Genomic DNA, 57,671 nt, shown 5'->3' with positions numbered 1-57,671 from the left:
GATTCGGTGCTGCAGAAGACACCGTTCAGTTTTGACGTGTCGGTCTGGGAGTTTTTCTGGCCGCTGCTGACCGGCGCCCGACTGGTCGTGGCAGCCCCGGGCGCGCACCGCGATCCATCGCTGTTGATCGAGACCATCAACCACTACGGCATCAGCACGTTGCACTTTGTCCCGTCGATGTTGCAGGCGTTCATTCATGAGCCGGGCGTCGAGACCTGTGTCGGCCTCAAACGCATTGTCTGCAGCGGCGAGGCACTGCCACTGGACGCGCAACTGCAGGTGTTTGCCAAGCTGCCGAACGCCGGGCTCTATAACCTGTATGGCCCGACCGAAGCGGCCATCGACGTCACCCACTGGACCTGTGTCGACGAAGGTGCCGACAGCGTGCCGATCGGACGGCCGATCGCCAACCTGCGCACCCATGTGCTCGACGCCGAACTGCTGCCGGTGCCGAGCGGCGTGGCGGGTGAGCTGTACCTGGGCGGAGCAGGGTTGGCGCGCAGTTATCACCAGCGCCCGGCGCTGACCGCCGAGCGTTTTGTCCCGTGCCCGTTCCATGAAGGTGCGCGTCTGTACCGCACCGGTGACCGGGTACGCCAACGTGCCGACGGCGTCATCGAATACCTCGGGCGTCTCGATCATCAGGTCAAGCTGCGTGGCTTGCGTATCGAGCTGGGTGAAATCGAAACCCGCCTGATGCAGCATCCGCTGGTGCGTGAAGCCGTGGTGCTGGTGCAGGGCGGCAAACATCTGGTCGGCTATCTGGTGCTGGAAACTGCTCAGGCAGACGAACAATGGCATCAGGACGTCAAGGCGTGGCTGCTCGGCAGCCTGCCGGAATTCATGGTGCCGACCTACCTGATGACGCTGGCAAAATTGCCGGTCACCGCCAACGGCAAGCTCGATCGCAAAGCCTTGCCGCAGCCGGATGCCGCGCCGCAGCAAGCTTTTGTCGCGCCGCAGGATGCCATGCAAAAAGCCCTGGCGGCGATCTGGGAAGACGTGCTCGGTTTGCAACGCGTGGGTCTGGAGGACAACTTTTTCGAGCTGGGCGGCGATTCGATCATTTCGATTCAAGTGGTCAGCCGCGCGCGGCAGGCCGGGATCCGTATCAGCCCGCGCGATCTGTTCCAGTATCAGACTGTGCGCAGTCTGGCGCTGGTCGCGATCCTCGACAGCCACAGTTCGGTGGATCAGGCGCCGGCCACGGGCGAGGCCTTGTTGGGGCCGATCCAGCAGCAGTTCTTCAGCCGGGTGATGCCTCGGCGTGAACATTGGAACCAGTCCCTGTTGCTGACCCCGCGCGAGGCGCTGAATGCGCAGTGGCTCGATGCCGCATTGACCCATGTGATCAATCATCACGATGCCTTGCGCCTGCGTTTTGTCGAGGGCGCCGACGGCTGGCAGCAAGCGTACGCCGCACAGGTCGAACGCGCTGAGCTGTGGCTGCGCACGGCCGAGACGACCGAGCAACTGACCGCCCATTGCGACGATGCCCAGCGCAGTCTTGATCTGGCCAACGGGCCGTTGTTGCGTGCCGTGTTGGTGACCATGGCCGATGGCAGTCAGCGCCTGTCGCTGATCCTCCATCACCTGGTGGTGGACGGCGTGTCGTGGCGCGTGTTGCTGGAAGATCTGCAGCAAGCCTACGAACAGCTGGCGGCGGGCGGTGGCGTGCAATTGCCGGCCAAAACCAGCGCGTTCCAGAGCTGGACGGCGCGCCTGAGCACCGAGGCTTCGCGCTTCGACGATCAACTGGCTTACTGGAAAGCCCAGCACCACGACGCACGGGATCTGCCGTGCGAGCGCCCTGAAGGCAGCCTGCAAAACCGCTTCGGGGAAAAGATCGAATGGCGTCTGGACGCTGAGCGCACGCGCCAATTGCTGCAACAGGCGCCGGCGGCGTATCGCACGCAGGTCAACGATCTGCTGCTGACGGCACTGGCGCGCACCATCAGTGGCTGGAGCGGTCAGCCGGGCACCTTGATTCAACTCGAAGGCCATGGCCGTGAAGACCTGTTCGACGACATCGACCTGACGCGCAGCATCGGCTGGTTCACCAGCCTGTTCGCCGTCAATCTGGTGGCGAGCGAGGATCTCGACGGTTCGATCAAGGCGATCAAAGAACAACTGCGTGCGGTGCCGGACAAAGGTCTGGGTTACGGCGTGCTGCGTTATCTGGCAGCGCCGTCGGTGCGTGAAGAGCTGGCGTTGCTGCCGCCGCCGCGCATCACCTTCAACTATCTGGGGCAATTCGACCGGCAGTTCGATGAGCAGGCGTTGCTGGTGCCATCCACCGAGTCCGGCGGTGTCGCCCAGGATTCACAGGCGCCGCTGGATAACTGGTTGACGATCGAAGGCCAGGTTTATGGCGGCGAATTGGGCCTGATTTGGGGCTTCAGTTCGCAGATGTTCGACAGTGCCACCGTGCAAAGGCTGGCTGATCGCTACGCCGCCGAACTGACGGCACTGATCGAGCACTGCTGCACCCTCGACACCGCGCAAGCGACGCCATCGGACTTCCCGTTGGCACGCCTCAGCCAGGCGCAACTGGATGCGTTGCCGGTCGCCGCCGCTGTCATCGAAGATGTCTATCCGCTGTCGCCGATGCAGCAGGGCATGTTGTTCCACACCTTGTACGAACCGCAGGCCGAGGCCTATATCAGCCAGATGCGTCTGGACATCCAGGGCCTTGATCCGCAGCGTTTTGCCAGTGCCTGGCAAGCGGCGCTGGCGCGTCATGATGTGCTGCGCAGCAGCTTCCACTGGCAAGGCCTGGACAGCGCCCATCAGGTGATCAGCCGCGAGGTGCAACTGCCGCTGCAGATACTGGACAACACTGACACCGATGCGCTGGCCGAGACCGAGCGGGCGCAGGGTTTCGAACTCGACTGCGCGCCGTTGCTGCGCCTGAAACTGGTGCGCACCGGCGCCGATCATTGGCACTTGATCTACACCAGCCATCACATCCTGATGGACGGCTGGAGTAATGCGCAGTTGCTCGGCGAGGTGATTTCCCACTACGCCGCCGGGCGCCCACTGCCGGCGCCGGTCGGGCATTACCGCGATTACATGGGTTGGTTGCAGCAGCAATCGGCAGGCGCCGGCAAGGCGTTCTGGAATGCTGCGCTGGCCCCGTTGCAGGCGCCGACGCTGCTTGCCGACACCCTGCGTCCACCCGTGGGCGGCCACGGCACAGACGAACATCGCGAGGTGCTCGACGAAGCCGCAACACGGCGTCTGGGCGAGTTCGCCCGTCAGCAGAAAGTCACCCTCAACACGTTGTTGCAAGCGGCCTGGAGCCTGCTGCTGCAACGCTACACCGGTCAGGACTGCGTAGCGTTCGGCGCCACAGTGGCCGGTCGTTCGGCGCCGCTGCCGGGCATCGAGCAGCAACTGGGGCTGTTCATCAACACCCTGCCGCTGGTGTGCAATCCGCGCCCGGATCATCGCGTCGGGCAGTGGCTGGCTGATCTGCAGGCGCAGAACCTGGCCCTGCGTGAGTTCGAGCATGTGCCGCTGTACGACATTCAGGGTTGGGCAGGGCATCAGGGCTCGGCGCTGTTCGACAGCCTGCTGGTGTTCGAAAACTTCCCGGTCGCCGAGGCGCTGAAACAAGGTGCTCCGGCCGGGTTGACCTTCGGCAACCTGCACAACCACGAACGCACCCACTATCCGCTGACGCTGGGTATCGAACTCGGTGCCACGCTGAGCCTGGAGATGAGCTACGACGCTGCACGATTCAGCGCCGCCCAGGTGCACAGGCTCTGCGCCAACCTGCGCCACTTGCTTGAGCAACTGATCAGCAATGCCACAGGCTGCCTGGGCAACCTGACGCTGCTCGATGACGCCACCACGCGCGCCATGCTCTCCCACTGTCAGCCGCCAGCGTTGCAGTTGCAGCATGCAGGTCTGGTGCACGAACGCATTGCCGCGCAGGCCAAAGCCACACCGCAGGCGCTGGCCGTGCAGTGCGGTGAACAGCGCCTGAGCTATGACGAACTGAACCGCCAGGCGAATCGCCTCGCCCACCGTTTGCTGGCCAGCGGTGCGGCGCCGGGCAAGCGTGTCGGCCTGGCGCTGCGTCGTGGCCCGCAAATGATCGTCAGCCTGCTGGCAGTGCTGAAGACGGGCGCCGCGTACGTGCCGCTTGATGCCAACTACCCGGCCCAGCGTCTGGCCTACATGATCGAAGACAGCCGTGTCGATCTGCTGCTCGATGAATCCGCTCTCCTGCAAGACGTGCCGCTTGCGGCTGGCCTGGAGTATTTGCAGCTGGGCGACATCATCCAGACGCTGGGCGCTTATCCGGACAGCGATCCGCTGAATCACGCCACGGCCGATGACCTGGCCTACGTGATCTACACCTCGGGCTCCACCGGTCAGCCAAAAGGCGTGGCGATTGCTCACGCGGCGCTGCGCGAGTTCTGCCAGACCGGTGCCGAGTATTCGGCGCTCACGGCCGATGATCGCGTGCTGCAGTTTGCGACCTTCAGCTTCGACGGTTTTGTCGAGCAGTGTTACCCGCCGCTGTGTGTCGGCGCGGCGCTGATCATGCGCGGCGACGAACTCTGGGACGTCGTGCAGCTGGCGGACGAGATCGTCGACCATGGCGTGACTCTGGCGGACTTGCCGGCGGCCTACTGGTTCTTGCTGGCGCGTGAATGCGCGGGCGGCAACATCACCGGTCTGGGCGCGTTGCGTCAGGTGCATGTCGGCGGCGAAGCCATGTCGGTCGAAGGGCTGCGCCTGTGGCACGAAGCAGGACTGAGCCACGTGCGCTTGCTCAACACCTACGGGCCGACCGAGGCGACGGTGGTGTCGAGCGTTCACGACTGCCGCTTGAGCGATGCCAGCGACAGCTTCGGCATTCCGATTGGCCGGGCCATTGCTGGCCGCGCGTTGTACGTGCTCGACAGCGCCGGGCAATTGCTGCCTGCCGGTGGCGTCGGCGAGTTGTGCATTGGCGCGAGTGCCTGTCTGGCGCAGCAGTATTTCGATCGTCCGGCCCTCACCGCCGAACGTTTCCTGCCAGACCCGTTTGCCACCGAGCCGGGGGCGCGGCTGTATCGCAGTGGCGACCTGGCGCGTTACAACGAAAACGCTGATCTGGAGTACGCCGGGCGTATCGACCACCAGGTGAAGATCCGTGGCTTGCGCATTGAAATGGGTGAAATCGAAGCCTGCCTGCAAGCACAGGAGGGCGTGCGCGCGGCTGCGGTGATCGCTCAGGATTTCCCGGGTGGCGCGCAACTGGTGGCTTATGTGGTGCCCGAGACAGGAACCGAACCTGCGACCGCGCAGGCGCAGTGGCTGGACTCGCTCAAGGCTTCGCTGCAACAGCTGCTGCCTGATTACATGGTGCCGGCGCACCTGCTGTCGCTGGACGCGTTGCCGTTGAACAACAATGGCAAACTTGATCGTACCGCGCTGCCGAAAGTCGAACTGAGCCAGGACCTGAGCGTTTATGCAGCGCCGCAGACCTTGCTGCAAGTGCAATTGGCGCAGATCTGGGAAGCCGTGCTGGAGTCCGGCACCGTGGGGCTCAACGATCACTTCTTCGAGCGAGGCGGTCACTCGCTGCTGGCCACCCAGGTGATTTCCCGGGTCCGCCAGACGCTCAAACTCGATGTGCCGATGCGCACCCTGTTCGAGCAGCCGACGCTGCAAGCCTTTGCCGCCGCCTGCGCCACCCTGCAACACAGCGAAAGCGTGCCGATGATGGCGCTGCAGCGCGGTGCTGCACTGGCGTTGTCTTATGCCCAGGAACGGCAGTGGTTCCTCTGGCAGCTGGAGCCGGACAGTGCTGCTTACCACGTGCCAAGTGCGCTGCGCTTGCGCGGTGCTCTGGACATCGTCGGGTTGCAGAACAGCTTCAATCAACTGGTGGCGCGTCACGAACCGTTGCGCACCACGTTCCGCCAGGACGACGAGCGCACTGTGCAGGTGGTTCATGCGCACGGCCAATTGACGATTGAACAGCACAGCCTCGACGCCGAGGACAATCTTTCGAGCTGGGTGCAGGCGCAGATTCGCCAGCCGTTCGATCTGCTGAACGGGCCGCTGCTGCGCGTCAGTCTGTTGCGGTTGGCGGCGGATGATCACGTATTGGTGATCACCCAGCACCACATCGTGTCTGACGGCTGGTCGATGCAAGTGATGGTGCGCGAACTGATGGCGATGTATGCCGCAGAACGCGCCGGAAAACCGCTCGAACTGGCCGCGCTGCCGCTGCAATACGCCGATTTCGCGCAGTGGCAACGGCAGTGGATGGAGGCGGGCGAGCGGCAGCGTCAACTCGATTATTGGGTGGGCCAGCTTGGCGGCGAACAACCGGTGCTGGAGTTACCGCTGGACCATTCGCGTCCGGCGGTGCAGAGCTACCGTGGCGCGCGGCTGGAGGCGCCATTGGAATCTGCATTGAGCGCGCAGTTGCAGGCGCTTGCCGGACGTGAGGGGGTGACGATGTTCATGCTCTTGCTGGCCTCGTTCCAGACCCTGCTGCACCGCTACAGCGGTCAGGACGATATCCGTGTCGGCGTGCCGATTGCCAACCGCAATCGCGCCGAGACCGAGGGCCTGATCGGCTTCTTCGTCAACACCCAGGTGATGCGCGCACAGTTTGCCGGCGACCTGAGTTTCCGTGATCTGCTGGCGCAGACCCGTCAGGCTGCAATGGGCGCCCAGGCGCATCAGGATCTGCCGTTCGAGCAATTGGTGGAAGCGCTGGCGCCAGAGCGCAGCCTCAGCCACAGCCCGTTGTTCCAGGTGCTGTTCAACCACCAGCGCGATGCAGCGCCGGTCACCGATGTGGCGGATCTGCGCATCGAAGGCCTGCCGTGGAACAGCGCCACCGCACAATTCGACTTGACCCTGGACACCACGGAAACCGCCGCCGGGCTGATGGTCAGCCTGACCTACGCCAGCGACTTGTTCGAAGCGGCGACCATCGCGCGCCTGTTCGAACACTGGCAGGCATTGTTGCGGGCGATTGTCGCTGCGCCGCAACAGTCGATTGCCGCGTTGCCGATGCTCGCCGCGCAAGAGCGCCAACGGATTCTCGAAGACTGGAACGCCACCGCCACCGAGTACCCGTTACACCTGAGCGTGCAGCAACTGATCGAGGCACAGGTCCTGCGCACCCCGGACGCCGCAGCGCTGAAGTTCGCCGATGAATGCCTGAGCTACGCGCAGCTCAATGCCCGCGCCAACCGGTTGGCACACAAGCTGATGGCGCTGGGTGTCGGACCTGAAAGCCTGGTCGGCATCGCTGCCGAACGGTCGATGGAAATGGTCGTCGGTCTGTTGGCCGTGCTCAAGGCCGGAGGCGCCTACGTGCCGCTCGACCCGGAATACCCGCAGGATCGCCTGGCCTACATGATCGAAGACAGCGGCGTGCAGCTGTTGCTGACCCAGGCGCATCTGCTCGATGCCTTGCCATTGAACGGGCAGGTGCAAACCCTGTTGCTTGAGGCATCGCTGGAGGGCTTCGCCAGCCACAATCCGGACGTGGCGGTCACCGGTGAAAACCTCGCCTATGTGATCTACACCTCAGGCTCCACCGGCAAACCGAAAGGTGCCGGCAACCGTCATGTCGCCCTGACCAACCGTCTGTGCTGGATGCAACAGGCCTATGAGATCGGCGCGGGCGACAGCGTGCTGCAGAAGACGCCGTTCAGCTTTGACGTTTCGGTGTGGGAGTTCTTCTGGCCACTGATGACCGGCGCACGGCTGGTCGTCGCAGCGCCGGGCGATCACCGCGATCCAGCCAAACTGGTGGCGTTGATCAAGCGCGAACACATCACCACGCTGCACTTTGTGCCGTCGATGTTGCAGGCCTTCCTGCAGGACGCCGACGTTGCCACGTGCACCAGCCTGCAACGCATCGTGTGCAGCGGCGAAGCGCTGCCGGCGGACGCGCAACAGCAAGTCTTCGCCAAACTGCCAACGGCCGGGCTTTATAACCTTTACGGCCCGACGGAAGCCGCCATCGACGTCACGCACTGGACGTGTGTGGAGGAGGGCCGCGACAGCGTGCCGATCGGACGGCCGATTGCCAACCTCGGCTGCTACATCCTTGACGATAACCTCGAACCGGTGCCGACCGGTGTGCTCGGCGAGTTGTACCTGGCGGGCGTCGGTCTGGCGCGGGGTTACCACCAGCGTCCGGCGCTGACCGCCGAACGCTTTGCCGTCAGCCCCTATGGCGATGGCGAGCGGATCTACCGCACCGGTGACCTGGCGCGTTACCGCGCCGACGGCGTGATCGAATACGCTGGCCGGATCGACCATCAGGTCAAGCTGCGCGGCTTGCGTATCGAGCTCGGTGAAATCGAAGCGCGTCTGCTGGAGCATGGCAACGTCCGTGAAGCGGCGGTGCTGGTGATCGACGGCAAGCTGCTGACCGCTTACGTGGTGTTGAACGAAGAAAGCGCGGACTGGCGCGACGCCCTGATGCGGCATCTGCACGCCGGACTGCCGGAGTACATGGTGCCCAATCAGTGGATGAATCTTGCGCAGATGCCGTTGAGTCCCAACGGCAAGCTGGATCGCAAGGCGCTGCCGAAACCTGAATGGGGGGCGGGCAAGGCCGAATACATCGCGCCGCGCAATGCGTTGGAGCAGCGTATCGCTGCGGTGTGGGCCGATGTACTGAAGCTGCCGCGAGTCGGGCTGGGCGATAACTTCTTTGAACTGGGTGGCGATTCGATCATTTCGATTCAGGTGGTGGCCCGTGCCCGTCAGGCCGGCATCCGCTTTACCCCCAAAGACTTGTTTCAGTATCAGACCGTCCAGGCGCTGGCGGGTGTGGCGACGTTGGGCGATGGCGCGGGGCAGATCGATCAGGGCCCGGTCGGCGGCGCTACGCCGCTGCTGCCGTTCCAGCAGTGGTTCTTCGCGACAGACATTGCCGAGCGTCACCACTGGAACCAGTCGGTGATGCTCAAGCCGGCCATCAGCATCGAGGCCGACGCACTTGAGCAAGCCTTGCAAGCGTTGGTCGAGCATCACGATGCCTTGCGCCTGTCGTTCACTGAAACCACCGACGGCTGGACCGCGAATCACCACGCAACAACCGTCAGACACCACCTGCTGATGCAGGCTTCAGTCAGCGATGAACAACAGTTGCAGGCCGCCTGCCTGGCAGCGCAGCGCAGCTTCGACCTGGCGCAAGGCCCGCTGTTGCGTGGCTTGCTGGTGACTGTGGGCGATGGTTCGCAACGCTTGTTGCTGGCGGTGCACCACCTGGTGGTGGACGGTGTGTCCTGGCGGATTCTGCTGGAAGATCTACAAAGCGCTTATCAGCAGCGCATCGACGGCAAACCCCTGGTTCTGCCGGCCAAGACCAGCGCCTTCAAGCACTGGGCAGAACGTTTGCAACAGCACGCGCCACGACTCGCGGGTGAACTCGAGCTGTGGCGTACACAACTGGCCGATGCGCCGGTCGACCTGCCGTGCATCAATCCGCAAGCCAGTCTGCAAAACCGCGATGCGCACACCGTACAGACGCGCCTCGATCAAGCGTTGACCCGACAACTGCTGCAACAGGCGCCGGCGGCGTATCGCACTCAGGTCAATGACTTGCTGATGACCGCGCTGGCCCGAGTCATCTGCCGCTGGACGGGGCAGGCCTCGACCTTGATTCAGCTGGAAGGACACGGTCGTGAAGACCTGTTCGACGACCTTGACCTGAGTCGCAGCGTCGGCTGGTTCACCAGCCTGTTCCCGGTGCGCCTGACCCCGACTGCGTCGGTCGACGGTTCGATCAAGCAGATCAAGGAACAGTTGCGGGCGATTCCCGGCAAGGGCCTGGGCTTCGGCGTGCTGCGTTACTTCGGCGATGAAGCGACCCGCCGCGAGCTGGCGGCGCTGCCGACACCGCGCATCACGTTCAACTACCTCGGACAATTCGACCGCCAGTTCGATGACGGCGCGCTGTTCGCCCCGGCCCGCGAAAAGGCCGGGGACGAACAGAGCCCGTTGGCGCCACTGGGCAACTGGCTGGAACTCAATGGTCAGGTTTACGCGGGCGAGTTGAGTCTGGGCTGGACGTTCAGCCGCGAGATGTTCGATGAAGCCACCATTCAGCGACTGGCCGATGAGTACGCGATCGAACTGGCGGCGCTGATCGAGCATTGCTGCGCTGCACAGAACGCCGGCGTCACGCCGTCGGACTTCCCGTTGGCGCCGCTCGACCAGCAACAGCTCGATGCCTTGCCGGACGCCGGTGCCGAGGTCGAAGACATCTACCCGCTGTCGCCGATGCAACAGGGCATGTTGTTCCACAGCCTGTACGAACAGGGTTCGGGGGATTACATCAACCAGATGCGCGTCAGCGTCGAAGGCCTCGATCCCGAGCGTCTGCGTCAGGCCTGGCAGGGCGCCGTCGATCGCCATGGGATTCTGCGCACGCGTTTTGTGTGGATTTCCGAGCAGGAGCAGCCGCTGCAAATCGTCCAGCGTCAGGCCGAGTTGCCGTTCAGCCTGCATGACTGGCGAGGTCGCGCTGACCTGGCGGAGGCGCTCGACGTGCTGGCGCGGGAGCAATTGCAACAAGGCTTCGACCTGTTGCAGGCGCCACTGCTGCGTCTGGTGCTGGTCCGCACTGACGATGACCGCTTTGAGATGATCTACACCAGCCATCACATTCTCATGGACGGCTGGAGCAACTCGCAGTTGCTCGGCGAAGTGATGCAGCGCTACGCCGGTGAAACCCCGGCCGCGCCGGTGGGCCGTTATGGCGATTACATTGGCTGGCTGCAGCGTCAGGACGGTCAGGACAGCGAGCGATTCTGGACTGAGCGTCTGGCCGACCTGGATGAGCCGACCCACCTGGCCCGCAGCTGCCTCGATACGCTGGCGACCGCCGGGCAGAGCGGTTACGACCAGCAGACCCGTTGGCTGGACCGTGAGCAGACTCAACGTCTGGGGGCGTTCGCCCGTCAGCACAAGGTCACCCTCAACACCGTGGTGCAGGCCGCCTGGTTGTTGCTGTTGCAGCGTTACACCGGGCAACCGACCGTGGCGTTCGGCGCTACGGTCGCCGGGCGTCCGGCCGAGCTGCCAGGTGTCGAGCAACAGATCGGTTTGTTCATCAACACCTTGCCGGTGATCGCCACCCCGCGTGTCGAGCAATCCCTCGGTGAGTGGCTGCAAACGGTGCAGGCGCTGAACCTGGCCATGCGCGAATTCGAATACACGCCACTGGCGGACATTCAGCGCTGGTCCGGGCAACGCGGCGAAGGCTTGTTCGACAGCCTGCTGGTGTTCGAGAACTACCCGGTGTCGGAGGCGTTGAACAACGGTGCGCCGCAAGGCTTGCGTTTCGACCAGGCACGCAGCCAGGAACAGACCAACCTGCCGTTGACGGTGCTGGTGGACCTGAGCGACAGCCTGTCGTTGCAATTGGCCTATGCCCGGCAGCATTTCAGCGCTGCGCAGATCGAGCAGATCGCCGGCCACTTGCAGCACCTGTTGCAGCAAATGGCCGACTCGCCCGCGCAACGTCTGCTGGCCGATCTGAGCCTGTTCGATGCCGCACAACAACAGGCGACGCTGCACGACTGGAACCGTGCGCCAGCCACCTTTGCCCAAACCCGCACCCTGCCACAGCTGATCGAAGCACAGGTGCGTCGCGCACCGCAGGCGATTGCCGTGAGTCTGGGCGAGGAGCAATTGAGCTACGGCGAACTCAACGCCCGTGCCAACCGTCTGGCTCATGCCCTGATCGCGCGGGGTGTCGGTGCCGATGTGCTGGTGGGTCTGGCTGCCGAGCGATCCATCGAAATGATCGTCGGCCTGGTCGCCATCCTCAAGGCTGGCGGGGCTTACCTGCCGCTGGATCCGCAGTACCCGGCCGAACGTCTGCAGTACATGATCGAGGACAGCGGCATTGCCCTGCTGCTGATGCAGCCGGGTGTGCTCGATCACCTGGAGGTTGCCGAGAGCGTTGAAACCCTGCTGTTGGGTGATGACAGCCGCTGGCAGGATCAGTTGGCAACCGACCCGCAGGTCTGGGCCGACAGCGCCAGCCTCGCTTACGTGATCTACACCTCGGGCTCCACCGGCAAACCGAAAGGTACGCTGCTGGCTCACGACAACGTGCTGCGCCTGTTCGAGGCAACAGAGCCTTGGTTCAGCTTCGGTGCCGAGGATCGCTGGACGCTGTTCCACTCCTACGCGTTTGACTTCTCGGTCTGGGAAATCTTCGGCGCACTGCTGCATGGCGGGCGCCTGGTGATCGTGCCGCACAGCGTCAGCCGCTCGCCGCAGGAGTTCCATGCGCTGCTGTGCCGTGAGCGCATCACCGTGCTCAACCAGACGCCGTCGGCATTCAAGCAACTGATGCAGGTCGCTTGCGACGCGCCCCAGGATCCGCAACTGTCGTTGCGTTACGTGGTGTTTGGCGGTGAAGCGCTGGAAGTACGCAGCCTGCGCCCATGGTTCGAACGCTTCGGCGATACCGCGCCACAGCTGATCAACATGTACGGCATCACCGAAACCACGGTTCATGTGACTTACCGTCCGTTGACCCTGGCCGATCTCGAACAGGACGCCGGCAGCCCGCTGGGCGAGCCGATCCCGGACCTGGGCTGGTACGTGCTCGACGCCGACCTGAAACCGGTGGCCAAGGGCTGCATCGGCGAGTTGCACGTCAGCGGCGCCGGGCTGGCACGCGGTTATCTCAAGCGTGCCGACCTCAGCGCCTTGCGTTTCGTGCCCAACCCGTTCGGGGGCGACGGTGCGCGGCTGTATCGCACCGGTGACCTGGCGCGCTATCGCGCCGATGGCCGGATCGAGTACGCCGGGCGCATCGACCATCAGGTGAAGATCCGTGGTTTCCGGATCGAGCTGGGTGAAATCGAGGCGCAACTGTTGGCACTGCCGCAAATCCGTCAGGCCGTGGTGCTGGATCAGCCAGGCGCCGGCGGCGTGCAGCTGGTGGCGTATCTGGTGGCCGATCAGTCGGTCGAACTCGACCAACAGGGCCAGTGGCGTGAGCTGCTGCGCCAGGCGCTCAAGCACAATCTGCCGGATTACATGGTGCCGGCGCACCTGTTGCTGCTCGACAGCCTGCCGCTGACCGCCAACGGCAAGCTTGACCGCAAGGCCCTGCCACAACCGGACGCCAGCCTGCTGCAAAACAGCTATGTGGCGCCCGAAAGTGAACTGCAACAGCAGATCGCCGGGGTCTGGGCCGATGTCCTGAAACTGGAGCGGGTCGGCCTGACAGACAACTTCTTCGAACTCGGCGGTCATTCCTTGCTGGCCACCCAGGTGGCCCTGCGTCTGCGCGAGTTGCTGGGCTTCGACGTGCCGTTGGCCAGCCTGTTCGCCAGTGCCGATCTGGCGGCTTTCAGCGACGCCGTACAAGCCCTGCAACCCGATTTGCAGCCCGTTCATGATGTTTTGGCTAAATCCTTGGAGGCTCTCAATCGTTTATCAGCAGATGAACTTGAAAAACTGATTTCCTGAGAGGACCACGGCATGCAGCAGTTGATTGAATCGGTAGGCGCGCTTTCTCCCGAGAAACGCAAGGCGCTGGCGATTCTACTGGGCAAACAGGGCATTAACCTTTATGGCATCGCGCCGATTTTTCGGCGCACCGAAGGTGAACCGCTGCTTTTGTCTTATGCCCAGGAGCGGCAGTGGTTTCTCTGGCAGATGGAGCCGGACAGCGCGGCGTACCACATTCCCACGGCGTTGCGCTTGCGCGGTGCCCTGAACATGGCGGTACTGCAGCGCAGTTTCGATACGCTGATCGAGCGTCACGAAAGTCTGCGCACCGGGTTTGCCCGAGGTGATCAGGACAAGGCCATTCAGCTGATCAAGGCGCCGTTTGCCTTGCAGATCGAGGTTCGCGAGCTGGAGGGCGAAGTCGATGAGCCGCGTTTGCGCGCGGCCATCGAAGCCGAAATTGCCCGCCCGTTCGATCTCGAACAGGACACCTTGCTGCGCGTCTGCCTGCTGCGGCTGGCACCGGACGATCACGTTCTGGTGATGGTGCAACATCACATCATTTCCGATGGCTGGTCGATGCAAGTGATGGTCGGCGAACTGATCGAGCTCTATGCCGGGTTCAGTCAGGGCGTACCGGCCACGCTGGCACCGTTGCCGATCCAGTACGCCGATTTCGCCCAGTGGCAACGCAGCTGGATGGACGCCGGTGAGCGCGAACGGCAATTGAGCTATTGGGTCGAGCATCTGGGCTCGGATCCGGGCGTGCTGGAACTGCCGGCCGATCACCCACGCCCGCTGGTGCAAAGCTATCGCGGTGCACGTCTGGATATGCAGCTGGACGCCGCGTTGAGCAAAGGCCTGCAAGATCTTGCGCGTCGTGAAGGCGTGACGATGTTCATGCTGTTGCTGGCAGCGTTCCAGACCTTGCTGCATCGCTACAGCGGTCAGGACGACATTCGCATCGGCGTGCCGATTGCCAACCGCAACCGTGCGGAAACCGAAGGGCTGATCGGCTTTTTCGTCAACACCCAGGTCTTGCGTGCCACCCTCGACAGCAGCATGACGTTCAGCGCCTTGCTGGCCCAGGCCAGGCAATCGGCGCTGGGCGCCCAGGCGCATCAGGATCTGCCGTTCGAGCAATTGGTCGAAGCCCTGGCGCCGGAGCGCAGCCTGAGCCGCAGCCCGTTGTTCCAGGTGATGTTCAACCACCAGAGTGGCGCGCGGCAGGCCAGGCAGGCCATGCAACTGCCGGGGCTTGCCGTTGAAAGTGTGAACTGGGACAGCCTCACGGCGCAGTTCGATCTGACCCTGGAAACCCATGAATCGCCGGAAGGCGTGTGGGCCTCGCTGATCTATGCCACGGACCTGTTTGAAGCGGCGTCCATCGAGCGTATGGGCAGGCATTTGCAGACGTTGCTCAAGGCTATCGTCAGCGATGCGCAACAACGTGTCGGCGAGTTGCCATTGCTCGATGCCCGTGAGCGGCAGGTATTGCTGCACGACTGGAACCCCGTGGACGTACCGTTTGCCAGCGATCTGTGCATTCATCAGTTGATCGCTCGTCAGGCGATTCGGACCCCGGATGCGCGGGCGGTGACCTTTGCCGAGCGGCATCTGACCTATGCCCAGCTTGAAGCACGGGCCAACCCATTGGCGCATGCCTTGATCGAGCGAGGCGTCGGCCCGGAGGTGCGCGTCGGTGTGGCGATGCAGCGCTCGGAGCATCTGCTGGTCGCGTTGCTGGCCGTGCTCAAGGCAGGGGGCGTGTACGTGCCGCTCGATCCGGATTACCCGGCCGACCGTGTCGCCTACATGCTCGAAGACAGCCGTGCGCTGTGCCTGCTGACCGAACGGGACGTCGCCGCCAATCTGGCGATTGCGGCGGACACCGACGTGCTGCTGATGGACAACGCCGCCGATGATTTCGCCGCGTACCCGGCGCATGCACCGCAAACGCGGGTGTCGGCCGACAACCTTGCGTATGTGATTTACACCTCCGGTTCGACCGGCAAACCGAAAGGCGTGGCGATTGCCCACCGCAACGTGCTGGCGCTGATCGACTGGTCGCAATCGGTGTACAGCCGCGACGATATCCAGGGCGTGCTGGCCTCGACGTCGGTGTGTTTCGACCTGTCGGTGTGGGAGCTGTTTGTCACCCTGGCCAACGGTGGTTCGTTGATCATCGCCCGTAATGCCCTGGAATTGCCGCAGTTGCCGGCCCGCGATCAGGTGCGCCTGATCAACACCGTACCGTCGGCGATTGCCGCCCTGCAACGCAGCGGCGAGATCCCGCCGAGCGTGCGCATCATCAATCTGGCCGGCGAGCCGCTCAAGCAGTCGCTGGTCGACACCTTGTATGCACAACCGACGGTCGAACACGTTTTCGACCTGTACGGCCCGTCGGAAGACACCACCTATTCGACCTGGACACGGCGCACGGCCGGTGGCCAGCCAAGCATCGGCCGGCCGCTGAAACACACCGCCAGCTATGTCCTTGATGGCGAGCTGCAACCGGTGCCGCAAGGCGTCGCCGCCGAACTGTATCTGGCCGGTGCCGGCATCACCCGCGGTTATCTGGCACGGCCGGCGTTGACCGCAGAAAAGTATCTGCCGAACCCGTTCGGCGCTCCGGGCGAGCGTTTCTACCGCACCGGTGACCTGACGCGTTATCAGGCTGACGGCAACCTGCAATACGTCGGGCGTATCGACCATCAGGTCAAGGTGCGTGGTTTTCGCATCGAGCTGGGCGAGATCGAAGCGCGTCTGCTGCAACAAGACACGGTGCGCGAACTGGCGGTGCTGGCGCAGGAAGGCGCGAGCGGTCAGCAATTGGTCGCCTACATCGTGCCGAGCGCTGCGCTGGGTAACGCCGAAGAACGAGCGCGGCTGCGTGAAGTGCTCAAGGCCGGCCTGCGCGAGCACCTGCCGGAATACATGGTGCCGGCGCACCTGCTGTTCCTTGAACAACTGCCGCTGACGCCCAACGGCAAGCTCGATCGCAAGGCTTTGCCCAAACCTGACGCAGCGCTCGAGCAGCACACCTATCTGGCGCCGGGCAACGACAACGAACGGCAGTTGTGCGAGATCTGGCAAGCCGTGCTCGGGCTGGAGCAGGTAGGCGTCACGGATAACTTCTTTACCCTTGGCGGCGACTCGATCATCTCCATTCAGGTGGTCAGCCGTGCACGTCAGGCCGGCCTGCGCATCACCCCCAAGGATCTGTTCCAGTACCAGACTGTGCAAGGTCTGGCCCGGGTCGCTCAGCGGGGTGAAGCGGCGTTCAGCATTGAGCAGGGCGCTGTCACCGGCAGCACGCCGTTGCTGCCGTTCCAGCAACGATTCTTCGAACTGGCGATTCCCGAGCGGCAGCGCTGGAACCAGTCGTTGCTGCTGAAACCTTCCCAGGCCATTGACGCCAGTGTCCTCGAGCAGGCCTTGCAGGCATTGGTTGCGCATCACGATGCCTTGCGCCTGAGCTTCAGCGAAGGCGCTGAAGGCTGGACGGCCATGCACCGCGCGCCGGATAACCGGCCGTTGCTGCAACAGGCGGGCGTGCAGCACACCGACGAAATCGAAGCGGTGTGCGACGCCGCGCAAGGCAGCCTCGATCTGCAAGACGGCCCGTTGTTGCGCGCCGTGCTGTTGAATGTGGCTGACGGCAGCCAGCGCTTGTTGCTGGCGATCCACCACTTGGTGGTCGACGGTGTGTCCTGGCGCGTGTTGCTGGAAGATTTGCAGAATGCCTGCGAGCAGGCGCAAAGCGGCCAGGCGATCAAGCTCGCGGCCAAGACCAGCCCGTTCAAGGACTGGGCGCAACGCCTGCAAACGTTCGCCGCCGGCGAGTTGCATAACGAACTGACGTGGTGGGCCGGACAGTTGGGCGAGGCGCCCGCCGATCTGCCCTGCGACAACCCTGCGGCGACCTTGCAAAACCGTCACGTGGTGAGCGTGGAAACCCGCCTGAATGCGGATCAGACCCGCCAACTGTTGCAGCAGGCGCCCGCCGCCTATCGCACGCAGATCAACGATGTGCTGCTGACAGCACTGGCGCGGGTGATCTGCCGCTGGACCGGTCAGGCCTCGACCCTGATCCAACTCGAAGGTCATGGCCGTGAAGAACTGTTCGACGACATCGACCTGAGCCGCACCGTTGGCTGGTTCACCAGCCTGTTCCCGGTGCGTCTGACCCCGGCCGTGGGCCTGGCCGACTCGCTCAAGTCAGTCAAGGAACAACTGCGTGGCGTACCGAACAAGGGCCTGGGTTTTGGTGCCCTGCGTTACCTGGGCGATGAACACGCGCGACAGACGCTCGCCGCGCAGCCGGTCCCGCGCATTACCTTCAACTACCTGGGCCAGTTCGACAGCCAGTTCGACGAGGCCGCGCTGTTTGTGCCCGCCAGTGAAAGCACCGGCCGCGAACAGAGTTCGCTGGCACCGCTGGCGAACTGGCTGGACATCAACGGCAAGGTCTATGGTGGTGAGCTCAACCTCAGCTGGTCTTTCAGCCACGAAATGTTCAATCAGGCGACGATCCAGCGTCTGGCTGACGACTATGCGCAAGAACTCAATGCGCTGATCGCCCATTGCTGTGAAGCGCACAACCGCGGTGTGACGCCGTCGGACTTCCCGCTGGCTGAGCTGACTCAGGCGCAGCTCGATACGCTGATCACGGATCCGCAAGCGGTGGACAACGTTTATCCGCTGTCGCCGATGCAGCAGGGCATGCTCTTCCATACCCTGTACGAACAAGGTTCGGGGGATTACATCAACCAGATGCGGGTGTCGGTGGAAGGGCTTGATGTCGAGCGTTTCCGTCAGGCCTGGCAAGCGGCGCTGGAGTCCCATGACATTCTGCGCACGCGGTTTGTCTGGGGAGGGGAGCAGGCCCAGCCGCTGCAGATCGTCGAACGCTCGGCGACGCTGCCGTTTACCGTTCACGACTGGCGCGGCCAGCCGGGCGAAGCGCTGGATGCGCTGGCCGAGGCCGAGCGCAGCCGTCCGTTCGATCTAAACGAGGTGCCGTTGTTGCGCCTGGTGGTGGTGCGCACCGCGCAAGACCGTCACGAACTGCTCTACACCAGTCACCACATTTTGCTGGACGGCTGGAGCAACTCGCAGTTGCTCGGTGAAGTGCTGCAGCGCTATGCCGGGCAAGTGCCTGCAGCGCCCATTGGCCGCTACAGCGATTACATCGCTTGGCTGCAGCGTCAGGACAGTCGCCTCAGCGAGCAATTCTGGCTTGAGCGTCTGGCTCAATTCGATGAGCCAACCCGTCTGGCCCAGGGTTTGGCGGATCGTTCGGCGAACGCCGATGGCGGTACCGGACAATATCAGCAGTGGATCGACGCCACTGGCACGTTGCGCTTGAGTGAGTTTGCTCGTCAGCAAAAAGTCACCCTTAACACCCTGGTGCAGGCGGCGTGGCTGTTGCTGTTGCAACGTTACACCGGGCAACCGACCGTGGCCTTCGGCGCCACTGTGTCGGGACGTCCGGCCAACCTGCCGGGGGTCGAGCAGCAGGTCGGCCTGTTCATCAACACCTTGCCGGTGATTGCCCGTCCGGAACCGCAACTGACGGTCAGCCAGTGGCTGCAAACCGTGCAGGAACTCAACATCGCCCTGCGTGATTTCGAACACACGCCACTGGCCGATATCCAGCGCTGGTCGGGGCAGGGCAGCGACGGCCTGTTCGACAACCTGTTGGTGTTCGAGAACTACCCGATCTCCGAAGCGCTGGAGCAAGGCTCGTCGCTGGGCCTGAAGTTCGGCGCGGTCGACACCCGTGAACAAACCAATTTCCCGCTGACGGTCGGGGTCAACCTCGGCGAAACCCTCTCGGTGCATTACAGCTTTGCCGCCGCCCGTTTCAGCCCGGACTCCATTGTGCGTTTGCACGCGCAACTGGCCTCGCTGCTGGAGCAGTTCGTACAGTCGGCGAATGCGCGTCTCGGCGCGTTGACCCTGCTCAGCGGTGAAGAGCAGCGTCGATTGCAGGAAAACAATCGTGCGCAACCTTGCACGGATCCGTTGCTGGTGCATCAGCGCATCGCGGTGATTGCGGCGCAGCAGGCGCAACAGGAAGCCGTGCGTTGTGGCGATCAGGCGTTGACCTTCGCCGAGCTTGAAAGCCACGCCAATCGCCTCGCGCATGTGCTGATCAATGAAGGCGTCGGGCCGGAAGTGCGCGTCGGCGTAGCGCTGCCGCGCAGCCCATCGATGCTGGTGGCCTTGCTCGCGGTGCTCAAGGCCGGCGGCGCCTATGTGCCGCTGGATGCCAGTTATCCGCGCGAGCGCCTGGCCTATCTGATCGAAGACTCGGGCATCGCGCTGTTGCTCAGCGATTCGCAACTGCGTCCTCGGTTGCCACTGAGCGCCGGAGTGCGTGCCCTGGATCTGGACACGTTGTCGACTGCCGAATGGCCAGACGTTGCGCCGCAGGTCGAGGTACACGCGCAAAACCTGGCTTACGTGATTTACACCTCGGGTTCCACCGGCCAGCCCAAGGGTGTGTGCGTGGAGCACGGACCGCTGGCGATGCATTGCCAGGCCATCGGCCAGCGCTATGAAATGACCCCGGACGATTGCGAGCTGCACTTCATGTCGTTCGCGTTCGACGGCGCTCATGAACGCTGGTTGACCCCGCTGACCCATGGCTCGCGGCTGTTGCTGCGCGATGACAGTCTGTGGAGCCCGGAGCAGACCTACACCGCCATGCAACAACACGGCGTGACGGTGGCGGCGTTCCCGCCGGTGTACTTGCAGCAATTGGCCGGGCACGCCGAACAGGTCGGCCAGCCGCCCGCTGTGCGGATCTACTGTTTCGGCGGCGATGCCGTGCCCAACGACAGTTTCGAGCGGGCGCGTGCGGCGCTGGCGCCGCAGTACATCATCAACGGTTACGGGCCGACCGAAACCGTGGTCACCCCATTGATCTGGAAGGCCGGGCGGCATGACGCATGCGGCGCAGCCTATGCACCGATCGGCACGCGGATCGGCGACCGCAGCACCTGTGTGCTCAGCGCTGACCTCAATGCGTTGCCCCAGGGCGTGATGGGCGAGCTGTATCTGGGCGGCACCGGGCTGGCCCGGGGTTATCTGGATCGTCCGGCGCTGACCGCTGAGCGCTTTGTACCCGATCCGTTCGGGGCGCCGGGCAGTCGTCTGTACCGCAGCGGTGACCTGGTGCGTGAGCGCGCCGATGGCGTGTTCGACTATCAGGGCCGCGTCGACAACCAGGTGAAAATCCGTGGTTTCCGCATCGAACTGGGCGAAATCGAAGCGCGTCTGCTGGAACTGAGCAGCGTGCGCGAAGCCGTGGTGCTGGCGCATGCCGGGCCAAGCGGCAAGCAACTGGTGGCCTATCTGGTCCCGACACAACCGGTGGCAGACGCACATCTGGCTGAATGGCGCGACAGCGTGCGCAACGCTCTCAAGGAGAGTCTGCCAACGCACATGGTGCCGGCGCACTTGATGGTGCTGGCGCACCTGCCGCTGACCCCGAACGGCAAACTGGACCGCAAGGCGCTGCCTGCACCGGACGCCAGTCTGCTGCAGAACAGCTACGTGGCGCCGCGCAATGAAATGGAGCAACGTATCGCCACGATCTGGGCCGATGCGCTGCGCCTTGAGCAGGTCAGCGCCACGGACAATTTCTTCGAGCTGGGCGGCGATTCGATCATCTCGATTCAAGTAGTCGGCCGTGCGCGGCAGGCCGGTATCCAGTTCACGCCCAAGGATCTGTTCCAGCACCAGACCGTGCAGGCACTGGCGGCGGTAGCACAGTCGGGCGGCACGGTGCTGAGCATCGACCAGGGGCCGGTCAGCGGTGCGACGCCGTTGTTGCCGTCCCAGCAATGGTTCTTCGCCAGCGAGATCCCCGAGCGGCATCACTGGAACCAGTCGTTGCTGCTCAAACCGGCGATGACGCTGCACGCCGAGACCGTTGCGCAGTTGCTCCAGGCACTGGTTGCGCATCACGATGCCTTGCGCCTGTCGTTCATTGAAACGACTGACGGCTGGACAGCCACTCACCGCCCGATCGAGCCTGTGCAAGCACTGCTCTGGCAGCGCACGCTGACGGATTCGGCTGCAATCGAAGTGCTCTGTCAGCAGGCCCAGGGCAGTCTCGATCTGCACGACGGTCCGCTGCTGCGCGGCGTGTTGCTCGATCTGCCGGATCAGACTCAGCGCTTGTTGCTGGTGGTGCATCACCTGGTGGTCGACGGTGTTTCCTGGCGGATCCTGCTGGAAGATCTGCAAACCGCATTCAGCCAGATCCAGGCCGGGCGCGAGGTCGCGTTGCCGGCCAAGACCAGCGCCTTCAAAGCCTGGGCCGAGCGCCTGCAGGCGCACACCGTCAGCCTCGATGACCAACAGGCCTTCTGGCGTGGGCATTTGCAGGGGGCGACCGCCACGTTGCCGTGCGAGCGCCCGGACGGCAGCCTGGAAAACCGCTACGCGCAAAGTGTGCAGACGCGCCTTGCCCCTGAACTGACCAGACAACTGTTGCAACAGGCCCCGGCGGCTTATCGCACGCAGGTCAACGACTTGCTGCTGACCGCACTGGCCCGGGTCATCAGTCGCTGGAACGGACAGGCCTCAGCCCTTATTCAACTGGAAGGACATGGTCGTGAAGACCTGTTCGACGACATTGATCTGAGCCGCACCGTTGGCTGGTTCACCAGCGTGTTCCCGGTGCACCTGACCCCGGCCAGCGGTTTCGCTGATTCGATCAAGCAGATCAAGGAGCAGCTGCGTGCGATTCCCGACAAGGGCATCGGTTTTGGCGCCTTGCGTTATCTGGGCGATGCCTCGGCGCGTGAGGCTCTGGCAGAACTGCCCACGCCGAAAATCACCTTCAATTACCTCGGCCAGTTCGATAGCCAGTTCGACGAAGCCGCGCTGTTCCTGCCGGCCGGCGAAAGTGCCGGCAGTGACCTCAGCGATCGCGCCCCACTGGGTAACTGGCTGTCGGTCAATGGTCAGGTGTATGGCGGTGAACTGAGCCTGTCGTGGAGCTTCAGCGAGCAGATGTTCGACACCGCGACCGTGCAGGCAGTGGCCGATGAATACGGGCGTGAACTGACCGCGCTGATCGAACACTGCGTGACCCCGGGCAACCACGGCCTGACGCCGTCGGACTTCCCGCTGGCAGCGCTGGACCAGACGCGTCTGGACGGTTTGCCGGTGCCGGTCGCGGACATCGAAGACATCTATCCGTTGTCGCCGATGCAGCAGGGCATGTTGTTCCATACCTTGTCCGATGACGGCGACGATCTCTACGTCAACCAGCTCAACCTGACGGTGGAAGGCCTCGATATCGAGCGCTTCCGTGCCGCGTGGGAATGCGTGGTGGAGCGCCACGAAATTCTGCGCACGTCGTTCCATTGGCAAGACAGCCAGGCGTCACCGGTGCAGGTCGTCCACCGTCAGGGCATTGTTGACCTGCAAGCACTGGACACGCCGATGGATGAGGCGCAACTCGCCGAGTTTGCCCGTCAGCAGCGGGTTCAGGGCTTTGCGCTGGACCGCATGCCGTTGCAACGCACGCGCCTGATTCGGCTGGATGCTGACAAGTACCAGTTGATCTGGACCAGCCATCACATCCTGATGGACGGCTGGAGCAGTTCGCAGTTGTTCGGCGAGGTACTGCAGCACTACGCCACCGGCCAGGTCGAAGGCGAAAGCGGTCGGTATCGCGACTTTATCGCGTGGTTGCAGCAACAGGATTCGGCGCAGCTCGAGCAATTCTGGCGCGGCCACTTGCAGACGCTGGTCGAACCGACCGCGCTGAGCCAGGCGATGCACCCGCGTCACGAATCCGCCGAGCACGGCCACCAGGCGTTGTACACCCGTTGGGATGCGCAGCAGACCGCCTTGTTGCAGCAGCATTGCCGGGCTCAGGGCATCACCGCCAACACGTTGATTCAAGGCGCATGGTTGCTGCTGTTGCAGCGCTACACCGGTCAGCACAGCGTGGCGTTTGGTGCCACTGTGGCCGGGCGCCCGGAGGGATTGCCGAATGCCGGCAGCATGCTGGGGCTGTTCATCAACACCTTGCCGGTGATCCAGACCCTCGATCCGGCGCAGCCGCTGAATGCCTGGCTGAGCAGTCTGCAGGCCTATAACCTCGATCTGCGTGAACATGCTCACGCACCACTGGCGGACATTCAGCGCTGGTCGGGGCAGGGCGGGCAAGCCTTGTTCGACAGCATCATCGTGTTCGAGAACTATCCGATCGACCAGCGTCTGGAACAGGCACCGGGCGGCCTGCGTTTCGGCACCTCGGCCAGCCATGACGTGACCAACTTCCCGATGGACCTGGCCGTGCATCTTGGCGAAGAGTTCTCCATCGAGTACCTGTTCCTGCGTGATCGGTTCAGTGTCGAAGCGGTCGAGCGGATCCGCCAGACCATGGAAGTGCTGCTGCACAGCATGATGCAGCAGCCGACGGAGCGACTGGGCAACCTGCAGCGTCTGGCCGCGCCACAATGGCAGGCCTTGCAGCAGTGGGGCGCAGAACCGGCGGCGGTACACAACCGTGAGCTGTTGCCGGCGATGATTGCTGCGCAACGGCCTGAGGCCATTGCCGCCGAATGTGGTGACGAGCAGTTGAGCTATGCGCAACTCGAGCACCGGTCCAACCAGCTGGCGCATCATTTGATCGCGGCGGGTGCCGGTCCGGAAGTCCTGATCGGTGTCGCTCTGGAACGTTCGCTCGACATGCTGGTGGCCTTGCTCGCCGTGTTCAAAAGCGGCGCTGCCTACGTGCCGCTGGACATCGACTATCCAGCCGATCGCCTGGCCTTCATGATTGAAGACTCCGGCATGCGTCAGATGATCAGCCGTGGCGCCGCCAGCCAGCGTTTGCCGCTGCCGGCGAATTTGCCATTGCTTGATCTGGATCTTTTCGATGGCAGTCAGTACCCGAACACGGCGCCGCGGGTGCAGACCTGTGATGACAGCCTCGCCTATCTGATCTACACCTCGGGTTCCACCGGTTTGCCCAAAGGTGTGGCGGTAACCCACGGACCGCTGAGCATGCATTGCCAGGCAATCCGCGAGTTGTACGAAATGGACGCCAGCACGCGCGAATTGCACTTCATGTCGTTCGCTTTCGACGGCGCCCATGAACGCTGGCTGACCACCCTGGCCTTTGGCGGCACGCTGGTGCTGCGCGATCATGAACTGTGGACACCGGAGCAGACCAGTCACGCCTTGCTCAACCGTTCGATCGATATCGCCTGCTTCCCGCCGGCCTACCTCAAACAGGTGGCCGAGTACGTCGAGGCCAGCGGCATGGCCGTGCCGAAGGTGCGCATTTATTGCCTGGGGGGGGACGCGGTGCCGGAGCAGACCCTGGCGCAGGTGCGCCGCGTGTTGCAGCCGCAGTTCATCACCAACGGTTACGGCCCGACCGAAACCGTGGTCACGCCGATGCTCTGGAAAGCGCCGAATGATGAGGCCTGTGCGGCTGCCTATGCGCCGATCGGGCGAGTGGTCGGTCAACGCTCGCTGTGGGTTCTGGACGACGATCTCAATCCGCTGCCACAAGACTTATCCGGCCAGTTGTATATCGGGGGCTACGGGGTTGCCCGTGGTTACCATGGCCGTGCGGCGATCACCGCCGAGCGCTTCGTGCCGGATCCATTCGGCGCGCCGGGCAGTCGTCTGTACCGCAGCGGTGACCTGGTGCGCCTGCGCCATGACGGCATCCTCGATTACGTCGGCCGCGCCGACCATCAAGTGAAGATTCGCGGTTTCCGCATCGAGCTGGGTGAAATCGAAGCCTGCCTGCGCGCTCAGGAAGGTGTCACCGACGCTGTGGTCATCGCCCGTGACGGCGTCTCCGGCAAGCAGTTGATCGGCTATGTGGTCAGCAGCGACGACAACGTCGGGGATCGTCTGAAGACCCTGTTGCGCGCACAGTTGCCCGAATACATGGTGCCGCTGCAGATCATGGCTCTGGCGCGCCTGCCGATTTCGCCGAACGGCAAACTGGATCGCAAGGCGCTGCCGCAGCCCGAGTTTTGCGCCGATCAATATCAGGCGCCGCGCAACGCGCAGGAAACCTGGCTGGCCGATATCTGGGCCGACGTGCTGCAAGTGGAGCAGGTTGGCATCAGCGACAACTTCTTCGAGTTGGGCGGTGATTCGATTCTCAGCCTGCAGGTGATTTCCCGGGCGCGGAACCATCCGCAACTGAAACTGGACATCAAGCTGCGCGACCTCATGCGCTTCCAGACCATTGGCAACCTGTTCGACCAGCAAGCAGTCACCCGCTCGAGCCAGGCTGGCGACAGCAGCCACGTAGCACAGGCGGGGGCGTTTGGATTGTTGCCGATCCAGGAGTGGTTCTTCGCCGAGGGCATGAGCGAACCGCATCATTTCAACCAGGCAATGATGCTGCGTTCGCGCCAGGCGCTGGATGCCCCGGCGCTGGAGCAGACGCTGCGGTTGATGCTGGCCCAGCATGATTCGTTGCGGCTGCGTTTCTATCAGGATCAGGGCCGCTGGTTGCAGCACTATCAAACGTTGCAGGACAGCCTGCGCATCGCCGAGCACAACCCGTTGCTGTGGCAGCGTGAGATCAGCGACATCGAGCAACTCGACGCACTGGTCAACGAAGCCCAGCGCAGCCTCAACCTGCTCGACGGGCCACTGATGCGCGGTCTGCTGGTGAATCTGCCGGACGGCGAGGTGCGCCTGCTGCTGGTGGTGCATCACCTGGTGATCGATGCGGTGTCGTGGCGGGTGTTCCTGCAAGACTTGCAACTGGCCTACGAGGCGTTCAGTCAGGGCCGCGAGCCGCAACTGGCGCAGCGCACCAGCAGCTATCGCGCCTGGGCCGATGGCCTGGCGGCGCAGGTGCCGGCACTGGTCGAGCAAGAGCTGGATTACTGGCTCGGACAGCTGGATCAGCCGGGCAAGGATCTGCCGTGTGACAACCCGCGCGGCAAGAACCTGGTGCGTTTTCGCGAAGAAACGTTCATGGGCCTCGACGCCACCCGCACCGGGCAACTGCTCAAACAGGCGCCAGCGGTATACGGCACGCAGATCAACGACCTGCTGCTGACCGCGCTCGGTCGTGTGCTGTGTCGCTGGAGCGAGGCCGAGTCGGTGCTGGTGCAACTGGAAGGGCACGGTCGTGAGGACCTGGTCGAAGGGCTGGACCTGAGCCGCACCCTCGGCTGGTTCACCACCATGTTCCCGGTGCGGCTGGCGCCGTTGGCGGAGCAGGATTTCGGCGCATCGATCCTGGCGGTACGCGAGCAGTTGGCGGCGGTGCCGCAGAAAGGCGTCGGCTACGGCGCGCTGCGTTACATGGCCGATGCGTCGGTGCAACAGCGTCTGGCGGCGTTGCCACAGGCGCGGCTGACCTTCAACTACCTGGGGCAGTTCGACCAGACCTTCGACGAGCAGGCGATGCTGATGCCGGCGGACGAGCACATCGGCGACGTCTATAGCCTGGATGCCAACCTCGGCAACTGGCTGGAAATCGTCGGTCAGGTGTTCGACGGCAAACTGTCGATGCGTTGCATGTACAGCACCCGTCGCTTCCGCCCTGGCACCATCGAGACCTTGATGCAGCAGTATCAGGCCGAGCTGGAAGCGTTGGTCGACCATTGCCTGCAACAGTCGGCGCGTTGAGCCGGTCTTTAACTTTTTGAGAGGGCCGGTGCGCATTGTGTGCATCGGCCCGGGATGTGGTGCATGTCATTGAATTCGGAAGTAGCGGCGTTTCTTGATCTGGTCGAAGACAGTCAGAACGGCGCGTTTCACCAAGGGACACCTGAGCAGGCCCGTGAGGCGTTCGAGCGGTCCTCGCAACAGATGCGCTGGGACGTGCCGGATGTCGAAGTGAGTGAGGTGCGACATCTTGCCCGCGACGGCGCTGAGCTGACCCTGCGGCTGTACCGTCCGTTGCACAGGGGTGGTGTCCTGCCGGTGCTGCTGTTTTTGCACGGCGGTGGTTTTGTGGTCGGCAGCCTCGATTCCCACGACGGTATTTGCCGTGAATTCTGCGCGCGCACGCCGTGTGCAGTGCTGTCGGTCGGCTACCGCCGCGCGCCGGAACACAAATTCCCGGTGGCGTTGCACGATTGTGCCGATGCACTGGATTGGCTGCGCGAACAGGCCGGCGAATTCGATCTCGACCTGTCGCGCCTGGTGTTTGGCGGCGACAGCGTCGGCGCCACGCTGGCGACCGTGCTGGCGCTTGAGGCGCGCGCGCCCGGCGCGCTGAAACCGTGCCTGCAATTGCTGTGCTACCCGGTAACCGACGCCTCGCAGCGCCGTGAATCGATGGACCTGCTCGGCGAAGGTTATCTGCTGGAAAGCGATACCCTGGAATGGTTCTACCAACACTACGCCCGCTGCCTTGAGGACCGCCGCGACTGGCGTTTCTCGCCACTGCTGAGCACCGACCTTGCCGGCGCCGCACCGGCCTACGTCGCCCTGGCAGGCTTCGACCCGCTGGTGGACGAAGGCCGCGCCTACGCCGAACGTCTGGCCAGCGCCGGAGGATTGCTTGAATGCCGAGAGTTCAGTGGCCACGTGCATGACTTCCTGCGCATGCGCATGGTCACGCAAGAGGTGGAGGCGATCTATCAGGAACTGGTGAGCGTGCTGCGCACCGTGATGTATCCGGAAACGGTCTGATCCGACTTGGCCTGATGTGCGCGTCCACACACCAGGCCATCAACACCCGACTCTGTGGGAACGAGCTTGCTCGCGAAGAGGGCGCGTTTCAGGAACTGACTATTCCGGTTTGAAACCTGGTTTTCCGTTGGCGGCCCGCCATTCCTTGATGGCTTTTAATGCACCAGCGGGGCTGTCTTCGACCCCCTCGGCAGGGTAGTACAAAATATCCGAGCCGCTCGGGTGTTCCGAAATTTTCACTATGTTGTCCACTATCGCGTCGTGCTCTCTCTCGGATGAGTAGTCTCCTTCAACCAAGCGGTTTATGAGGGCGATAAACTCTGACTCTGTATATTCTTCAAACCTGGATTTAAATTTCATTGTTTGGTCCTCCTCTGCTTGGCGTGGATTTTTATGTGTTGGCGCGGTGTCAACAGTCGGAGATTGTCTGCATCGTAAACCATGCCACCTTCACCGATAGGCACAACATGATGTATCTCTATTTTTACCCTTCTCCCTACATGTTCTGCTTGGGGGGCACGTGGTGAAAGCCCCTTTTTGATATCGAGTTGATTAAAGTATGGAAACTCATGCATTAATTGCTCATTACTTTCCACTGCCTTCCAAAACGCCCGCCTAAACGCTTTAAAACTGGAAAATTCCTGTCCCCTCAGCGTATCCGCAATCTGCGCGGGTATCGGCGCACCTTCCGGGGTTGACGCGGCCCCCAGCCAATTCCCCGATATCACTTGCCCATTCCCCGAAGCGACTCCCGGATCCTGACGACGATCCCTGAACATCGTGAAGGTCGGCGGGATGCCGGACTCGATCGGGAATACGGTGATGAAGCCACCGAAGTCGTACTGGTCCAGTTCGGGAAAGGGGTCGATTCGCCCGCCTTGCGGGGTGACCGTTGCACCTTCGTAGATCGGCAGATCGGTGTCGGCGAACGGCAAATCCGTCGAAGGATTCAGCGGTTGTACCAAAGGTGTCCAGGTCAGGGTGGGACCCTTGGCCTCGGCGTCGCCGGAGATGTACGCATTTTTTCCTGCATCAAAACGGGCCAGTCTTACCGGCACGTTGGCCGGTACTGTGACGCCGTCCGTACCGACGACAACAATCTCCGCGCGGTTGCCGATCGTCCTGGAACCGAGCCTCACCGGCAGGTCGACATCTTTGCCGCTGGCCGCCCGTTCGTACAGGTCGACAGCGTTCAGATCGGGAGCGAGTTCCGAGAGCGGAACACTGGCCGAATAAAGATCGCCATTGCCCAGCCTGGATGGCATCAGCAGTGCTGCGAAACCGACCAGAACGGGCGCCGCTGCGGCGCTCACGACAGAAACGGCGGTGCGCAAAGCAGTTCTGAGCGCCAGTGAGGTGGCCTGGCTGGTGGCGATGTGGCCGAGCGTGCCGCTAAACGTTGAGTCAAACGCAGCCAGTGAACCAACGTTGGCAAATGTCGGGTTTTGCCAGCGGGCGTCGCTCTCGGCTTGCCATTTTTCATGCAGGCGTTTTTGTTGCGCGGCCAATCTGGCCCTGGCCCGGCGCGCTTGCTGCTGCTTTTTCCTTTTGGCCTTCCTCTGCGCCTGACGCTGCTCCTTCAAGCGCTGTGCTTCCTGTTCTCTTTGAACCCGCGCCTGTTCAGTCTCTGCCAGTTCACGTTGGCGACGAGCCTCTTCGGCCAATGCATGTTGACGCTGCTGCTCGGCGGCGAAAAGGGCCCGTTCGGCAGCCACGCGCTGAGCCTCTGCCTGTTCACGCTGGCGACGTGCTGCATCTGCCAACGCCTGCTGACGCTGCTGTTCAGCGGCGATTCTGGCGCGCTCGGCGGCCTGACGCGCCGCTTCGGCGGCAGCGGCTTGTGCCTGTTCGTTGGCCTGCACGGTAGCCAGCCAGTTGTGCACATTGGCTTGTTGTTGATGAAGAACGTTGAGGGTCTGAGCCAGCAATCTGGCTTCGAGCGCTGCTCGATAGGACAGTTTCCACAGGTTCATTCCCGGGCCGTTGGGGCTGAGAATCGGGTCGATGATCTGTGCGCGGGAGAGGAACTGGGAAACCGTTTTGTCGGTAGGATCGCTGCCGTAGAAACCGTGGGACAAATGGGTCTGGTGTTGCAGTTGTTGGTTTTTTCGCTGAATCACGGTGTTGCGTACACCCAGCTCGCGGACCAACGATGCAGCCGGTGGTAGCGGGTGGGTCGAGATTTCCTGTCGTGCGGCTGCCAGATCCGTTTCGATGGTCTGCGGAATCTGTGCTGTCTTGCCTTGATATTCCGCCTCCAGCGGGCCGGTAAAGTTTTGCAGTACTTGCTGATATTGGCCGGTGCTTCGCGGAGGGCCGAATCGGCCGCTGTTGGGAATCGTGGTGCCGGTCGAGGGGTTTATTCGCATGCCTGGAGGTGCTTTCCCGATTGTGTGGACGGCCTCGGTCAATTCGAACGACGATGGTTTTTGCATATTCATATCCTTTTGAATGTGCATTGTTTTTCGATAAGTAACGGGTGAGCAGTCAATTGCTTCCTGCCAATCAAAGTTACAACGAAGTGCTCAGGGAAATATCCGAGTCTTCTGTAGGCGCTGACAGGAGATAAGGCGGAAGTTTTCGCCGAAAAGAGGGTTTTGGTGGATGCTTCTTTTATGTAATCGGACGTTTCCTATGCAACGAAAGGAAATACCTTTCAAGCCGCATGTTTTGTAGTGCCGTTAAACCTTCATCCATAAAAAAAAGCGCCCCGGTTTGGCCGGGGCGCTTTTTGTGTTGCAGCGGTTAAATCAGAACGTGTACTTGAAGCCGGTCATGATGTTGCGCGGTGCGCCGTACATGCCGTGGTCGCCGGCGTAGCTGAGGTATTCGCGGTCGAATACGTTGTTCAGGTTGACCGAGGCGCTGAGGTTTTTGCTGATGTCGTAACGCGCCAGCAGGTTGGTGACGGCGTAGCTGCCTTGCTGGAAGGTATGCAGGTCGGCACCGGTCTTGCTCTGCCAGTTCACACCGCCGCCAACGGTGACTTTGTCCAGGATGCCCGGCAGGCGATAGCTGGTGAAGGTCTTGAGGCTGTGACGGGGCAGGGTGGTGACGATGCGCTGGTCTTCGGCATCGGTGCTGACGGCATAGGCGTAACCGGCAGACGCTTGCCAGCCTTCGGCCAGTTCGCCATCAAGGGTGAACTCAGCACCTTTGGTGGTGGTGCCTTGCTCGGATTTGTAGGTGTTGCCGCCCGGGGTGTCGATCCAGATCGCCAGGTTGTCCTGCTCGATCTTGAACAGCGCGAAGCTGGAGTTCAGCTTGCCATCGAAGTGGCTGCCCTTGACGCCGACTTCGTAGCCGGTGCCTTCCATCGGGTCCAGAGGCTTGTTGTTGATGTCGCGTACCCAGGACGATTGCGGGTTGAAGATCTTGGTGTAGCTGGCATACAGCGACCAAGTGTCGTTGACGTCGTAGACCACACCCGCGTAAGGAATGTAGACGCCGGTTTCCGATTCTTTGGTCTTGGTTTCTGCACCGCCGTACGGCTTGTCTTCGATGTCGCGATGCCAGTCGACCACGCGGCTGCCGAGCAGGATGCTCAGGTCATCGGTGGCACGCAGGCGGGTGGCCAGGTACGCGGCGTATTGAGTTTCATCGACGGTGGATTTGCCGGTGACGTTGAATTCGGGTTTGACCGAGTCGCCGTTCCAGTTCAGCAGGTTGTCGATGGCGCCGGCAGGGGAGCCGGAGTAGTCGTATTTCCAGCTGCCGTAGTTCGGCACGTTTTCGTTGTATTGCGACAGGGTCACACCGGCGATCAACTCATGCTCGCGACCCAGCAGGCCGAACGGGCCGGTCAGGTAGGCGTCGATGTTGTTCTGGCGCGGGGTACCGGAGAAGCGCACCGGCAGTTGGGTCGTGCCGCTGCCGTCCGGGTTCAGGCCACCGTTGACGTAGTTGAAGACCTCGTCGAACTTGTTCTCGGAGTGAGTGAATTCAACCTTGCCGCTCCAGCCATTGCCGAACTGCTGTTCGATCGAGGTGAAGAAGCTGGTTTGTTCGTGATCGTTATACGACCAGGTCTGCGCCGAGTTCAGCGAACGGCTGAGGTTGGTGCGCGAGCCATCGGTGAAGCGGGTTGGCAGGCCCGAACGCATTGGCGAATCGACGTCGGTGCGCTGGTAGCTGAAACCCATGGTCAGCAGCGTGTCTTCGCTCAGGTCGAATTCAGTGATGCCGTACATCAGCTGCGAATCTTGCTTGTAGCGGTCGATCCAGGACTGTTCGGTCTTGAAGTCGCCGACCAGTCGGCCACGGATGTTGCCGGTTTCGGTCAGCGGCCCGGAGACATCGAAACCGGTGCCGTAGCGATCCCAGTTGCCGGCTTCAGCGGTGACGCTGGCCTGAGCTTCGGCAGTCGGACGCTTGCGGATCAGGTTGATGGTGGCCGAAGGGCTGCCCAGGCCGCTGATCAAACCGGTGGCGCCACGCACCACTTCCACACGGTCGTACATCGCCATGCTCTGGGTGTAGTTGTCCATGCGCTTGACGGTCGGCACGCCGTCGATTTCGAAGTTCTGGATCTCGAAACCACGGGAGAAGTAACCGTCGGACTCTGCGCCCTGGCCGTCACGCAGCACAATGATGCCCGGTGTGGCGTCGAGGGTGTCGCTGAGGTTGGTCAGACGCTGGTCGTCGAGGCGCTGACGGGTCATGACGGTCAGTGACTGCGGGGTTTCCTTGGGTGTCAGGTTCAGGCGCGTCGAGCTGCTGGACGAGTACGTGGTGTAAAGCCCGGAGCCTTCAGTGGTCGACCCCGGCGCCTTGCCGGAAATCGATACCGCGCCCAGCTCCAGTGCGTTTCCCGCGCCTGCACCGGTGGCCGGCACCAGCGAAACGGAGTTGCCGGTCAGTTGATAGGTCATGCCGCTCCCCAGCAGCAAGTTGTCCAGTGCCTGTTTCGGCTCCAGGTGCCCGGATACCGCGTTCGAGTTCAGGCCAGCCAGGGATTCCGGGCTGTAGAGAATCTGCAGATTGGCTTGTTGCCCCAGCTGTTGCAGTGCTCGGGACAGCGGTTGCGCAGGGATGTTGACGTCGACCGGCGTCGCTTGAACCTGGGTGCTGCCCAACAGCATCAGCGTCAGCAGAGCACCTGACAGCATTGCGCCACGCGGATTGCGGCGGGAGATGGCCTCGGCCAGAGGGGTGCGGGACAACTTTAAGGCTTGCATTTGCTCGGGATGCTCCTGAAGTGCGAGTGCAGTTTTATTAGTTAATGATAATTAGACGCAACACTGCGTAAAAACCGGAAAAATCCCGCGAACCGCGAAAGTCTCTGCTATCGCGCGAAGGCGGGATCAGCTCATCCCTGAGCGGTTGGCGTATCAGGCCGGGTTGAGCGCGGTTTTGACTTTGCCGGCATCCATGCGCACCAACTGGTCGGCGACATCGAAATAACGGTCATCGTGGGAGATCACGATGATGGTCTTGCCCAGGCGTTTGAGATCGGGCAGCAGCTCGGTGTAGAAGATCCGGCGGAAGGTCGGGTCCTGATCCGCGGCCCATTCGTCGAACACCAGCACCGGGCGCTCCTCCAGCCACGCATTGACCAACGCCAGACGCTTGCGCTGGCCGGTGGACAGGTCGGTGGTGGTGAAGCTGCCGTCCTGCACGCTGACCTTGTGGGCGATTTCCAGGCGTTGCAGGTATTTGTTGGCGTCGTCGGGAATGTGCGTATCGCCTTGCACCACGTCATCGAACAGGTAGTAGTCGGCAAACACCGTGGTGAACAACTGGCGGTAATCGTCGCGGGTGAGGGCAGTCACGCATTCGCCGTTGAGACGGATTTCTCCTTGTTGTGGCGGATACAGGCCCAGCAGCAGTTTGATCAGGGTGGTCTTGCCGCAGCCGTTTTCGCCGACGATGAATACGATGTCGCCTTGTTCGATCTTCAGGTTCACCGGCCCCAGCGTGAACGGCTTGGCCTCGCCCACGGCCGGGAAGGCGTAGCGCACGTCCTTGAGTTCCAGGCTCTGCACCGGCTCGGCTTTCTTGCCCTGATCGCTGAGCAACAGATGCGGCTCGGGCGAGGAGAACTGCGCCGACAGTTCAGCGATGCGGCGGAAGGCAATCTGCGCGCGGCTGACCACCGGCAACGTGCCGACCAGGTGTTCCAGCGGACCTTTCATGTACAGCAGCACCAGGACGAAACCGCTCATCACGGTTTTGTCAGCGCTGGGCCAGAACGATTGCAGGGCCAGCGCCAGACCGATGACCACAAAGAACAGCATCGAGCCGAAACTCTTGGCAATCACGAACGTGTTGATCGATTTGATCTGGGTCTTGCAGATGAAATCGGCCGTGCCCTTGATGCCGCTGTTGAACATGCGCTGGCGGCGCGGGCGGTGTATGCGCAGTTCCTTGGCGCCTTCGGCAATCGCGTTGTAGTGCTTTTGCAGTTCGTCTTCAGCGTCACGGGCGGCGAAGAAACCTTTGATCCCGCGACCTTGGGCGAAGTACTGGATGCCAGTGCCGATCAGGATCGCCACGACCATGATCAGGAACATTGGCCACGACAGCATCGCCAGGTACCCCATGCAACCGAGGGTCACGGTCAGCGAGATGGCCAGTGGCGCGAAGGCGAAGGCGAAGTCACTGATGGTGTCGACGTCGTGGGTCAGCACCGGAATCAGGCGATGGCTGCGATAGCGTTCAATCTGTTCGATCGGTGCCGACAGCACTTTCTCGCCCAGCTGTTTGCGCAGGGTGGCGATGATGTGCTGGCCGACATAGTTGGTGCCGATGTCCGAGCAGATCGAGCTGAGCAGCGCCAGCACGCACAGGCCACCGAACAGCGCGACCACGCCTTGGGTCAGGCCGGATTCGGAGTGCAGCGCGTTATTGATGGTGGCCAGCAGGACCGTAACACTCAGGCCACCGACCATCCCCAGAATGACCGACAGTGCGACGACGAGCCGAAAAGGTTTGAGTAGGGTGAACAATTCATGAATTGCACCGCGCGTAGGCTGGGTCATGACAGGACAGTTCCTTGGGTCGTAAGGCAGATACCCTGTAGAACGTCTGATCCGGAGCTTAATTTAGACGGTCGCCGACTGGCGGCGACCGTGGGGAGAGCAGAAGCGTTACTGCGGATTACAACTCACGCACGACACGGAAACCGATCCAGTCGCCGCGGGTCTTCGGATCGATGTCGTTGCGGTTGCCCGAACGAGAGAATACCGGCGCTTCCCCCCAGTCATTGCCACGAATGCGCAGGGTGTCGCAGTTGGGTTCAAGCCACGCGCTGCCATCGGTTGGCGCACCCTTATAGTCCGGGTGATAGCAGTCTTCGACCCATTCATAGACATTGCCGTGCATGTCATACAGGCCAAAGGCGTTGGCCGGGTAGCTGCCCACCGGTGAGCTGAAGCTGTAACCGTCCGCCGGGCCGTAGGTGTTGGCGTGCTTGGCGATGCTATAGCCTTTGCCCTCGTCGAACGGGAAGGGAAAAGGGCCTTTGGATCCTGCCCGGGCACCGTATTCGCGCTGGGCTTCACTGAGCATGCTGTACTTCTGCCCGGTTTTTTTCGACAGCCAGGCGACGTAGTTCTTGATGTCCTGGAAATCCATGCACACCGCCGGCTGACGCGAGGTTTGCGGATAGCGCGGTTTGCTGGCGATGCACTCGCGACCGGGGCGCGTGTCGCCGTTGGCGATCACTGCACCGCTCTGGCGAATGTAACTGTCCCATTCACCGGCGGTGATCTGGAAGCGGCTCATGGCGAAGGGTTTGGCGAAGGTTACTTCATGCATCGGGCCTTCGTCAGGTTCGCGGCCCACTTCATCCTCAGGCGTGCCCATGGTAAAGGTGCCGGCCGGGAGTACGACCATTTCCGGGCAGTCTTTGCAGTCCTTGAATACCTTACCCGCGGCGGGCGGTGTCGCGGCCTGTGCGGCAGTCGGCAGCAGACCGGTCATGAGGGCGGCGAGGGCCAGTGCCTTGAGCGCGTTGGCGCCGTGGGCAGGGGGCAACAGATCACGTTTCATGAGTCATCTCGTTTAAAGGAAAGCGGGGTGTCAGAGCTGTTTGTCGAGTACGGCCATGAAACGCTCGATGTCGTTTTCGCTGTTCAGCAGGCCGGGGGCGATGCGGATCACCGGGCCGACGTCGCGCTCCACCGCGTCACACACCACGCGGTTTTGCATGAGCTGGGCGGCGACCTGTTCGCAGTCGCGATCCTTGATCCGGAAGAAGGTAAAACCGGCAGACAAATCGGCGCTGCGGGGTGTTACCAGTTCAATCGAGCGGTGTTCCAGCAAGCGGTTCTTGGCGTAGGTGTTGAGTTCGTGAATGCGCGTTTGCACCTCGCGTTTGCCCAGCGCCAAATGCAGCTTGAACGCTTCGTCCAGTGCCCAGCGGTGTTCGAAACTGTGATACCCGCCGGGGGTCATGATGGTCGAGAACGTGGTGGCCTCGGAAAAGGTCGGGATGGTCGGGGTGACGTCCTTGAGTTCGCTGGAACGTGCGCAAATGATCCCGGTACCGCGGGGGCCGAACATCCACTTGTGGGTGCCGGCGATAAAGAAGTCGCAATGCATGTCGGGGAAGTCGAGGTCATCGACACCGAAACCATGCACGCCGTCGACGACGTACAGGATGCGATCCTTTTCCTCGCGCTGGCGATTGTGCTGATCCACCAGTTTGCCGATCTCGCCGATCGGCAGTTTCACGCCGCTGCCCGATTGCACCCAGGTCATGCCCAATACGCGTGTTTCGCGGCGAATGCCTTTGTCGATGTTGCTCAGCACTTCGTCGACGGACACTTTGGCGCTGCTGTCGAACAACTTCAGTTTGCGCACCTTTACGCCATCTTTCTGTTGGCGATAACCCAAGGTGTAATTCGTCGAGTAATGTTCGTGTTCGGTGGTGAGGATTTCCTGATCGGCGCGTACATGAATGCCGCCATAGATCAGCGCCAGACCTTCGGTGGTGCTGCCGGTGAGAGCAATCTGCTCGGACTTGGCCTTGAGGTAGCGACCGGCCCATTCGCGCACGGCTTGCTCGCGCTTTTCGCTTTCACCCAGAGCCCAATCCATCGCACGTCCGGGGTTGCGGTCGAGGGTTGCGCGGTAACGCTCGATGGCTTCGCGCACCGGGCGCGGATGGGAGGTCACGAGGAAGTTGGCGAAATGCAGGTAATCCGGGTCCTGATCGAACAGCTGGCGCAATTGCGCCCATTTGTTTCCGGCGGGCGGTTGTGGATTGGCGGCGCCGGCCGGCAGGTTGACGGCAGCGCCCAAGGGCAGGCCGGCGGCAAGGATGCCGGCCTGTTTGAGGAAAGAACGACGGTTGGTCATGAGATCAGATCGCTTGTTCGAAGAGGTGTCAGCGGTTGACCACAGGCCTGGAGGATTTTTGTACCTGTTCCCAGACCCGCAAGAAGTTGCCGCCCCACAATTTGGCGATGTCGGCCTCGCTGTACCCACGCGAGATCAGCTCGGCGGTTACGTTGCGCGCTTCGCTGACGTCCTTCCAGCCATCCAGGCCGCCGCCATCGTTGAAGTCGGAACTGATGCCGACATGGTCGATGCCGATTTTCTTCACGGCGTAATCAATGGCGTCACCGAAGTCCTTGAGGTTGGCCTTGGGTTCTTCGTCGACGATTGAATAGAGCTGGCCGGCGTACTCGCCAAAGCGTTGTTCCGGCCACACAGTGATGATCGGGTCGCCAGGCATCAAGGCCATTTCCAGGCCCTGCAGCGGCTGCAGATCAAACTTCGCACGCAAGGCGTTGAGCTTGTCCTGGGTGGCCTGGCTCAACGGGCGCAGGTAAGTCGGGAAACCGACAATCTGCACGACGCCGCCGCTGTTCTTGATCAGTTGCATTTCCTGGTCGCTGATATTGCGCGGGATATCCACCAGCGCCCGGGGAGCCGAATGGGAGGCCACGATTGGTGCGCGGCTCAGTTGTGCGACTTGTTCCAGGGCCTTGGTCGACATCTGCGAGACGTCGATGATCACGCCCAGATCGTTGAGCCGATGCACGGCCTGTTTGCCAATGTCCGACAGACCGCCAAGCGCATCGCGGGTGTCATTGAAAAACGGCAGGGGGCGCGAAGAGTCGGCCCAGTCGTTGTTGCCCACGTAACTGAAGCCGAACATGCGCATGCCCCGTGCGGCCCACTTGTCCAGGGCGTTGAGATCGTTGCCCAGTGGATAGGCGTTGAGCATGCTGATGAAAATCGCAAACTTGCCTTCGCCATGCAGGCGGCGGAAATCGTCCGGGGTGTAGGCGATGGCGACCTGATTGGGGAAATCGCGGACCAGGGTGCTGATGATCTTGTAGCGGGTTTCCTGTTCGAAGCGGGCCTCTTCTACAAAACCGGCGGTGGGACGGTGTGGCGCGTTGGCGCCGTTCCAGATTTCCGGCCAGCCGAAGATCGTCAGGGCGGCACCGGACAGGCGCCCGCGGGCGGTTTTCACCAGATCGAACTGGCCGCTGCCATCCTTGTCGGCTTCGTTGCCGGCTGTGCCGAAATCCAGCGGCACGGTGATGTGGCTATCGAACGAAATGATCCGATCCTGCAACTCATCGGCTTGCTGCATGACTTTGACCGGGTAGCCGGGATTGTCCTTGAACCAGTGTTCCCAGACCGCAAAGCCTGCGGCAGCGCTGATCGCCAGGGCCAGCGGCAGGCCAATGTAAAGAGCCTTTTTCGAACGTGGTGTTGTCATTGCCATCTCAGTCAGGTTCGCCGTCGAGTTGCGGGCGCAGGGGCCTTCGCTATTTGGGTGGAACGACTGGGCAGCCGGGTAATTTAGGCCTGGCTGAAAAGAACGCAGCCCGATTCAGGCACTGCCGAAGGCTGCGAACTTTTCGGGGCGCCATAAATTTACCTCTGCAACAAACGTTCTAGCTTGGATAAAGCCTGCTTCATGGCTGACACAGGTAGGGCAATGAAGATTTCTCGACGATGGTTCATGGCGGGCCTGGCACTGACCGGCGCCGCTGTGCCAGCAGCGTATTTTGGGCATCGTGAATGGACGAAGCCGGATCCGACGATCACCCCGGGTGAGGCGTCGTTCGACATCGCGGATGTTGCCGGGCAACGCCTGGCGGATGCGCTGCGCGGTATCTGGCAGATTCGTTTCGAGGGCCATGACGCCGGTATCGCGGGTTTGCCCAGGGACGGTCTGGAAGTGTTTCTCGATGTGGCCCACAAAGGGCGCGGCGTTATCGGCTTTCTCGACACGGCCGAGCGTTTGCGCTCGCCTCAGGCGCCGCGCTACCGCATTCTCGCGGACCTCGCCGATGTCAAAGCCTCGCAGTTGAGCTGGCGTCTGGTCAGCGCATCGGCGGCCGACGGTGCACCGGACTACGAATTCAACATGGCGCTGGATGAAGTCTGGGGCGGGTTCGGCAACGCCGGCAGCGGCAGCCTCAGCGGGCGCGTCCTCAGACTGGATCGGCCGTTAATGCTGCCGGCGCAGGACAATCGTTTTATTGCCGTAAAACGCATGTTCCCCGAGGCACGCGAGCGGGCCGGGTTGAACCCGACGTTGCTGGCCTGGCTGATCTCCCCCGAGCACCGCCTGTTCCACCAACTCTGGCACGCCAGCCGCGACAAGTGGCACACCTTGAGCGAGGAAAAACGCGGCGCCCTGCGCGGTATCGGCTGGCAGCCTGGCCCGCGTGGCAAGGAGCGCGACGCCCGTGGCCCGCGCAAGGATCGCAATGGCTCGGGTATCGATTTCTTCTTCATGCACCGGCACATGCTGGGCACGGCGCGATCAATGCAGGATCTGCCGTCGTGGCAGCATTTTCCCCTGCCGCAGCCGGAATTGATCCGCGATCGCCAGGGTTTTGCCGATTATTTCGACAATCACGACGGCACTTCGCTGCCGCCGACCTGGCTGGCCGAGGACGATGACGAATACTCGCAATGGGTCAGCGACATCAAGACGGCCGAGACTTATCACAGTAATTTCCTGGTGTGGGAATCGCGCTACCGTGACCCGCGCTACCTGGCCAAACTGACCTTGGGGCAGTTCGGCTCGGAGGTTGAGCTGGGGCTGCACGACTGGCTGCACATGCGCTGGGCGTCTGTGCCGCGCGATCCCTCCAACGGTCACCCGGTGCCGTTTGCGCGTGATCCGGCCGATTTTTCCGCGCGTTGGTACGCCGCTGAAAACGATTTCCTGGGCGATCCGTTCTCCTCTCATGTGAGCCCGGTGTTCTGGGCGTTCCATGGCTGGATCGATGATCGTCTGGAAGACTGGTTCCGCGCGCACGAGCGCTTTCATCCGGGCGAAGTCAGTCGCTTGCAGGTCAATGGCGTGCCGTGGTTTGCACCGGGACGCTGGGTGGAAGTCGCCGACCCATGGCTTGGGCCGAGCACCCACGGCTGCAGCACGGTACCGGGCCTGCAGCCAGGCAAGTCAGTGGAGATGGATCCGGAAACCATGAAGCTGGCCCTGCGCATCACCTTCAGCGATGACGAGAAAGTGTTGTCGTCGTTGTTGCGCAAGGTGCCGCAGCGTCCGTGGTATGCGCGTCATCTGAAGCCCAGACAGACTCCGGTCTGAGACGGTATTCACTGCCATCGCCAGCAGGCTTGCCCCCCCCACCCATTCAGCTGCACCGATGAATGTGGTGGGGCCCGGCCTGCTGGCGATTGCACTTGCAGGTCAGCGCGATGCCAGTACCTGCCAGCCGCCGCCTAATGCCTTGTACAAGGCAATGCTTGCCTGCATTCGTGACAATCTCAACTGCACATTCAAATCCTGCGCGGCATAGAGCGTGCGTTGGGTTTCCAGCACCGTCAGCAAATCCTCTGCGCCGGCCTGGTAGCGACTCTGGGCGATGTCGAACGCCGTTTGCGCTTGCCGCAGCTCCTCGCTTTGCCATTGCCGTTGCTCGTCGAGGCCGCGAATGCTGTTCAAGGCTTTTTCGACATCGGCGAAGCCATTGATGATCGCGCCGCGATAGTTCTGCAGCAGTTCTTCCTGGCGCGCAGTGGCTTTGTCGCGCTCTGCGCCGAGACGACCGTTATTGAAGATCGGCCCGATCAATCCGGCGGTCAGGTTGTAGAAGGGGTTGCGCAGAACGTCGCGGAACTGGTCGGCCCCGGAGCCGATATCGGCACTGAGGCTGACAGTCGGCAGCATGGCAGCGCGGGCAACCTTTACGTCGGCCTCGGCGGCGGCCAGTTGCGCTTCGGCGCGCGCGATGTCCGGGCGGCGATTGAGCAGATCGCTTGGCACGCCAGTGGCGATTTCCGGCCAATGCAGTTGATCGAACGATTCCCGGTTCAGCACGAGAGCCTGAACCGGGCGACCCAGCAGGGCTGCGAGGCTGATCGAAGCGTCCCGGGCCTGTTGTTGCACCAGCGGCAATTGCCGTTGCTGGGCCGCTACCAGGCTTTTCTGCTGAGCCAGTTCCAGGGCGGTGGCTGAGCCTGAGTCAAAACGTGTTTGCACCAGTTTCAAAACGCTTTGCGCGTTGGCCAGATTGAGCTCGGCAATGCGGCTCTGCTCGCGCAGCGACAAGGTTTGCGCATAGGTGTCGGCGACACTGCCGAACAAGGTCAGCTCCACCGTGGCACGATCGAACTCGCTGGCCTGCAAGGCGAATTGCGCACTGTCGCGAGAGGCTTGTTTGCCACCCCAAAAGTCGATTTCGTAACTGGCATTCAGATTGGCGTCGAAGTAATCCACGGCCTTGTTACTGCTGTCGGCGTCCAATTGGCTGTAGCCCTTGCCGCGTAACAGTTTCTGCCGATTGGCATTGAGCGTGGCCTGCACTTCAGGCAATTGTGAGCCGCCGGCGATCACGGTGCCGGCCTGGGCCTGGCGTACCCGTGCCATGGCGGCGGCGAGGTCGAAACTGCCAGTGCGAGCCTGTTCGATCAGGCGATCGAGCTCCTGGCTGCCGAACTGCGTCCACCATTGCGGGTTGTTGCGGGCAGTGCTGGCAGCCTGCGCTGACTGCCACGCGGCGGGAGGCTGCAAGCCGCTGTCCGGACGCTGAAGGGGATTGGCGCAGGCGCTGAGAATCAGGCACACGGTCAACAAACTGAAGCGCGGTTTCATAGATCGATCATTCACTGGTAAGGGCCGTGACCGGGTCGAGCCGGGCAGCTTTGCGGGCCGGCATGAAGCCGAAGACAACACCGGTGATCAGGGCGCAGCCAAAAGCGCCGAGCACTGCCAGCAGCGAGAAGGCGACGGCGATGTCACTGAGGATCAGCACGCCACCGACGATCAACGCCAGGGCAATACCGGCGATCCCGCCGACCACCGAGAGCATCACCGCTTCGGTGAGGAACTGACGCAGGATGTCGCGCTGGCGAGCGCCGGTGGCCATGCGAATACCGATCTCGCGGGTACGTTCGCGCACGGTCATGAGCATGATGTTCATCACGCCGATCCCGCCGACCAGCAGCGAAATCGCCGCAATCGATCCGAGCATCAGCGACAGGGTATTTTGCGTACGCGCTTCGGCCTGGATCATGGCGGCGTTGTTGGTCAGTTCGAAATCCTTTTTGCCGTTATGCAGGCGCAGCATCATGCGCTCGATTGCCTGTTCGGTTTCCTTGACCTTGCGTGCATCGGCGGCAGCGATGGCGACGTACTCCGGGTTATACGTGCCAAACAGGCGCGTGCTGGCGGCGGAGTAGGGAATGGCGATGCGGTCGTCACTGTCGGAATCGCCGGAACTGGAGCCTTTTTCGGCGAGAACCCCGACCACTTGAAAGGGCACGTTTTCAATCAGGATGTACTGCCCGATGGGATTGGCGACGTCCTTGAGCAACTTGCTTCGGACTTTGTGGCCGATGACGGCAACCGCAGCGCCACTGGCTTCGTCGGCGGCGGTGAAGTAAGCCCCTTCAACCACCGGCCAATTGAAAATCTTCGGGAAATTGGTGTCGTTGCCGCCCACGTAACTGTTGTGATCGAGATTGCCGTAACGCACCACGGCTTCGGCGCCGTTGACGGGCATGATCTGCTTGATCAGCGGCAGTGTGGCGAGCACTGCGAGGTCGTCGAGGGTGATGATGCCCTGCGGTGCACGTGGGTGCGGAGGGACGCCACCCAGGTAAATGATGTTCGAACCGAAAGCGCCCATCTGCGCCATGACCTGACGCTTGCTGCCTTCGCCCACTGCGAGCATGACCACCACCGAAGCTACGCCGATGATGATCCCGAGCAGGGTCAGTGCGGTGCGGAAACGGTTGATCCACATCACCCGCCAGGCGGCGTGCAGGGCGTCCACCAGTTCGCCTTTCCAGGCGCCGGACGCTTGCGCGCCTTCGCTCAGGCGCTTGCGCAGGTCGACGGCTTGCAGGGCGCCGGGGTTGGCCGCGGCCTGGACTTCGGGGTTGTCCCGGGCGCTGTCGCTGATGATCAGGCCGTCGCGGATCTCGATGATGCGCTTGGCCCGCGCTGCGACTTCGCGGTCGTGGGTGATCAGGATGACCACGTGGCCCTGGCTCGCCAGCTCGTCGAGCAACGCCATGACTTCCTTGCCGCTGTGGCTGTCGAGGGCGCCGGTGGGTTCGTCGGCCAGGATGATGTGGCCGCCGTTCATCAGTGCCCGGGCGATCGACACCCGCTGCTGCTGGCCGCCCGACAACTGATGTGGACGGTTGCCGGTGCGCGAGGCCAGGCCGAGGCGATCGAGCAGGGCGGCCGCGCGGGCGTGGCGTTCGGCGGCGGGGGTGCCGGCGTAGATTGCCGGCATCTCGACGTTCTCCTGGGCCGAGCCGGACGGAATCAGGTGATACCCCTGAAACACGAAACCGAAGGCTTCACGCCGTAGCCAGGCCAGTTCGTCGGTGTCGAGGCCGGCGACGTTTTCCCCGGCAAAACGGTATTCGCCAGAGGTGGGTCGGTCGAGGCAGCCGAGAATGTTCATCAGCGTCGATTTGCCGGAGCCGGAAGCGCCGACAATCGCCACGAACTCACCGGCGTGGATCGACAGGTCGATCCCGCGCAGCACATGCACTTCGGGGGCGTCGCCACCGCCGTAGGATTTGCGGATGTCCTGCAGGTCGATCAGGGGCGTCTGCATTCAGCCTCCGCTGCCGTCGGCCGGGCCGATCAACAGGTGATCGCCCTCGTTCAAACCTTCCAGCACCTGGACTTTCAAGCGATCGCTGATGCCGGTGTGTACTTCGCGGGACTGGATGTCGCCATTGGCGGCGATCACCTGCGCGGTCTGCCGGTTTGCCGTGGCAGTGCCTTGCAGGGCGGCAACCGGTGCGGTGAGAACGTCTTTTGCCTGACTGGCGACGAAGAATACCTGGGTGGTCATTTCCGCCATCAGTGCGTTGTCGGCGTTGTCGACATCCAGCAGCACGGTGTAGAGCACCACGCGGGCGCTGCCGCTTTTGCTGGAACTGACAGGACTGCCGCCGCCCTGGCTGGTCTGGTCCAGCGGCTTGGGCGGCACCGGCAGGATTTGCCGCACGGTGCTGCTCCAGCGCCGCTGGCCGCCGCTGAGGGTGGTGAAGTAGGCGGTCATGCCCGGTTTGACGTGGCCGATGTCGGCTTCGGAAACCTCCGCCCACACGGTCATTGGCGACAGCTTGGCGATGCGCAGGATCAGCGGTGTCTGTTGTTGTGCGTTGAGGGTCTGGCCTTCGCGGGCATCGAGGGCCACCACGGTGCCGGCCATCGGCGCATAAATGCGGGTGTAGCCGAGTTCCGCCTGATCGCTGCGCAGGCTGGCTTCGGCCTGACGGATCTGGGCCTGGAACATGTCGATGCGTGCCTGGGTGGCTTTCAGTTCGGCGCGGGCGGTCTGCACGTCTTCTTCGCGGGTGGCGCCGCCAGCGGCGAGATGCTGCTGGCGCTGGTATTTCTGCTGCGCGAGTTCGTGCTGGGCTTTCTGTTCCTGTAATTGGGCCTTGAGGTTTTCGATGGAAAAACGCCCGGCGTCGAGTTTGGCTTTCTGGGTCGACGGATCGATTTCCACCAGCAGCTGACCTTCCTTGACCACGTCGCCGACCTCTACATGGATCTTGCGGATCTGCCCCGACGCCTGGGCGCCGACGTCCACATAACGCCGTGGTTGCAGGGTGCCCAGTGCGGTGACGCTGCTTTCGATATCGCCGCGGGTCACTTGTACGGTGGCGAACCTGTCCCGCCCGGGAGGCAGGATCTGCCAAGCGGCGTAGGCGATAACGGGGATCAAGCAAAGGACTACGAGCAGGGCGCGTCGGGCGGGGCGGGGACGTTTCATGCAGGGTTCCGGCCAGTGGAAATCGGCCCGTCGTTCAGAGGAGTGCGCGGGGTCAGGCACCGTTGAACGCTGCCGCAGGGCGCGACAGACACGGGGAGCTGTCCTGTAAACGAAGAAAGCGGAACGGAATTTAAGTGGCGACACAGGTTGTTACAGCAATCTGAAGGTATAGCCGGCCACTATTTGTCGGGCAACGACAAACACTACTTTAAATCTATATGAGAATTACTATAAATTACGCACCTCAAGTTGCCACTATCTTGCTACTGCCTCGGGCGGCTCGGCAGAACAGTGTGCTCAAGGACAAAACCCGCACTCGAGCGGCCGGGAGTCATGTTGGAAAACTACTATCGTGAGCTGGTGTGTTTCCTGAACGCCAGGCTCGGCAACCGACAGGTGGCCGAAGATGTGGTGCATGACGCTTATGTACGGGTCCTGGAGCGTTCCAGCGATACGCCGATCGAACAGCCCCGGGCCTTCCTTTATCGCACCGCGCTGAACCTGGTGATCGACGACCATCGGCGCAATGCCCTGCGTCAGGTCGAATCGCTGGAAGTGCTCGACAGCGAAGAGCGCTATTTCACCCCGTCCCCCCACAGCACCCTCGATCATGGCCAGCGTCTGGACATGTTGCAGCGTGCGCTGGCCGAGCTTTCGCCGCTGTGCCGCGAGAGTTTTCTATTGCGCAAGATCGAAGGCCTGTCGCACCCCGAGATCGCCGAGCATCTTGGTATTTCCAAGGCCCTGGTGGAAAAGCACATCGTCAACGCCATGAAACATTGCCGCCTGCGAATCAAACAATGGGATGCCCATTGAGCCGTCGCCGTTAAATTTTATTTCACTGTCCTCGTTCCTACTCAACAGACGATCTGCTGTCCTGCTCCGGGCCGGCCGGTCACCCAAGCTCTTCCTCCGCGCTGTTCGGGGGTTCATCCAGAGGACACTGGAAATGACACAGGCAATTGCATCGCCCATCGTTCACGACCTGATCGGCGTCGGTTTCGGCCCTTCGAACCTGGCGCTGGCCATCGCTCTGCAAGAGCGTGGCGCGACCCAGGGCGAGCTGGATGTGCTGTTCCTCGATAAACAACCCAACTACAGCTGGCACGGCAACACCCTGTCGACCCAGAGCGAGTTGCAGATTTCCTTTCTCAAGGATCTGGTCACCTTGCGCAATCCGACCAGCCCGTACTCGTTCGTCAACTACCTCAAGCACCACGGCCGTCTGGTGGACTTCATCAACCTCGGCACCTTCTATCCGTGCCGCATGGAGTACAACGACTATCTGCGCTGGGTGGCCGCGCAGTTCACTGAGCAGAGCCGCTACGGCGAAGAAGTGCTGACCATCGAGCCGGTGCTGCACAACCATCAGGTCGAAGCGCTGCGGGTTATTTCCCGTGGTACGGACGGCCAGCAGTTGGTGCGCACCGCGCGTTCGGTGGTGGTCAGCGCCGGCGGCACGCCGCGCATTCCCGAGGCGTTCAAGGCGCTGAAGGGTGACGCTCGGGTTTTCCATCACTCGCAATACCTGGCCGAGATGGCCAAGCAGCCGTGCATCAACAATCAGCCGATGAGCATCGCAATCATCGGTGGCGGCCAGAGTGCGGCGGAAGCCTTCATCGACCTGAACGATTCGTTCCCGTCGGTGCAGGTGGACATGATCCTGCGTGGCTCGGCCCTGAAGCCGGCGGACGACAGCCCGTTCGTCAACGAAGTGTTCTCGCCGGAGTTCACTGACCTGATCTTCCAGCAGAACAGCAGCGAGCGTGAGCGTCTGGTCAACGAGTACCACAACACCAACTACTCGGTGGTCGACATCGACCTGATCGAGCGTATCTACGGCATCTTCTATCGCCAGAAAGTCTCGGGCGTGGCACGCCACGCGTTCCGCACTCTGACCACGGTCGAGAAAGCCACCGCCACCGAACGCGGTATCGAACTGACCGTGCGCAACAACGCCACCGGCGAAGTCACCGTGCGTGCCTACGACGCGGTTGTGCTGGCCACCGGTTACGAGCGTCAGATGCATCGCAAACTGCTGGCGCCGCTTCAAGAGTACCTGGGTGACTTCGAAGTTGATCGCAACTACAAACTGATCACCGACGAGCGCTGCAAGGCCGGTCTGTACATGCAGGGCTTCTGCCAGGCCAGCCACGGTCTGAGCGATACGCTGCTGTCGATCCTGCCGATCCGCGCGGACGAAATTGCCGGCTCGCTGTATGAGCATGGCAAGAGTCGTGGGCACAGCCGTTCGGTGATGGATCTGTTGTTGGCGACTGCCAGCTAAACCTGCGGCGTTTGCCAAATCGTCTTCGCGGGCAAGCCCGCTCCCACAGTGGATCTCTGCTGACCACAAAATCTGTGTTCAATGAAGATCCCCTGTGGGAGCGGGCTTGCTCGCGAAGAGGCCTTCAAGTAAACCGCAAAAACTCAATCCTGAACCCTTCCTGAACACCCGCCACATTCCCCGACACACTTCCTTTTGCGGGTTTACTCTCCAGACATCGGGGCGTAAGCTTCGCGCGTTTTCATCAATAGCGGAGACCCACAGTGGGTACTTGTTCGAGTGACAGTTGTCGGCCGGTCCTTGTAACCGGCGGATTCTCGGCAAGATAACGCGCATTCCTTTGTGCCGTTGTCTCGCCGAACAGCGAGCAGCGGCATCCCGATCATGACCGGTCCCGGTCATGTCCCGACGTCCTTCTCATCGACACTGAAAAGCCTGTGAAGTCGACTTCATCGTCGTCATTGCAGCCCTATCGACACGCCTGTCTTTTCTGACCGGCGCGCCACGCCTTGCCGTGCCGGTTTTCCGGTGCCCAGGACGAGGACGTACCTGCTCGACGGTTTCCCGGCTGACCATAGGGGCAACAGCCATGAAACTTACGCTCAAGGAATTTTTCGCAGGCTTCCTGCGGACCCGCCACATCGCCCGGCACTTCCGTCGCCTGGCCTTGCTGGAAAACCTCAGCGACACCACGGTCAGCCGTGAAGTGCCGCCCACCCTGGCCAATACACTGGTGGACGCCGCCCATTGCGACAGCGGCGTGCTGTTGTCGAACCTCGGCACCCACACCGATGGCCTCACTGATTTCGAAGTCGATGTACTGCGTGCGCAGCACGGCCTCAACGAAGTCGAACACGAGCAACCGCTGCCGTGGTGGACCCACCTGTGGCATTGCTACAAAAACCCTTTCAACCTGCTGCTGACCCTGTTGGCGGTGATCTCGTGGCTGACCGAAGACCTCAAGGCCGCCATCGTGATTTTCTCGATGGTGGTGCTCTCGACGCTGCTGCGCTTCTGGCAGGAAAGCAAATCCAACCAGGCCGCCGACGCGCTCAAGGCGATGGTCAGCAACACCGCCACCGTGCTGCGCCGGGATGCGCCGCGTGCTGAGTTGCCGATCAAGCAACTGGTGCCCGGCGATCTGATCGTGCTCTCGGCCGGCGACATGATTCCTGCCGATTGCCGGGTGCTCAGCGCCAAGGACCTGTTCGTCAGCCAGGCGGCAATGACCGGTGAATCGATGCCGGTGGAAAAATTCCCGCGTCAGGCCGATCGCGACACGCGCAATCCGCTGGAACTCGACAACATTCTGTTCATGGGCACCAACGTGGTGTCCGGCACGGCGGTGGCGGTGATTCTCACCACCGGCAACAGCACCTATTTCGGTGCACTGGCACAGCGGGTCGGGGCGACCGATCGCGCGGTGACTTCGTTCCAGCAAGGGGTGAACAAAGTCAGCTGGCTGCTGATCCGCTTCATGTTCGTCATGGCGCCGCTGGTGTTGTTCATCAACGGTTTCACCAAGGGCGACTGGACCGAAGCGCTGCTGTTCGCGCTGTCGATCGCCGTGGGCCTGACCCCGGAAATGCTGCCGATGATCGTCACCTCGACGCTGGCCAAGGGCGCGGTGTTTCTGTCGCGCAAGAAAGTCATCGTCAAACGCCTGGATGCGATCCAGAACTTCGGCGCGATGGACGTGCTGTGCACCGACAAGACCGGCACCCTGACCCAGGACAGGATCTTCCTGGCGCGCAATGTCGACGTCTGGGGCGAAGACTCCGATGACGTGCTGGAAATGGCGTACCTCAACAGCTACTACCAGACCGGCCTGAAAAACCTGCTGGATGTGGCGGTGCTGGAGCACGTGGAAATCCACCGTGAGCTGAAGGTCGGTACGGCCTTTCGCAAGGTCGATGAAATCCCGTTCGACTTCAACCGCCGGCGCATGTCGGTGGTGGTCGAAGGGCGCGGCCAGCCGCATCAACTGATCTGCAAGGGCGCGGTGGAAGAAGTATTGGCAGTGTGCAGCCGGGTGCGTCACGGTGAAGTCGACGAAGCCTTGAGCGATGAATTGCTGGCGAAAATTCGTCAGGTCACCGCAGCATTCAACGCTGAAGGCTTGCGTGTGGTCGCGGTGGCAGCACGATCGATGCCTGAAGGTCGCGACACTTACAGCCTTGGCGACGAGCAAGAACTGACGCTGATCGGTTACGTGGCGTTCCTCGATCCGCCGAAGGAAAGCACCGCCCCGGCACTCAAGGCCCTGGCCGAACACGGCGTGGCCGTGAAAGTGCTGACCGGCGACAACGAACTGGTGACCGCCAAGATCTGCCGCGAAGTGGGCCTGGCCCAGCAGGGCCTGTTGATGGGCAACGACATCGAACGCATGAGCGACGCCGAACTGGCCGTGGCGGTAGAAACCACCAACGTGTTCGCCAAACTGACGCCGTCGCACAAGGAACGCATTGTGCGCATCCTCAAGGGCAACGGCCACGTGGTCGGGTTCATGGGCGACGGCATCAACGACGCACCGGCGCTGCGCACCGCCGACATCGGGATTTCCGTGGACAGCGCGGTGGACATCGCCAAGGAAGCGGCCGACATCATCCTGCTGGAAAAGAGCCTGATGGTGCTGGAGGAGGGCGTGCTGGAAGGGCGTCGGACCTTCGCCAACATGCTCAAGTACATCAAGATGACCGCCAGTTCGAACTTCGGCAACGTGTTCTCGGTGCTGGTCGCCAGTGCGTTCATTCCGTTCCTGCCGATGCTGCCGATGCACCTGCTGGTGCAGAACCTGCTGTATGACATTTCGCAGATCGCGATCCCGTTCGACAACGTCGACGATGAGATGCTGAAGCAGCCACAACGCTGGCAGCCAGGGGACGTCGGGCGCTTCATGCTGTTCTTCGGCCCGATCAGCTCGATCTTCGACATCACAACGTTCGCCTTGATGTGGTACGTGTTCGATGCCAACACCCCGGATCACCAGACCCTGTTCCAGTCCGGCTGGTTCGTGGTGGGGCTGCTGACCCAGACGCTGATCGTGCACATGATCCGCACGCCGAAGATTCCGTTCCTGCAAAGCCGCGCGGCGATGCCGCTGCTGGTGATGACCGCAATCATCATGGCCGTGGGCATCTTCCTGCCGATGGGGCCGCTGGCGCACTACTTCAAATTGCAGGCGCTGCCGTCGATGTACTTCGTGTTTCTGCCAATGATCCTGCTGGCGTACATGGCGCTGACCCAGGCCGTCAAAGGCTTCTACATCCGCCGGTTCGGCTGGCAGTAACAGGCAAGATTCCCCCCTTGTGGGAGCAAGGGGGGCGGTTTCAAGGAGTTCGACATGCAAGCGATCAACAATCTCAACCTCACCTCGTTGCTCGATACCCTGGTCAGCCTCAGCGCGGCGTTCATTCTCGGCGGCCTGATCGGCTTCGAACGCCAGTACCGGCAGCGCACGGCGGGCTTGCGCACCAACGTGCTGGTGGCGGTCGGCGCGGCAATTTTCGTCGACATGGCTAACCGTCTCGCCGGGGCCGAAGGCGCGGTGCGAGTGATTGCCTACGTGGTTTCCGGCATCGGTTTTCTCGGTGCCGGGGTGATCATGCGCGAAGAGGGCAACGTGCGTGGGCTCAACACCGCCGCCACGCTCTGGACCTCGGCGGCGGTTGGTGCCTGCGCCGGTGCCGACCTGCTGGCCGAAGCGGTGCTGGGCACCTTGTTTGTGCTGGCCGCCAATACCTTGTTGCGGCCGATCGTCAACAACATCAACCGTCAGCCGCTGGACGTGGTCTCGGCGGAAGTCACCAACATTGTTTATGTCATCGCTCGGCGTTCGCAGCAGAAAGCCGTTTTCGCCTTGCTCGAGGCCGAGCTGGAACGCAGTAATTACCCGGCCAGCGATGTCGATGTACATGCCTTCGGTGCCGATGAAATCGAGATCGAAGCGACGCTGGCCACCACCTCGGTGGACGGTGATGAACTGGATGCGCTGGTGGCGCGAATCTCGACGTCGACGCTGGTGGTGCAGGCGTTCTGGAGTCCGAGCACCACGGAGTAACTTTTTCAATCCCGATGAGTGACCGTGTTTTTCGGAAAAGTCCTACAGAGTGTATCCCGATGCTTGGGTAGTCTTGCCGCCACTTGAAGCGACTACCCGGACTTCCACATTGACCGACAAAACCCTGCGCATCCTGATCGCCGACTTGCAGCATTTTCATCGGATGAAGATCGAGCGCCTGTTCAATGGCCTTGATTATTACCGCATTGCACCGGTGCAAAGTCTTGCCGAACTGTTGACCCTGGTCGATTACGGCTGTCAGCCGTTCGATGTTCTGGTGGTTAATGCCGAACTGGCGAGCGGGATCGCGGATCTGCCCGGTGTTCTGTTCGATCACCCACAAGTCCGACGGGCCCTGGTCTATGGTGAGCCGGCGGATTCCACAGGTGTTCCCGGGCATTTTGGGGCAAAGGTCATCACCAGCCCTGCAGCGCTGCCTTCATTCGACGAAATCGAACAGCTGATGACCTCGGTCGAGGCATCGCTTGGGCGGTCATCGCGTGCGCTATCACAGATCGGTCTGGCGCGCACCTGTCAGATCTGACAGGTGCTTCATCGTAAAGTCTGTGCAACAGTTGTAGCGCAGCTACCAATAGTCCCGTTCATGCAAGATCGGTGGCTTCATCACTATGTAATCGCACCGGGAGTGGTCATGGGTCGAGTATTGCTTGCCGAAGATCACCCGGTGGTCGTCTCTGCCATCCGTATGCTGTTGCATGGGTTGGGCTATAAGCAGATTCACGTGGTGTCGAGCGGCGTCGACGTCGTGCCGATGATTCGTGAACATGCGCCGGATCTGATGATTCTCGACCTGAACCTTGCAGGTATGGGCGGGCTGGATGTATTGGAACGTATCAGGGCTAACGGGCTGGTTTGCAAAGTCGTGATTTTCACCTCGGCTCCCCGGAACAGTTTCCTGATGCGTTGCCGGCGTGCCGGAGCGATGGCCTTCGTGGAAAAGTCCGCCGACCTGAAACAGCTCGAGAATGCGATCAAGGCTGTGCGTTCGGGCTACACTGTTTTTCCTGAAATGCACGGTGTCAGTTCAGGACAACTCGATGCATTGAGTGATGAGCGGCAGTTGATTGATCGGCTGTCCGACCGCGAACTGCATATTCTGGTGCAACTGGCTCACGGCAAGTCCAACAAGCTCATCGCCTTGGAAATGAACCTGAGTCACAAAACCGTCAGCACCTACAAGACCCGATTGATGCTCAAACTGGGAATAACGTCCTCAGTGACGTTGCGAGAGCTGGTCGTGCGCAACGATCTGTTCTGAGAGGCTTTCCATGATGAGACCGTTGCGGTTGGTGTTTCTGTTGGCACTTTTGTTTGCAGGCACAGTTCAGGCGGCGACGAGTGCGCAAAGACTGGAAATCGTTTCCCGCACCCGCCTGGAAGGCGTGCAGGTTCGCCTTGATGATCAGGATAAACAGTGGCTGAGCGCGCATCCGGTATTGCGCATCGGTGCCTCCTGGCCGGATTACCCGCCCTTTGAACTGACCCGCAAGCGCCATGAGCTGGAAGGCCTCACCGCCGATTACGCCGATGCGATTGCACAAGTACTCAATCTCGCCGTCGAAGTCTGGTGCTATCCCGACCGCGCAAGTGCGATGGCCGCGCTCAAGGCCGGGGATCTGGATTTGCTGGGCACGTCGAACAACTTCGAGATCGCCGACCCCGAACTGATGCTGTCCCGTGCCTACGCCGAAGATCAGCCGATGTGGGTGACCCGGCTCGACGAACCATTGCCCGACGATCTGGCCGGCAAGCGAATCGCCATGGTGGACGACTACCTGCCAGCCTCGACCATCGAGCAGGCTTACCCGCAAGCCTCCCTGCAGCGTTATCGCTCGATTCTCGATGCCCTCGGCGCGGTGGCGTTCGGTCGGGATGCGCTCTACCTTGGCGACTTCATCAGCGCCAGCTATCTGATCAACACTCATTTTTATAACGACCTGCAACTGGCGGGCCCCTCGGGCCTTGACGCCAACCCGTTCGGCTTCGCCCTGACCCGCAGCAACACGCGGTTGAAACGTCTGGTCGACAAGGCCCTGCTGGCGATTCCCATGGAACAGCGCCTCGCGATGGAGCTGCGCTGGAGTGCCGGGCGCGCCGACAGGGCAGCACAGTCGCGGGTAAGTCTGAGCGACAGCGAGCAACAATGGCTGGATCAGCATCCGGTGGTGCGGGTCGGTGCTATCGACGATTTTGCGCCGCTGGCATTCTTTGATGCCGATGGCCGGTTCAGCGGCCTGACTGCACAACTGCTCAACCTGATCAGTCAGCGCAGTGGCCTGACATTCGAGGTGGTGCGCGGTCAGTCTCTGGATCGTCAGGTCGAGCAGCTCAGGAGCGGGGAGCTGGATCTGTTGCCGGTGCTGACACCGAGCCGCGAGCGTGAACTTGAAATGCGGTTCACCCGGTCGTACGCCAACAGCCCCTTCGTCTTGATCACCGATTTGAAGGCACAGGCGCCGCGCAGTCTCGAGGATATGGCGGGTAAACGACTGGCGCTCTATCGCGGTAATCCGCTGCGCGAATATCTGTTGGAGCACGTGCCGCAGATCAACCTGATCGAGTTGCCGAGTCCGGCGGACGGTACGCGGGCGCTGCTTGATGGTCGGGCTGATGCGACATTGAGCTCGTTGCTGGTGGCGCGTTATCAGATCGATCACCAGTACCGTGAGCGCTTGCGGATTGTCTCCACGCTGGGTGATCAACCGGCCCGGATTGCCATGGCCACGGCGCCCGATGCCCCGCAACTGCAATCGATTCTGAACAAGGCGCTGCTGGCCATTGCCCCCCAGGAAATTGATGGTCTGGTCGCGCGCTGGAGTCGTAACGTGGTGCTGCAGGACAGCTATTGGCAGCGTCATAGAGAGCAAATCCTGCGCGGCTTTGCCATTGCCGCCGGGTTGCTGTTGCTGGCGTTGGGCTGGATCGCCTTTCAGCGTCGGCAGATCCGTCAGCGTCAACAATGGTTAAGACAGTTGCAGGAGGCCAAGGAGGCGGCCGATGAAGCCAATCGTGCCAAGAGCACGTTTCTGGCGACCATGAGCCATGAAATCCGCACACCGATGAATGCCCTGATCGGCATGCTTGAACTGGCCCTCAAGCGTGCCGATGAAGGCGTGACCGATCGCCAGGCGATCGAGGTGGCGTCCAGTGCCGGGCAGCAATTGCTGGCATTGATCGGCGATATTCTCGACATCGCGCGCATTGAGGCTGGGCATTTGTCGCTGGTTCCCGAACGGGTCAATCTGCGCGAGGTGGTGCAGTCGGTGTGTCGGATTTTCGAAGGCCTGGCCCGGCAGAAGCAATTGTTGTGGCATGTGGAACTGGATGAACGCAGCAACGTCGAGGTGATGATCGATGCCCTGCGTTTCAAACAAGTGCTGTCGAATCTGTTGAGCAATGCCATCAAGTTCACCGATGACGGCGAGGTGAGCCTGCGCTTGCGCGTATTCGGCGAACAGGACGGGCTGATTGAAGTGGGTGTAGCCATTGAAGACAGTGGCCGGGGAATCAGCGCCGAGGATCAGCAACGCTTGTTCAGCCCGTTTGTGCAGGTCGGCGATCATCAGACTGCGGCGCAGGGCGGTTCTGGCCTGGGGTTGGTGATCAGCCGCAACCTGTGCCGGATGATGGGTGGTGATTTGTGGATGACCAGCGAGCCGGGCGGGGGCACTCAGGTCATGCTGCGACTGGAACTGCCAGTGCTGCAGCCGCTGGTGCAGGAGGCTGCACCGGCACCCGTGGCGACGGCGGTCAAGTCGCTGAACGTGCTGGTGGTGGATGACCATCCCGTGAATCGCCTGTTGTTGTGCCGACAGTTGAGTGAACTCGGCCATCGCCCCGTTGAAACCGATGGTGGTGAGAGCGGGCTGGCGCTGTGGCGCGGTCACTCCTTCGATGCATTGATCACTGACTGCAACATGCCGGGGCTCAACGGTTACGAGCTGGCGCGCGCGGTGCGTCAGGAAGAGGCCGCGACGGGCAGGGCGCCCTGTCTGATCCTTGGATTTACCGCCAATGCGCAAATGGAAGAAAAGCAGCGATGCCGGGCAGCCGGGATGGACGACTGTCTGTTCAAACCGGTTCTGCTGCGCGAATTGAGCCAGGCCCTGATGGCCGCAACATCCGAAGGCGCGCAGATCGAAAGCGTGGACGATCCGGTAGAGGCCGAGTTCGATCTGAGCGCGCTGTTGCAACTGGCAGGCGCGGACAACTCGCTGATCGGGCAATTGCGTGAGGAGGTGCTGAGCAGTCTGCGCATTGACCTGAAGCGTCTGGATGAGTCAGGCCGCAAAAATGACCGCGCCGATTTGCGTGATCTGGCGCATCACGTCACGGGCGGGGCGCACATGATCGGTGCCGAGCGTGTGGTCTCGGCGTGTCGGGTGCTCGAACAGGCCTGCCGGGCCGATCAGCCCGAAGCGGCATTGATGGCCGCCATCGATTCGCTGCGCGAGGCCATGCACGACCTCGCGCAGCAGCTTCAGGCCTGATCGATCAGTCCCACTGCGGCGCGATGCCTTTGGGGCTGGTCAGGCGATGGCCGCGCTCCAGTGTGGCGATCAGCGCCATGTCGGCGTCGCTCAGGGTCAGCGCCGTGGCACCGAGGTTGCCTTGCAGGTTGGCGCGTTTGGTCGACGACGGAATCACCGCATAACCCGATTGCATCGCCCACGCCAGCGTAACCTGCGCCGGGGTGGCATGCAGGCGCTCGGCGATCTGCACGATCAGCGGATCCTTCAACACTTCGCCGTAGGCGAGGGTCATGTACGACGTGATCTGGATGCCCTGACTTTGCGCGAACTCGACGACCTTGCGGTTTTGCAGGTATGGGTGCAGTTCAATCTGGTTGGTGGCGATATTTTCCGCACCGACCGCAGCAATCGCCTGTTTCATCAGGTCGATGGTGAAGTTGGACACGCCGATCTGCCGGGTCAGGCCCAGGCGTTTGGCTTCCAGCAGCGCGCCCATGAATTCCTCCACCGGCACCTGATCTTCCGGCGACGGCCAGTGGATCAGCGTCAGGTCGAGGTAGTCGGTCTGCAGCTTTTGCAGGCTTTCCTTGAGGCTTTCGATCAGACGATCCCCGGCGAAGTTGGCGATCCAGATCTTGCTGGTGATGAACAGCTCTTCACGGGCAATGCCGCTGGCAGCGATGGCTGCGCCAACGTCGGCCTCGTTTTCGTAGATCTGTGCGGTGTCGATGGCTCGGTAACCAAGTTCAAGGGCAGTGCTCACCGAATCGATGACCACCTGGCCTTGCAGGCGAAACGTACCAAGACCGAAAGCGGGAACAGACATGCAGGGACTCCAGGATTGCAGTGGGAATGGGCAGGAGTATCCGCGTCTGATTCCTTAAGAAAAACCGCTGTGGGGACAAAGTACTGTTGACTGAAAGTCACGAATCACCGCAATCGGTATCGTTCCACCGGTAGAACGATGAGAACAGTTTTGGCTGACTAGTACTAAATACGTGGCGAATTTATGATCGGCCTATGATCAACCCAATTGCGGAGTCCACCATGAAAAATCTTATCGGTCTCTACACCAGCCCTCGCGGCCACTGGGTCTGCGATGGGTTTCCGGTGCGCACCCTGTTTTCCTACGACAACCTGGGCCAGCACATCAGCCCGTTCCTGCTGTTGGATCACGCCGGGCCTGCGCATTTCACCCCGACTACTGAACGCCGTGGCGTGGGGCAGCATCCGCACCGTGGCTTCGAAACCGTGACCATCGTTTACGAAGGCGAAGTGCAGCACCGTGACTCCACCGGCAGTGGCGGCACCATAGGCCCGGGCGATGTGCAGTGGATGACGGCGGCTTCCGGAATCCTGCATGAGGAGTTCCATTCGGAAAACTTCGCTCGAACCGGCGGCAACCTGGAAATGGTGCAGCTGTGGGTGAATCTGCCGGCCAAGGACAAAATGGCCGCGCCGGGTTACCAGACCATTCTGGACAGTGATATCCCGAAAATCGCGCTAAAGGACGGTGC

At 61.9% G+C, this 57,671-nt stretch carries 23 protein-coding genes (2 of these 23 only partly in view); 12 read left to right on the top strand and 11 right to left on the bottom strand.

From position 1 onward, the window contains the following. From L6D74_RS12925 to L6D74_RS12915, 3 genes are all read left to right on the top strand, one after another. Nucleotides 1–13,476: the 3' portion of a non-ribosomal peptide synthetase gene (locus L6D74_RS12925; protein ID WP_236189415.1), read on the top strand. 2,085 nt of this gene lie to the left of the window's left edge; 13,476 of the gene's 15,561 nt are visible here — the last part of the coding sequence; its start codon lies beyond the left edge, outside the window; its stop codon occupies nt 13,474–13,476. Between the two features lie 12 nt (nt 13,477–13,488). Continuing rightward, on the top strand, nt 13,489–27,111 hold the full coding sequence (locus tag L6D74_RS12920; protein ID WP_236189413.1) for a non-ribosomal peptide synthase/polyketide synthase: 13,623 nt from the start codon (nt 13,489–13,491) through the stop codon (nt 27,109–27,111). Between the two features lie 63 nt (nt 27,112–27,174). Further along, nucleotides 27,175–28,122 carry an alpha/beta hydrolase gene (locus L6D74_RS12915; RefSeq protein ID WP_236189411.1) on the top strand — a complete coding sequence of 316 codons (948 nt, stop codon included), beginning with the start codon at nt 27,175–27,177 and terminating at the stop codon, nt 28,120–28,122. A 99-nt stretch (nt 28,123–28,221) separates the two neighbouring features. Here the strand turns inward: L6D74_RS12915 and L6D74_RS12910 are convergent, their stop codons facing one another. The 7 genes from L6D74_RS12910 to pvdM form a co-directional block, all read right to left on the bottom strand. Then, complete coding sequence (locus tag L6D74_RS12910) at nt 28,222–28,482, bottom strand: bacteriocin immunity protein (RefSeq protein ID WP_085612870.1); 261 nt, start codon at nt 28,480–28,482, stop codon at nt 28,222–28,224. Further along, a complete protein-coding gene (locus L6D74_RS12905; RefSeq protein WP_236189410.1) occupies nt 28,479–30,581 on the bottom strand; it encodes an S-type pyocin domain-containing protein in 2,103 nt (700 codons plus the stop codon). The genes L6D74_RS12910 and L6D74_RS12905 overlap by 4 nt, the downstream gene beginning before the upstream one ends. A gap of 291 nt (nt 30,582–30,872) precedes the next feature. Continuing rightward, nucleotides 30,873–33,299 (bottom strand): TonB-dependent siderophore receptor, encoded by a 2,427-nt coding sequence (locus tag L6D74_RS12900; RefSeq protein ID WP_373874468.1) that lies wholly within the window; start codon nt 33,297–33,299, stop codon nt 30,873–30,875. 153 nt (nt 33,300–33,452) lie between these two features. After that, a complete protein-coding gene (locus L6D74_RS12895; protein ID WP_064594771.1) occupies nt 33,453–35,102 on the bottom strand; it encodes a cyclic peptide export ABC transporter in 1,650 nt (549 codons plus the stop codon). 118 nt (nt 35,103–35,220) lie between these two features. After that, on the bottom strand, nt 35,221–36,114 hold the full coding sequence (gene pvdO / locus L6D74_RS12890) for a dihydropyoverdine dehydrogenase (protein ID WP_236189408.1): 894 nt from the start codon (nt 36,112–36,114) through the stop codon (nt 35,221–35,223). 30 nt (nt 36,115–36,144) lie between these two features. Further along, nucleotides 36,145–37,425 carry a pyoverdine-tailoring periplasmic protein PvdN gene (pvdN, locus tag L6D74_RS12885; RefSeq protein WP_236189407.1) on the bottom strand — a complete coding sequence of 427 codons (1,281 nt, stop codon included), beginning with the start codon at nt 37,423–37,425 and terminating at the stop codon, nt 36,145–36,147. 28 nt (nt 37,426–37,453) lie between these two features. Beyond that, the gene (pvdM, locus tag L6D74_RS12880) at nt 37,454–38,803 is read right to left on the bottom strand and encodes a pyoverdine-tailoring dipeptidase-like protein PvdM (RefSeq protein ID WP_064594775.1); all 1,350 of its coding nucleotides are present in this window, start codon (nt 38,801–38,803) and stop codon (nt 37,454–37,456) included. A gap of 222 nt (nt 38,804–39,025) precedes the next feature. Between pvdM and pvdP the strand changes: the two genes are divergently transcribed. Then, a complete protein-coding gene (pvdP, locus tag L6D74_RS12875) occupies nt 39,026–40,654 on the top strand; it encodes a pyoverdine maturation tyrosinase PvdP (protein ID WP_236189406.1) in 1,629 nt (542 codons plus the stop codon). A 102-nt stretch (nt 40,655–40,756) separates the two neighbouring features. On the opposite strand, the gene L6D74_RS12870 is transcribed toward pvdP, so the two are convergent. The 3 genes from L6D74_RS12870 to L6D74_RS12860 are packed head-to-tail and all read right to left on the bottom strand — an operon-like array spanning nt 40,757 to nt 45,314. After that, nucleotides 40,757–42,160 (bottom strand): efflux transporter outer membrane subunit, encoded by a 1,404-nt coding sequence (locus L6D74_RS12870; protein ID WP_064594777.1) that lies wholly within the window; start codon nt 42,158–42,160, stop codon nt 40,757–40,759. Nucleotides 42,161–42,167: 7 nt separating this feature from the next. Then, a complete protein-coding gene (locus L6D74_RS12865) occupies nt 42,168–44,141 on the bottom strand; it encodes a MacB family efflux pump subunit (RefSeq protein WP_236189405.1) in 1,974 nt (657 codons plus the stop codon). Next, entirely contained in the window at nt 44,142–45,314 is a 1,173-nt protein-coding gene (locus tag L6D74_RS12860) for an efflux RND transporter periplasmic adaptor subunit (protein WP_085649011.1), read from the bottom strand. A gap of 333 nt (nt 45,315–45,647) precedes the next feature. On the opposite strand from L6D74_RS12860, the gene L6D74_RS12855 reads away from it, so the two are divergent. The 7 genes from L6D74_RS12855 to L6D74_RS12825 all read left to right on the top strand — a co-directional run bounded on the left by L6D74_RS12855 (nt 45,648) and on the right by L6D74_RS12825 (nt 56,172). Continuing rightward, the gene (locus L6D74_RS12855) at nt 45,648–46,130 is read left to right on the top strand and encodes a sigma-70 family RNA polymerase sigma factor (protein WP_085612855.1); all 483 of its coding nucleotides are present in this window, start codon (nt 45,648–45,650) and stop codon (nt 46,128–46,130) included. Nucleotides 46,131–46,263: 133 nt separating this feature from the next. Then, on the top strand, nt 46,264–47,601 hold the full coding sequence (locus L6D74_RS12850) for a lysine N(6)-hydroxylase/L-ornithine N(5)-oxygenase family protein (RefSeq protein ID WP_236189404.1): 1,338 nt from the start codon (nt 46,264–46,266) through the stop codon (nt 47,599–47,601). A gap of 589 nt (nt 47,602–48,190) precedes the next feature. Continuing rightward, nucleotides 48,191–50,890: a magnesium-translocating P-type ATPase gene (gene mgtA, locus L6D74_RS12845; RefSeq protein WP_236189403.1), complete on the top strand. Its 2,700-nt coding sequence runs from the start codon at nt 48,191–48,193 to the stop codon at nt 50,888–50,890. A gap of 54 nt (nt 50,891–50,944) precedes the next feature. Beyond that, nucleotides 50,945–51,661: an MgtC/SapB family protein gene (locus L6D74_RS12840; protein WP_236189402.1), complete on the top strand. Its 717-nt coding sequence runs from the start codon at nt 50,945–50,947 to the stop codon at nt 51,659–51,661. Nucleotides 51,662–51,770: 109 nt separating this feature from the next. After that, nucleotides 51,771–52,205, top strand: a complete 435-nt coding sequence (locus tag L6D74_RS12835; RefSeq protein ID WP_085649008.1) for a chemotaxis protein CheY — start codon at nt 51,771–51,773, stop codon at nt 52,203–52,205. 108 nt (nt 52,206–52,313) lie between these two features. After that, complete coding sequence (locus L6D74_RS12830; protein ID WP_236189401.1) at nt 52,314–52,940, top strand: response regulator transcription factor; 627 nt, start codon at nt 52,314–52,316, stop codon at nt 52,938–52,940. Between the two features lie 10 nt (nt 52,941–52,950). Further along, a complete protein-coding gene (locus tag L6D74_RS12825) occupies nt 52,951–56,172 on the top strand; it encodes an ATP-binding protein (protein WP_236189399.1) in 3,222 nt (1,073 codons plus the stop codon). A 4-nt stretch (nt 56,173–56,176) separates the two neighbouring features. Here the strand turns inward: L6D74_RS12825 and dkgB are convergent, their stop codons facing one another. Next, the gene (gene dkgB / locus L6D74_RS12820) at nt 56,177–56,980 is read right to left on the bottom strand and encodes a 2,5-didehydrogluconate reductase DkgB (protein ID WP_236189397.1); all 804 of its coding nucleotides are present in this window, start codon (nt 56,978–56,980) and stop codon (nt 56,177–56,179) included. A gap of 221 nt (nt 56,981–57,201) precedes the next feature. On the opposite strand from dkgB, the gene L6D74_RS12815 reads away from it, so the two are divergent. Beyond that, a protein-coding gene (locus L6D74_RS12815; protein WP_236189396.1) for a pirin family protein crosses the window boundary here: on the top strand, nt 57,202–57,671 show its 5' portion. The gene runs 397 nt beyond the window's last position; 470 of the gene's 867 nt are visible here — the first part of the coding sequence; the start codon lies at nt 57,202–57,204; its stop codon lies beyond the right edge, outside the window.

The organism is Pseudomonas pharyngis (assembly GCF_021602345.1).
GTDB classification, from domain to species: domain Bacteria; phylum Pseudomonadota; class Gammaproteobacteria; order Pseudomonadales; family Pseudomonadaceae; genus Aquipseudomonas; species Aquipseudomonas pharyngis.
The sequence above is the reverse complement of the archived record's forward strand: the minus strand, read 5'-3'. Positions and strand labels throughout refer to the sequence as shown.

What these genes read in the sequence shown, in the direction of transcription:
- L6D74_RS12920 (WP_236189413.1), top strand. Translation starts at nt 13,489, where the DNA reads ATGCAGCAGTTGATTGAATCGGTAGGCGCGCTTTCTCCCGAGAAACGC.
- L6D74_RS12915 (WP_236189411.1), top strand. Translation starts at nt 27,175, where the DNA reads ATGTCATTGAATTCGGAAGTAGCGGCGTTTCTTGATCTGGTCGAAGAC.
- L6D74_RS12910 (WP_085612870.1), bottom strand. Translation starts at nt 28,482, where the DNA reads ATGAAATTTAAATCCAGGTTTGAAGAATATACAGAGTCAGAGTTTATC.
- L6D74_RS12905 (WP_236189410.1), bottom strand. Translation starts at nt 30,581, where the DNA reads ATGCACATTCAAAAGGATATGAATATGCAAAAACCATCGTCGTTCGAA.
- L6D74_RS12900 (WP_373874468.1), bottom strand. Translation starts at nt 33,299, where the DNA reads ATGCAAGCCTTAAAGTTGTCCCGCACCCCTCTGGCCGAGGCCATCTCC.
- L6D74_RS12895 (WP_064594771.1), bottom strand. Translation starts at nt 35,102, where the DNA reads ATGACCCAGCCTACGCGCGGTGCAATTCATGAATTGTTCACCCTACTC.
- pvdO (WP_236189408.1), bottom strand. Translation starts at nt 36,114, where the DNA reads ATGAAACGTGATCTGTTGCCCCCTGCCCACGGCGCCAACGCGCTCAAG.
- pvdN (WP_236189407.1), bottom strand. Translation starts at nt 37,425, where the DNA reads ATGACCAACCGTCGTTCTTTCCTCAAACAGGCCGGCATCCTTGCCGCC.
- pvdM (WP_064594775.1), bottom strand. Translation starts at nt 38,803, where the DNA reads ATGACAACACCACGTTCGAAAAAGGCTCTTTACATTGGCCTGCCGCTG.
- pvdP (WP_236189406.1), top strand. Translation starts at nt 39,026, where the DNA reads ATGAAGATTTCTCGACGATGGTTCATGGCGGGCCTGGCACTGACCGGC.
- L6D74_RS12870 (WP_064594777.1), bottom strand. Translation starts at nt 42,160, where the DNA reads ATGAAACCGCGCTTCAGTTTGTTGACCGTGTGCCTGATTCTCAGCGCC.
- L6D74_RS12865 (WP_236189405.1), bottom strand. Translation starts at nt 44,141, where the DNA reads ATGCAGACGCCCCTGATCGACCTGCAGGACATCCGCAAATCCTACGGC.
- L6D74_RS12860 (WP_085649011.1), bottom strand. Translation starts at nt 45,314, where the DNA reads ATGAAACGTCCCCGCCCCGCCCGACGCGCCCTGCTCGTAGTCCTTTGC.
- L6D74_RS12855 (WP_085612855.1), top strand. Translation starts at nt 45,648, where the DNA reads ATGTTGGAAAACTACTATCGTGAGCTGGTGTGTTTCCTGAACGCCAGG.
- L6D74_RS12850 (WP_236189404.1), top strand. Translation starts at nt 46,264, where the DNA reads ATGACACAGGCAATTGCATCGCCCATCGTTCACGACCTGATCGGCGTC.
- mgtA (WP_236189403.1), top strand. Translation starts at nt 48,191, where the DNA reads ATGAAACTTACGCTCAAGGAATTTTTCGCAGGCTTCCTGCGGACCCGC.
- L6D74_RS12840 (WP_236189402.1), top strand. Translation starts at nt 50,945, where the DNA reads ATGCAAGCGATCAACAATCTCAACCTCACCTCGTTGCTCGATACCCTG.
- L6D74_RS12830 (WP_236189401.1), top strand. Translation starts at nt 52,314, where the DNA reads ATGGGTCGAGTATTGCTTGCCGAAGATCACCCGGTGGTCGTCTCTGCC.
- L6D74_RS12825 (WP_236189399.1), top strand. Translation starts at nt 52,951, where the DNA reads ATGATGAGACCGTTGCGGTTGGTGTTTCTGTTGGCACTTTTGTTTGCA.
- dkgB (WP_236189397.1), bottom strand. Translation starts at nt 56,980, where the DNA reads ATGTCTGTTCCCGCTTTCGGTCTTGGTACGTTTCGCCTGCAAGGCCAG.